This is a genomic window from Kitasatospora sp. NPDC051170, from assembly GCF_044455705.1.
Taxonomy (GTDB): Bacteria; Actinomycetota; Actinomycetes; order Streptomycetales; family Streptomycetaceae; genus Kitasatospora.
In genome coordinates this window covers 57,672-113,016 of sequence record NZ_JBITFA010000006.1, presented here as the reverse complement: position 1 = coordinate 113,016, position 55,345 = coordinate 57,672, and the positions used below count along the sequence as shown (strand labels likewise).

Here is a 55,345-nt window from a genome sequence, read left to right as displayed (position 1 = left end):
TCTTGCGAGAGCCAGCGCGAAAGGTGCCCCAGGCCACGGCGATGCGTTCGACTATGAACAGGCCATGGCCACCGATCTGCCCGGGCCGGTGGCTGGTCAAACGGTCGGGCAACGTGATGCCGGGGCAAGGATCAGTAACGGCGATACGCAGGCGCGAGCCGTCGCGGGCCAGGTCCAGGGCGACGGGGCCGGCGGTGGTGCGCCGGATGGCGTTGGTCAGCAGTTCCGCGACAACGAGCTGAGCGTCGTCGACGGTGGACGCTGGGAGGAAGTGCCAATCGGCTAGGAACTGACGGGTGAACGCCAGCCCTTCGCTGACAAGGGCGGCTTCCCGATCGCCGGTGAAGATCAGATGGCGGTTCACGGCTGTGGAGCTGTGGTGACCTCCCACGGTGGGCCTCCAACTGCCCAGGCGAGTTTCCTCGCCTCAAGGCGGCTACCCGTCCGGGCTGGAGCTATGTCGTGTCCGTCCCGGGCAGAGGTTCGCGCCCGTGCGGGCGAACTGAGACCAGAACTGAGACCAGGACACGAAGAAGGCCCCGGCCGGGAACCCGGTCGGGGCCTTCAACTGCCTTGCTAGGCAAAGGCGGAGGATACGAGATTCGAACTCGTGAGGGATTGCTCCCAACACGCTTTCCAAGCGTGCGCCCTAGGCCTCTAGGCGAATCCTCCGTGGGAGAGCTTAGTACATGTTTCGGGGTGCTCGCGACCACCTATCCCGCAGGCGGGAGGGGTGGGGTGGCCTGTGGATCGTGGGGGTGGGAATCCGGTAGTGTGGGGGTCAGCCCCTCGTGTGGCGCTATCTCTTTGAACCCCCCCAGGGCCGGAAGGCAGCAAGGGTAGGAGAGCTCTGGCGGGTGCACGGGGGGTCTTCGCGTTCTCGGGGGCGGGGGCGGGAGGGGCGCCGCGTTTGTCGGTCCGTCCCGATATCGTCGGGGGTGTGTCCCTAGCCCTGTACCGCCGCTATCGCCCCGAGACCTTCGCGGAGGTCATCGGGCAGGAGCACGTGACCGCTCCGCTCCAGCAGGCCCTGCGCAACAACAGGGTCAACCACGCGTACCTGTTCAGCGGGCCGCGCGGGTGTGGCAAGACGACGAGTGCGCGCATCCTGGCCCGTTGTCTGAACTGTGAGCAGGGGCCGACGCCGACGCCCTGCGGGGAGTGCCAGTCCTGTCGGGACCTGGCGACCGGGGGGCCCGGGTCGATCGACGTGATCGAGATCGACGCCGCCTCGCACGGTGGTGTGGACGACGCGCGTGAGCTGCGGGAGCGGGCGTTCTTCGCGCCGGTGCACAGCAGGTACAAGATCTTCATCCTGGACGAGGCGCACATGGTGACCTCGGCCGGGTTCAACGCGCTGCTCAAGGTGGTGGAGGAGCCGCCGGAGCACCTCAAGTTCATCTTCGCGACCACCGAGCCGGAGAAGGTGATCGGGACGATCCGGTCCCGGACGCACCACTATCCGTTCCGGCTGGTCCCGCCCGGCACGCTGCGCGACTACCTGGCGGACGTCTGCGGGCGCGAGGGCATCCAGGTCGAGGACCCGGTGTTCCCGCTGGTGGTGCGGGCGGGCGCGGGTTCGGTGCGTGACTCGATGTCGGTCATGGACCAGTTGCTGGCGGGGGCCACCGAGGGCGGCGTGACGTACCAGATGGCGACGTCGCTGCTGGGGTACACGGACTCGGCGCTGCTGGACGAGGTGGTGGACGCGTTCGCCGCGCACGACGGGGCGACGGTGTTCGAGGTCATCGACCGGGTGGTCGAGGGCGGGCACGATCCGCGGCGCTTCGTGACGGACCTGCTGGAGCGGCTGCGCGACCTGGTGATCCTCGCCACCGTGCCGGAGGCGGGGGAGAAGGGGCTGATCGACGCCCCGGCGGACCGGATCGCGGTGATGCAGGCCCAGGCGGACGGGTTCGGCGCGGCCGAGCTGAGCCGGGCTGCGGACATCGTCAACACCGGGCTGACGGAGATGCGCGGCAACGCGGCGCCGCGGCTGCAGCTGGAGCTGATCTGCGCCCGGGTGATGCTGCCGGGCGCGTACAGCGACGAGCTGTCGCTGCAGGCGCGGCTGGACAAGCTGGAGCGGAGGGCGGCGGCGGGTGGCGTCATGCCTGCGGCCGTGCCGATGGCGGCGCCGCCGGTTCCCATGGCTGCTCCGGCGGCTGCTCCGGTGACGGAGGCGCCTGCCCCCGTGTTCTCGCCCGCCCCGACGCCTGCTCCGGCGCCCGCTCCCGCGCCTTCCCCGGCGCCCGCCCCCGCGCCGCAGCCGGCGGCTCCCACCGGCCCCGCGCCGGGCGCCTGGCCGATCCCGCGCAGCTTCCCGTCCGGCGGGGGCGCCCCCGCCGCGCCCCCGGCGCCGCAGGCACAGCCACAACCGCAGGCCCCCGCTCCGGCGCCCGTGGCGCCCACGCCCGCCCCGGCACCGGCACCTGCCCCCGCCCCCGGCGCCCAGCCCTCCGCGGCCGCGCAGCAGGGCGCCGCGCAGGTGCGCCAGCTGTGGCCGCAGATCCTGGAGGCGGTGAAGAACCGCCGCCGCTTCACCTGGATCCTGCTGAGCCAGAACGGCCAGGTGGCCGGCTTCGACGGCAGCGTGCTCCAGGTGTCGTTCATCAACGCCGGCGCCCGCGACAGCTTCGTGAGCAGCAGCAGTGACGACGTGCTGCGCCAGGCGCTGTCCGACGCCCTGGGCGTGGACTGGCGCATCGAGTGCATCGTCGACCCGTCCGGTGGTGTCGGTGGCGCCGGCGGTCCCGGCCCGAGCGGAGGCGGGGGCGGTGGAGGCGGTGGAGGCTGGGGCGCCCCGGCCCGTCCGGCCGCTGCCGCCGCGCCCGTGCAGGCCCCGCCGGTGTCCGTGCCGCAGCCGCAGCCCCAGGCGCCCGTCCAGCCCCCGGCTCCGCCGCAGGCCGTCCAGGCGCAGCCCGTGCAGCCCGCGCCGGTTGCGCCCGCCAGGCCCGTGCAGGCTCCGCCGCAGCCTCCGGCCCCGGTGGTGGCGCCGGAGGACGACATCCCGGAGGCGGACGATCCGGACCTGGTCGAGGAGGCGTTCTCCGGTCAGGAGCTGATCATCCGCGAGCTGGGTGCCACGGTGCTGGAGGAGATCCACCACCGCGGCAACTGATCGGCACGTAGGCTCGTCGATGACGACGAAGGCTTCGAACGACAGCAACGACAGCAAGGAGAGTGCCGTGTTCCCCGGTGGCGGCCAGCCCAACATGCAGCAGCTGCTCAAGCAGGCGCAGAAGATGCAGCAGGACCTCGCCCAGGCGCAGCAGGAGCTGGCCGAGGCGAGGGTGACCGGTACGGCGGGCGGCGGCCTGGTCGAGGCGACGGTGACCGGTTCGGGCGTGCTGGTGGCGCTGACCATCGCCCCGGCCGCGGCCGACCCGGAGGACACCGAGACCCTGGCCGACCTGGTCCTGGCGGCGGTGCAGAACGCCACCCAGGAGGCGCAGAAGATGCAGGCCGAGCGCATGGGCCCGCTGACCCAGGGCCTCGGCGGCGGCATCCCCGGCCTGCCGTTCTAGTCCGGGCCGGGTTCCGGGCCGCCGCTGTGCGCAGCGCAGTGGTTCAAGACGGAACCATGTGATTTATGTGGGAGTCGGGCGTCGGGCGGTGTGTCCGGCGCCCGATTCGTTGGATGATGGCACCGGACACCGACGACCATCAGCACGACCGGCTACCGGCTACCGGAGACCGCCGGAGCGACCACCAGAGGGAAGGCGCGACGTTGTACGAGGGCGTGGTTCAGGACCTGATCGACGAGTTGGGCAGGCTGCCCGGCGTCGGGCCCAAGAGCGCCCAGCGGATCGCCTTCCACATCCTTCAGGCCGACCCGACCGACGTGCGCCGTCTCGCGCACGCGCTGCTGGAGGTCAAGGACAAGGTCCGCTTCTGCGCGGTCTGCGGCAACGTCGCGGAGGCCGAGCAGTGCCGGGTCTGCCTGGATCCGCGGCGCGACCTCGCGGTGATCTGCGTGGTCGAGGAGCCCAAGGACGTCGTCGCCATCGAGCGCACCCGCGAGTTCCGCGGCCGCTACCACGTGCTGGGCGGCGCGATCAGCCCCATCGAGGGCGTCGGCCCGGACGACCTGCGCATCCGCGAGCTGCTCGCTCGCCTCGCGGATGGCACGGTCACCGAGCTGATCCTGGCCACCGACCCCAATCTGGAGGGGGAGGCGACCGCCACCTACCTGGCCCGGCTCTGTAAGCCGATGGGCCTGAAGGTGACCCGTCTGGCGAGCGGTCTGCCCGTCGGCGGGGATCTGGAGTACGCGGACGAGGTCACCCTCGGCCGCGCCTTCGAAGGGAGACGACTGCTCGATGTCTGACCGGACGACCAACCAGCAGCCCACGGGTCCCGAGGCCCACACCCACGCGAACGGCTCGGAGCCGGACGACTTCGCCGTGCAGATCGCCGACTCGGTGGCGAGCTTCGTGCTCGCCGTCACCGAGGTCGCCAAGGGCGACGAGCCGGGCAGTGCGGTCTCGCTGCTGCTCCTGGAGGTCTCGCAGCTGCTGCTGGCCGGCGGCCGGCTGGGTGCCATCGAGGACGTCGTCCCGGAGGACCGCTTCGAGCCCGACACCGGGCCGGAGCCGGACGGCGAGCAGCTGCGCGAGCGCCTCGCCGTGCTGCTGGCGCCGATCGACGTCTACCACGAGGTCTTCGACCCGTACGGTCCGCCGGAGAAGCCGAACGCCTTCCGGATCTCGGACGACCTGGCGGGGGTGGTCGGCGAGCTGCAGCACGGGCTGACGCACTACCGCGAGGGCCGGGTCAGCGAGGCGCTGTGGTGGTGGCAGTTCTCGTACCTGTCCAACTGGGGCACGACCTGCTCGGCGGTGCTGCGGGCGCTGCAGTCGCTGATCGCGCACGTCCGGCTGGACAGCCCGATCGGTGCGGCGGCGGACGGCGCGGACACGGACGACGACGGGCTCACCGACGAGCAGCTGGAGCAGCAGGCCGGCGACCTGATGGCGGCGGAGCTGGGCCTCGGGCGCTGAGAGCGTCGGGCGAACCGGAGCCGAGAACGTCGAGCGAACCGAAAATGTGATGCACACCTCAGCGGGGCGGCCGGAAAAGAAATCCGGCCGCCCCGCCGTGCGTCCCCCCGACGATTCTTCGGGCGGGCGCCCGATGTCCCGCAGACCTGCCGGTGCGGCCTCCGGACCCCCGCTCACGTGCTGAAACGAGCGTCTCATCATATGGAAGACCCCGGTCGGGGCGTACCCGCTCGCTAGACTGGCGCCGACCGCACACCCCCCTCCACCTGGGGGGAACGGGGGCCGATGCCCCCGGAAAACGACACTAGTCGAGGAGCGCACGTGGGCCTTGTCGTGCAGAAGTACGGCGGCTCATCCGTTGCGGATGCCGAGGGCATCAAGCGCGTGGCCCGTCGAATCGTTGACGCCAAGAAGGCCGGCCATGAGGTCGTCGTCGTGGTGTCCGCGATGGGCGACACGACGGACGAGCTCATCGAACTCGCGGAGCAGGTGTCACCTCTCCCTGCCGGCCGTGAGTTCGACATGCTGCTGACCGCTGGAGAGCGCATCTCCATGGCGCTGCTGGCCATGGCGATCAAATCCCTGGGCCACGAGGCGCAGTCCTTCACGGGCAGCCAGGCCGGTGTCATCACGGACTCCGTCCACAACAAGGCGCGCATCATCGACGTGACGCCCGGTCGCATCCGCACCGCGCTCGACGAGGGCAACATCGCGATCGTGGCGGGCTTCCAGGGGGTGTCGCAGAGCAGCAAGGACATCACCACGCTGGGCCGCGGCGGCTCCGACACCACCGCCGTCGCCCTCGCGGCCGCGCTCAGGGCCGAGGTCTGCGAGATCTACACCGACGTGGATGGCGTCTTCACCGCCGACCCGCGCGTGGTGAAGAAGGCGCGGAAGATCGACTGGATCGCGTACGAGGACATGCTCGAGCTGGCATCCTCGGGCTCGAAGGTGCTGCTCGACCGCTGTGTCGAGTACGCCCGTCGCTACAACATCCCGATTCACGTACGCTCGTCCTTCTCGGGTCTCCCCGGGACGATCGTCAGCAACGAGAACCCGAACAAGCCCGAAGGGGGCGAGATGGAGCAGGCCATCATCTCCGGAGTCGCCCACGACACCTCCGAGGCCAAGGTCACCGTCGTCGGCGTGCCCGACAAGCCCGGCGAGGCGGCGAGCATCTTCCGCGCCATCGCCGACGCCGAGGTGAACATCGACATGGTGGTGCAGAACGTCTCCGCCGCGTCGACCGGCCTGACCGACATCTCCTTCACCCTGCCGAAGACCGAGGGCCAGAAGGCCATCGACGCGCTCGGCCGGGTCAAGGACGGCATCGGCTACGAGTCGCTGCGCTACGACGACGCGATCGGCAAGATCTCGCTGGTCGGCGCCGGTATGCGCTCCAACCCGGGTGTCACGGCGTCCTTCTTCGAGGCGCTGTCCGCCGCGGGCGTCAACATCGAGCTGATCTCCACCTCGGAGATCCGCATCTCGGTCGTGACCCGCGCCGAGGACGTGCCGGAGGCCGTCCGCGCCGTGCACAGCGCCTTCGGCCTGGACAGCGAGAGCGACGAGGCCGTCGTCTACGGCGGCACCGGGCGGTGACGTCCCTGCGGTCGAGCCGGGGCCCCGGGCGGTGACCGGGCGCCCCCACCTCGCCGTCGTCGGCGCCACCGGCGCGGTCGGCGAGGTGCTGCTCGGTCTGCTCGCGCTCCGGCGGGACGTCTGGGGCGAGATCCGTCCCGTCGCCTCCCCGCGCTCGGCCGGCCGTACGGTCGCGGTGCGCGGGGAGAGCGTCCCGGTCCTCCCGCTGACGGAGGAGGCGCTCGCCGGGATCGACGTGGCCGTGTTCGCCGTCCCCGCCGTGGTCGCCGCGCAGTGGGCGCCGATCGCGGCGGCCAAGGGCATCGTGGTGGTCGACGGCTCGGCCGCGTTCCGCGCCGACGAGGACGTCCCGCTGGTCGTCCCCGAGGTCAACTCCGCGGCGCTCAGGCTGCGTTCGCGCGGCATCGTCGCCAGTCCGGCCGCCACCACCCTCGCGATGACGGCGGCGCTCGGCGCGCTGCACGCCGAGTACGGGCTGGCGCACCTGGTCGTCGCCACCTACCAGGCCGCCAGCGGCGAGGGCCGGGCCGGGGAGACGGCGCTGCGCACCCAGACCGCGCTGGTGACCGGCACCACGGCGGGCCGCCAGACCGGCGACCTGCGGGCGGTGATCGCCGAGGACGGGCCGTTCGCCGCCCCGCTCGCCCACAACGCGGTGCCCTGGTGCGGCGGCGCGCCGGGGGACGGCGGCTGGTCCGGCGAGGAGCTGGGGCTGCGCGCCGAGACCCGCAGGATCCTGGGCCTGCCCGCCCTCAAGGTCTCCGCCACCTGTGTGCGCGTGCCGCTCGTACGGACCCACGCGCTGGCCGTGCACGCCCGCTTCGAGCGCGAGATCACGCAGGAGCACGCGCAGGACATCCTGCGGGACGCGCCCGGCGTCGTGCTCTACGACGACCCGGCGGCCGGGGAGTTCCCCACCCCGAACGACGCGGTCGGCACGGACCCGGTCTGGGTCGGCCGGGTGCGGCGCGCCCTCGACGAACCCGAGGCGCTCGACCTGTTCCTCTGCGGCGACAACCTGCGCAAGGGGTCGGCCCTGAACCTGCTGCAGATCGCCGAACTGGTGGCCGGTGAACTGACGCCGGGTCGGGAGCCGTAGGAGACACCGGGGTCGCCGCCTCCACCCCGTACGGGCGCCGGTTCGTCACGAGGGTGTCCGTTCCTCGACACGATCCGTCCGGAATCCCCCGCAATCCCCTGGAGACGGCTTCCGTCGATGCGGAAGAATGGGCCCGGGCCGGGCAACCATGACAGGGGATCGAGTGTCCAACGGGCGTGGCGAACGTGTTGGTGGGGGTAAGGGCGGGCGTTCCGGCGGGGGCCGTGATGCCGTTCCCGTCGCGCTACCCGTGGCCTGCGAGTAGGCCGGACGACGACCAGATGACCGCGGTCGCACCTGGTCCGGCGGGCTCCGGTGCCGATCCCGGGCCCGACGCGGACGCCTGCGCGAAAACGGGCGGGAGCGCCGACGCGAACGCCGCCACGGACGCCGACGCAAGTGCCGCCACGAGCGCCGACGCGCGTGCGGGTACGAGCGCCGACGCGCATGCCGAAGTGCGTGCCGAAGCGCGTGCCGATGTGAGCGCCGATGTGAATGCCGTCACCTCCGCGGCCGGTGCCACCGTCGCCGAAACGGCGGGGGCGCGAACCGGCGCGCTGCCGGGCGCGCGCCTCGGTGCGCACATCGGAACGAGCGAGGACCTGCTCACCGAGACCTACCAGGCGCACTACCGCTCCCTGCTGCGGCTCGCGGCCCTGCTCCTCGACGACCTCTCCACCTGCGAGGACGTCGTCCAGGAGGCGTTCATCAGGGTCCACGCCGCCCGCCGCCGGGTGCGCGAACCCGAGAAGACCCTCGCCTACCTCCGCCAGACCGTCGTCAACCTGTCCCGCTCCACGCTGCGCCGCCGGATCCTCGGCCTGCGACTGCTGCCGAAGCCCATGCCTGACATGGCCAGTGCAGAAGAAGGTGCCTACGATGCGTTGGAGCGCGACCAGTTGAAGGCCGCGCTGCGTGGTCTGCAACGCCGTCAGCGGGAGGTTCTGGTGCTGCGTTACTTCGTGGACATGACGGAGGCGCAGGTCGCCGACACCCTGGGCATCTCGCTCGGATCGGTGAAGGCCTACGGATCGCGCGGACTCGCCGCCCTCCGCATCCAGATGGAGGCCGGTCATGGCTGACGGGCTCTCGCCCGAGGAGCGGGCCGTCCGGGCGCTGATGCACCACGCCGTCGACGGGATCCACCCCGATCCCACCGCGCTCACCCACCTCCGGCGGGCCGTACCCCGGCGCCGGGCCGCCCGCCGGGGCGCCTGGACGGGCGCGGCGGCCCTCGCCCTGGCCGTCGCCGTCGCCCTGCCGGCCCTGCACGACGGTGAACACCTGGGCCTCTCGGGCGGGCCCGGATCCCCGGGCGCCAGGGGCCCCTCCGTCACCGGCCCCGGCAGCGCGACGGGCACCGCCGGCGGCGACACCGGCTCGACCCGCCCCGGCCGGGACGGCGGGGGCGGCACCGTGGTGCCCTCCGGGGTGTCCACCGCCTCGCCCAGCCCCGGGAGCGGCAGCCCGGCCGCGACCGCCAGCCCCGGCGCCACCCCCGTCCTCGTACCGCTCTGCACCCGCTCCGACCTCGGCCAGGGCGCCGCACAGGTCGGCGCGGCGGACGCGGCGGGGCGGGTGTACGGCTCGTTCACCGTCTACAACGTCTCCGGACGCAGCTGCCGCCTCGGCGGGCCCGGCGCCGTCGCGGTCACCGCCGTCACGGGCGCCGACCGCGCCCGGGTCCGTACCGCCGACCACGCCCCCGGCGACCCGGCGGACGGGCTGCCCGCGATGGACACCGAACCGCCCGTCCTCGCCCCGCAGGCGGGCTACCGGGTGCCGTTCGCCTGGGTCCCCGACCAGACCTGCGGCGCCGGGACCGGCCCCTCCACCGGGACCGGCCCCAACCAGCCCGCGGCCGCCGCCAGCCGGGCCCCCGCCGCCACCGAGGCCCCGTCCGTCGGCGGCTCCGCGGCGCCGTCGGCCAACCCCGAGCCCACCACCACTCCGACCGCCAACCCCACCGGCGCCCCCAGCCCCACCAGCACGGCTCCCACCGGCAACCCCAGCGCCACCCCGGCCACCGCCACCATCGCCCACACCCCGGCGCCGGGCAGCCCCACGGCGGCCACGGCCACGGTGCCCGTCCCCTGCTCCGGCACCCTCTACCGGGGCGGCGTCCAGCCCGCGGGGGCGTCGGCCGGATCGCCCACGGCGCGCTGAGGCCGGGAGCGGGGCCCCTGTGGTCGGGGCGGGTGTGAGGAGTGGTTACCGTGGGGGGTGTGTACCGGTTCCTCCTCACTCCCCGCTGGCTGAGCGGCACCGCACTGGCCGTGGCGGCCGTGGCGGTGTGCGTCTGGCTGGGCTCCTGGCAGCTCGGGCGGTTCGAGGACCGGGTCTCGACGCACCGGGAGAACAAGCAGTCCGCGACGGCCGCCGGTGACGCCCGGCCGATCGACGACCTGCTGAACGAGGCGGCGCCGCAGGTGTCCACCGTGACGGTCGGCAAGTCCGTCAGCGTCAGCGGCAGCTACGACCTGGAACACCAACTGCTCGTCCCCAACCGGGTGTTGGACGGCAAGCAGGGCTACTACGTGCTCACCCCGCTGCGCACCGCCGACGGCCACGCCGTCGCCGTGGTGCGCGGCTGGGCCCCGGGGACGCCCGCCGTCGCGCCCGGGGCGCCCGCCATCGCGCCCGCGCCGCCCGGCGGTGCGGTCACCGTCACCGGGCGGCTCCAGGCGAACGAGTCGGTGGGCAGCAACGGCGCGGTGGCCGGCGGGCTGCCGGCCGGGGAGCTCGGCATGATCAACCGGGCGTCGCTGCTCAACGTGCTGTCGTACGACGGCTGGTACGACGGCTGGGTGGCCGCCGACGAGCCGCCCGCCGGGCTGACCGCGGTGCCGACCGTCGAGCCGCAGGGCGGGGACGGGCTGACGCTGCGCGCGTTCCAGAACCTGGGCTACACCCTGGAGTGGTTCGTCTTCGGCGGGTTCGTCGTCTTCATGTGGTTCCGCCTGGTGCGCCGGGAGGCGGAGGCGGAGCAGGACCGGGCCCTGGGGCTGGACCCGGTCCTGGACTGAGTCACCTCTTCACCGAGTCACTTCTTCGGCGCCGTCGCGGGCCCGCCGGGCCCGCCGGGCAGTACGGGCGAGGATGGCTTCGAGGGAGTCGGTGCCGACGCGCCGTGGCAGTGGCCGTACCCGCCGTCCGTGCCGTCGCTCGAGTCGTGGTGGTCGATGTGGTGGTGCACCGTCCGTCCGGGCTTCGACCCCCCGCCGCCGGAGCCCTTGGAACCCTTCGACCCCTTCGCGGCCCGGTCCGTCCCGGGCGCGTCGGCGGAGCGGTAGGAGGAGGCCAGGGGCGCCGCCGTCACCGGGGAGGCCGACGCGACCGGCGCCGGGGGCGGGCAGGCCGCCTCGTCGCCGTGCGAGCCCGAGCAGCCGGCGAGCACCAGCACCCCGGCCACCGCCGCCCCCGCCAGCGTCAGGCGACGCCTCACACCGGCCCCCGGTCCGCCTCGAGGTGCCGGCGGACGAAGTCGATCTCCAGCCGCAGCTGCTTGATCCGCTCCTCCACCACCAGCGACCCGTGCCCGGCCTCGTACCGGTACACCTCGTGCGGCTTGCCGAGCGCCGCCAGCCGCTCCACGTAGTTGTCGATCTGCCGGATCGGGCAGCGCGGGTCGTTCACCCCGGCGCTGACGTAGACCGGCACCCGCACCCGCTCGACGTACGTGAGCGGGGAGGAGGCGGTGTAGCGCTCCGGGACCTCCTCCGGGGTGCCGCCGAAGAGCGTGCGGTCCAGCGACTTGAGCGCCTCCATCTCGTCCGCGTACGCCGTGTGGTAGTCCGCGACGGGCACGGCGGCGACGCCGAGCGACCACAGCTCGGGCTGGACGCCGAGGCCGAGCAGGGTGAGGAAGCCGCCCCAGCTGCCGCCGGAGAGGACGACCCGGTCCGGGTCGGCGAGGCCGCTCTCCACCGCCCAGGCGCGGACGGCCGCGATGTCCTCCAGCTCGATCAGGCCGATCCGCTCGCGCAGCGCGTCCGTCCACGCCTGGCCGTAGCCCGTGGAGCCGCGGTAGTTGACCCGGACGACGGCGTAGCCGTGGTCCAGCCAGGCGGCCGGGCCGGCGGCGAAGGAGTCGCTGTCGTGGTGCGTCGGGCCGCCGTGGACCTCGAACACCGTCGGGTACGGGCCCTGCCCGCCGGCCAGCCGCTGCACCAGGGCGTGGACCCGGCCGCCGGGCCCGTCCACCCAGACGTCCTCGACGGGGACGGACCCGGGCGGCACCGCGCCCGGCGCCCGCAGCACGACCGTCCCGGCGGTGGAGCGCACGGCGGAGGGCTCGGCGGCGGAGGACCACAGGTACTCGACGGTGCCGTCCGGGCGGGCCGTGGCGCCGCCGACGGTGCCGCGCGGGGTGTCCACCCGGGTGAGCCGGCCATCCGCGAGGGAGTACGAGAACAGCTCGCTGCGCGCCTCGTACTCGTGCTCGACGAGCAGCTCGGCGGCGCCGGGCCGCCACTGCGCGGAGACGTCGCCGGGCAGCTCGCGGCCCTGCTCGTCGCGCAGCGGGAGGGCGGTCTCGGCGCCGGTGGCGACGTCCCAGATCATCGGCTCCCAGCGGCCGGTGCGCTGGTGCGCGACCAGCATCCGGGTGTCGCCCTCGACCGGGGCGAAGCCCAGGCAGGCGACGCCGCGCGGGTCGTCCCGGCCGGTGACCTCGTCGAGCTCGGCGACGGGCTCGATGCCGCCGTCCGCCGTGATCCGGTAGACGCGCAACGCGGAGTGCATGGCGTCGCCGTGCTCGGTGTGGTCGACGGCGAGCAGGGAGGCGTCGTGGCTGAGATCGGCGACGCCGCCGTACTCCTCGTGCCGGTAGACCTCGAGGGCCTCGGCGGCGCCGGGGCGGCGCAGGTGCAGGGTGGTGCCGTGCTCGTCGGTGGAGCGGCCGACGACCACCGTGCCGTCGCGGCCGAGCGCCAGGCCGGCCGAGTAGGAGGCGGCCAGGCCCGGCACGGCCTCCTCGTCGGGGCCGCCGGTGAAGGGCTGGCGGCGCCAGACGCCGAACTCGTCGCCGTCCTGGTCGTCGAACCACCACACCCAGGCGCCGTCCGGGGACAGTTCGGCGTCGGTGGTGCCGTTCGGACGGTCGGTCACCCGGCGGTGGGCGCCGGTGGCGCGGTCCCAGGCGTAGACCTCGTAGGTGCCGGTCGCGTTGGACACGTACAGCGCCCGGTCGGGGGCGTCCTCCGCCCAGTCCGGCAGTGACACCCGGGCCGCCCTGAACCGCTGTTCCCACGCCGGAACGGCGCTCTTCTCCTCGCTCATCCGACCATCCAACCCGATCCGGGTGACGGAACGGAACGGGCGGGTGTACCCGGCGCTTCGCGACGTTGGGGGCGGGGCTTCGCGATCCTCGGGGGTGGGGCGTCGCGATCCTCGGCGGCGGGGCTTCGCGACGCTCGGGGGCGGGGTGTCGTCATCCGCGTGGCCGGTGACGGTTCGGCAGCAGCCGGACCAGCGCCACCAGGGTCGCCTCCAGCCCGGCGAGGGCCAGGACGCTGCGCCCGAAGGCGGCGGTCGGATCCCCGGCGCCGTAGTAGACCAGCCCGATCAGCGCCACGCCGAGCGCCCCACCGACCTGCTGCACGGTGGACACCACCCCGGCCGCCGAGCCCGCCAGCCGTGGGTCGGCCGCCGCCAGGACCACGGAGGTGACGGGCGCGATCACCAGGCCCATGCCGAGCCCGTCCACGAACAGCCCGGGCGCCAGCCACCACACGTCGGCGTCCGGCCCCTCGTAGGCCGCGAGGGCCAGCAGGAGCAGCCCGGCGGCCATCAGCAGGGCGCCGACGGTGATCGTCCGGGGCTCGCCGAGGCGGGCTGTGACGCGGTGGGTGACGTTGGAGGTGAGCAGGTAGCCGAGGCCGATCGCGGTGAACACCAGGCCCGCGCCGAGCGCGTCCAGGCCCCGGCCGAACTGGAGGTGCAGGGCGAGGACGAGGAAGAAGGAGCCCTGGCCGAGCACGAAGGCGAGCTGGGCGAGCAGCCCGGTGCTGAACGTCCGCTCGCGGAACAGCCGGGTGTCGACCAGCGGGGAGCCGCCGGCGCGGGTCGCGCGGTGCTGGTGGACGGCGAAGAGGGCCAGCAGGACGGGCGAGGTGATCAGACACAGCACCGTCCAGAGCGGCCAGTCCAGACCGGGGCCCTGGATCAGCGGCAGCACCAGGCCCGTCAGCGCGACGGTGACCAGCAGCACGCCCACCGGGTCCAGCCCGGGGCGCTGCGGGGCGCGGGACTCCGGCAGGCAGCGGCCGACGGCGGCGAGCGCGGCCAGGCCGACCGGCAGGTTGATCAGGAAGCAGCTGCGCCAGCCGAGCCCGAGGAGGTCCGCGTGGATCAGCAGCCCGCCGATCAGCTGGCCGAGCACCGCGCCCAGCCCCAGCGTCAGCCCGTACCGGGCGAAGGCCCGTGCCTGCGCCGCGCCCTCGAACGCGGTGCGCAGGATCGCCAGCACCTGCGGGCCCATCAGCGCCGCCGCCAGGCCCTGCGCCACCCGGGCGCCGACCAGGGCGGATGCGGTGGGGGCCAGTCCGCAGGCGGCGGAGGCGAGGGTGAACAGGGCCAGGCCCAGGGCGAACATCCGGCGGCGGCCGTAGCGGTCGCCCAGGCGTCCGGCGGTGACCAGCCCGGCGGCGAAGGCCAGGCCGAAGCCGGCGACCACCCACTGGACGGCGGCGGGGCCGGCGCCCAGGTCGGACTGGAGGGAGGGGATGGCGACGTTGACGACGAAGACGTCGAGGGCGGTCATGAAGGTGGCGGTCAGGACGACCGGGAGCAGGCCCCGAGGGGGTGCGGGGCTCGCGGCCGGTCTGCTGTCGATCCGGCGGAGGGCGGTGCTCATCTCGGGCTCTCCTCAGGGGGGTTGGGGCCGCCGGGAGGGTTCTGGGCCCTCCCGGCGGGGGGCTCCGGTGTCGGGACGGGGTCTCCGGCGCCGGGGTGGGGCTCCGGCGTCGGGGGAGGGGGCCTCAGGCGCCGGGGACGCGGTCGAGGAAGCCGTACACGGCGCCGATCCGACCGTCGGGGGTCGCGGTCAGCACGTCGAAGCCGATGACCAGGGGCTCCTCCGCCCCCTCGGGGCCGAGGTTCCAGGTGAACCGGGCGATGTCGTGGTGCGCGTCCACCGGGCCGAGGGTGAAGCGCATGCCGGGGAACTGGGCCTGGGCGGCGCCGAGCAGCCCGTCGATCGCCTCCCGGCCGGCGACGGCGGCGAGCGGGTCGGTGTAGCGGCCGTCCTCGGCCCACACCTCGTCGACCAGCTTGCGGCGGGCGGCCGGGTCGGTCTCGTTCCAGGCGGCGAGGTAGCGCTCGGCGAGCTGCTGGAGGGTGGCGGTGGTGATCGCGGTCATGGTCGACTCCCGTGTCGTGGTGGGGGGTTGTTCCGGTCGTTCCCGGTGTGTCCACCACGTTAGGGACGGGCTGTCGCGGCCGAATCCGTCACGTATAGGTAGGGGCGTACGTAGCCTCGGCACGTGGTCGGGCTCGGTAGGGTCGGGGGCATGCTGTACGGGAGGGAAGGCGAACAGGCCGCCGTGGAGAGCCTGCTGGCGGCGGCCCGGGACGGGCGCAGCGGCGTGCTGCTGCTCCGGGGCGAGCCGGGCATCGGCAAGACGGCCCTGCTGGACGACGCGGTGGCCCGGGCGGGGTCCGCGTTCCGGGTGATCCGGGCGACCGGCGTCGAGTGCGAGGCCGAACTGCCCTTCGCCGGGCTGAGCATGCTGCTCGCGCCCGGCCTGGACCGGCTGCCCACGCTCCCCGGCCAGCAACGTCGGTCGCTGGAGCGGGCGTTCGGGCTGGCCGAGGAGGAGTCCGCGCCCGCCGACCGGCTGCTGGTCGGCCTCGCCACCCTGGGCCTGCTCGCCGAACTCGCCGCCGACCGGCCGCTGTTGTGCGTGGTCGACGACCTCCAGTGGCTGGACGGCGCCTCCCTGGACGCGCTACTGCTCGCCGCGCGGCGGTTCCAGGCGGAGGGGGTGGCACTGCTGCTCGCGGCCCGGCCAGCCTTCGCTGAACGTCCTTACGGGCTACCGGAATTGACCGTTTCCGGGCTCTCCGACGCCGACGCGACCCGCCTGTTGGCCGACCGCCTGTCGGCCCTCGGAGCCACGGCCGTCTCCGCCGGACTGCTCGCCGAGGCGTCCGGGAACCCGCTCGCGCTCACCGAACTGCCGCTCACCGCCGCCGCCGGGGGCCTGCCGCTGACCAGTCGGCTGCTGGTCGCCTTCCACGGCCAGGTCACGGGCCTGCCGGCGGCCACCCAGACCCTGCTGCTGGTCGCCGCCGTCGAGGAGAACGGCGACCTGGCCGTCGTCCTGCCTGCCGCCGAGGCCCTCGGAGTCGGCGCCGAACACCTCGCCCCCGCCGAGGAGTCCGGCCTGGTGACGGTCACCCCCGAGCGCCGGGTCGCCTTCCGGCACCCGCTGCTGCGCGCCGCCGTCCTCCAACGGGCCCCGCACCATCAGCGGTTGGCCGCCCACCGCGCCGTCGCCGACGCCCTGCCCGACGGCGACCGCCGCACCTGGCACCGCGCCCACGCCGCCACCGGCCCCGACGCCGACCTCGCCGACGCGCTGGAACGCGCCGCCGTCCGCGCCGAACGCAGCGGCGGCCGTGGCGGCGCCACCGCGTACGAGCGCGCCGCCCGGCTCACCCCCGACCGCGACGGCGCCACCCGCCGGCTCGTCCTCGCCGCCGAAGCCGCCACCGAGGAAGGCGAGTTGGAGCGTGCCGAAGCCCTCGCCGAGGAGGCCGGCGCCCGTACGGACGACGCGTTCGCGCACGCCCTGCTCGACCAGGTCCGGGCCACCGCGCACTTCTGGCGCGGCTCCTACCCGACCGCCCACCGGCTGCTGCTGGACGCCGCCGGCGCCGACATCGACCCGTCCCACGCCGCCCGGATGCTGTTCCAGGCGTTCCACGCCGCCTGGTACGCGGGGGAGGAGCCGGTGGTCACCGTCCTCGACCGGCTCGCGGCCCTCCCGCTCGCCGAGGACGCCCCGCTCGCCCCGCTGGCCCGGCACCTGCCCGCCGTCGTCCTGCCCGCCCTCGGCAGGCCCGCCGGACCGCTCCCGCCCGTCCGGGAGACCGTCGAGGCCGCCCGCAAGGCCGGCGCCGAGAGCCCCGTCGACCTGGTGCAGCTCTGCGGCGCCACCCTCGTCCTCGGCCGCGACGAGGAGACCGCCGACCTCGCGGCCGAACTCGCCGCCGAGGCCCGCGCCAAGGGCACCGTCGGCGTGCTGCCCACCCTGCAGTTCTTCCTCGCCGAGGCCGAACTCTTCCACGGCCGCCACCGGGACGCCGAGGTGACCGCCACCGAGGCCCTCACCCTCGCCCGCGACACCGGCCAGCACCAGTGGGTGAGCCAACTCTCCGCGATCCTCGCCTACCTGGCCGCCCTCGACGGCCGCACCGAACAGTGCGCCGCCCTCGCCGCCACCGCCCTCACCACCACCGGCTCCCAGACCGCCGCCCCCGCCGCCGGCCACCCCTGGGCCCACTGGGCCCTCGCCCTGCACGACCTCGGCCAGGGCCGCGCCGGCGACGCCGCCGACCGCCTGCACGCCCTCACCACCGGCCCCCACCGCCACCACGTCAGCGCCACCCGGGCCGTCCCCGACCTGGTCGAAGCCCTCGTCCGCCTCGGCACCCCCGACCGCGCCACCGAACCGTACGAACGCTTCGCCCGCTGGACCGCCGCCGTCGACCGCCCCTGGGCCGAAGCCCTACGCCTGCGCTGCCAGGCCCTGCTCGGCCCCGACGAACTCGCCGAATCCACCTACACGGCCGCCCTCGCCCTCCACGAGACCGCCCACCGCCCCTTCGAACAGGCCCGCACCGCCCTCCTCCACGGCGAACGCCTCCGCCGCACCCGCCGCCGCACCGACGCCCGCCCCCACCTGCGCGCCGCCCTCGAAACCTTCGACCGCCTCGGCGCCACCCCCTGGTCCACCCGCGCCCGCACCGAACTCGCCGCCACCGGCACCCCCACCTCCCCCGCGACCTCCTCGACCCCCTCGGCCTCTCTGACCGCTCTGACTTCTCTGAGTTCTCTGACCCCCCAAGAACTCCAGATCGCCCGCCTGGCCGCCCAGGGCCTCACCAACCGCGACATCGCCGCCCAACTCTTCCTCAGCCCCCGCACCGTCGCCCACCACCTCTACAAGGCCTACCCCAAACTCGGCATCACCTCCCGCACCGACCTCCCCACCACCCTCCTCCCCACCCCCTGACCCCGGCTCAGTCTCCCGGCCGGGCCGTGCGGATGAGGTCGCTCGGGGCGGGGGAGTCGGTGATGCGGTCCAGGAGGGCGCGGGCGGTGGTGAGTTCGTCGATCTGGTGGGTGATGCGGGTGCGTTGGTGGGCGAGGAGGGTGAGGAGTTCCGGGCAGGTCGGGCCGGGGCGGCGGTGGCCGGGGGGTGGGAGGCCGGGGAGGATCTCGGCGATGGTGGCGCTGTTGAGGCCTGCGGCGAGGAGGGTGCGGATGCCGTGGACGGCGTCCACGTCGCGCTCGGCGTACTCGCGGTAGCCGCTGGGGCGGCGTTCGGGGGTGAGCAGGCCCTGTTCCTCGTAGTAGCGCAGCGCGCGGGGGGTGACCCCGGTGCGACGGGCGAGTTCTCCGATCCGCATGGCGGGCACCTTCCGTGGTCCGGTACGGGCTTGACTCTGACGCCGACGTGAAGCTCTAGCGTAAACGCCGTGCCGAACCGACGATCTTCCTCAACCACTCATTCCCGTGCGGCCGTTGCCGTTCTAGGCCTGGGCCCGATGGGCCGGGCGCTGGCCCTGGCCCTCCTCGCGGCAGGCCATCCGACCACCGTGTGGAACCGCACGCCCGGCCGCGACGCCGAGGCACTCGCCCACGGCGCCCGCTCGGCGGCGAGCCCCGCGGAGGCGGTCGCCGACGCGCCGCTCGTCCTGCTCTGCGTCCGTGACCAGGAGGCCGCCCGGGCCGTCCTGGACGCCGCCGGCCCGGCCCTGCGCGGCCGGACCGTCGTCAACGCCACCTCCGTCACGCCCGACGACGCCCGCGCCAACGCCACCGACGCCCTGGCCCACGGGCACCACCTCCTCGACGCCGCGATCCTCACCCCGACCAGGACCATCGGCCGCCCCGAGGCCACCGTCCTGTTCAGCGGCCCCGCCGAGACCTTCGCCGCGCACCGGGAGACGTTCGCGGCCCTCGGCACCGCACGCCACGTGGGCGAGGACCCCGGACGGGCCGCCGCCTTCGACGCGGCCGTGCTGGACCTCTTCTGGACCACCGTCCACGGCTACCTCCACGCCCTCGCACTCGCCCGAGCCGAGGGCATCACCGGCGCCGAACTGGCCCCCTACGCCCAGGGCCTGCCGCTCCTGCTGCCACCCCTGATCGAGGACTACGCCCACCGCGCCGACACCCACCACCACCCTGGCGACCGCAGCACCCTCGCCTCCGCCGCCGCCGGCCTGGCCCACGTCACCCACACCGCCCGCACCCGCGGCCTGGACACCACCGTCCTGGAAGCCGCCCTCACCCTCACCCGCCGCGCCGTCACCGCCGGCCACGGCCCATCCGGCGTCTCCACCCTCGTCGACCACCTGGCCGCACCTCGGCAGTAGCCCCGGGAAAAGCAGTCAGGGCCGGTAACCCTTGCGGGTCACCGGCCCTGAGCTGGTGTTACTGGGTCGGGGTGGCGGGATTTGAACCCACGGCCTCTTCGTCCCGAACGAAGCGCGCTACCAAGCTGCGCCACACCCCGGTCCTGCGGTTTGTCGCTCCGTCTCCGTCGCAACGAGTAGAACTCTACCGGACGCTCGCCGAGACACGAAATCCGGTTTCGGGCGGGCGTCCGGGTGGGTCAGCGGGGGGCCGGGGTGAGGGTGAGGAGGGTGGCTTCGGGGGGGCAGGCGAAGCGGACGGGGGTGTAGCGGTTGGTGCCGCAGCCGGCGGAGACGTGGAGGTGGGCGCGGCGGCCGCCGGCGGTGTGGGTGGAGAGGCCCTTGACGCGGTCGGTGTCGAGGTCGCAGTTGGTGACGAGGGCGCCGTAGAAGGGGATGCAGAGCTGGCCGCCGTGGGTGTGACCGGCGAGGATCAGCGGGTAGCGGTCGGCGGTGAAGGCGTCGAGGACGCGCAGGTAGGGCGCGTGGACGACGGCGAGGGAGAGGTCGGCGTCGGCGGAGGGGCCGCCGGCGACCTCGGAGTAGCGGTCGCGGCGGATGTGGGGGTCGTCGAGGCCCGTGAACTCGAGGTCGAGGCCGTTGACGGTGAGGCGGCCGCGGGCATTGGTCAGGTCGAGCCACCCGGCGGCGTCGAAGCCGTCGCGGAGCTTCTCCCAGGGGTTGTGGACGGCGCCGACGACGCCGGTGTTGGCGGTGCCGTCGGGGTTGTTCATGCCGTGGACGCCGCTGCGCAGGGCCTGGAGGTAGCGGGCCGGGTTCTTGGGGGCGGGGCCGTAGTAGTCGTTGGATCCGAAGACGTAGACGCCGGGGAATTCCATCAGCGGCCCGAGCGCGTCCAGGGTGGCCGGGACGCCGTGGGGGTCGGAGAGGTTGTCGCCGGTGTTGACGACGAGGTCGGGGCGCAGGCCGGCGAGGCTCTGGAGCCAGCGCTGCTTCTTGCCCTGTCCGCTCACCATGTGGATGTCGGAGACCTGCAGCACGCGGATCGGTCGGGCGCCGTGCGGCAGGACGGGGATCTCGACGCGGCGGAGCCGGAAGGATCGGACCTCGTACCCGACGGAGTAGGCGAGGCAGGCGGCGCCGACGGCGGCGACACCGAGGGGGACGGAGTACAGCGGTCGCATCGCTCCATGGTCTCAGACGGGGGATCAGCTGGTGACCGCCCGGGGGGAGCCCCGCGGCCGTACGGGAGCACAGCGGCAGTACGGGAGGGCGGCGGCCGTTAATGCCGGGCGCCGGAACGCCGCAGGTGGGAGACTTGCGGCCATGACCACGCTCAAGGCGCAGCTGCAGGAGGACCTCACGGCTGCCATCAGGGACCGGGACGAGCTGCGCTCGTCCACCATCCGGCTCACGCTGGCCGCCGTCACCAGCGAGGAGGTGGCGGGCCGGGCGAAGCGCGAGCTCTCGGACGACGAGGTGCTCAAGGTGATCGGCCGGGAGGCGAAGAAGCGCCGGGAGGCGTCCACGGCCTTCGACGGCGCCGGCCGCACCGAGCAGGCGGCCCGGGAGCGGGCGGAGGGCGAGGTGCTGGCGGGGTACCTGCCCAAGCAGCTCTCCGACGAGGAGCTGGCCGCGATCGTGGCCGCCGCCGTCGCGGAGAGCGGGGCGAGCGGGCCGCAGGCGATGGGCGCGGTGATGAAGCTGGTGCGTCCGAAGGTGGACGGGCTGGCGGAGGGCGGCCGGGTCGCCGCCGCCGTGAAGGCCGCGCTGAGCTGACAGTCGCACCGTAGGACACAGAGAGGGGCGCCCTCCGAGCCGAAGCTCGGAGGGCGCCCCTTCACGATCCATCGGACGGACGGCCTCAGCCGTTCCCCCCGTTGCCGCCGCCACCGTGCTTGCCGCCGGGTCCGCCGTTGCCGCCGATGACGCCCGGCGGGAGGGTGAACCCGCCGCCGATCACGCCGCCGGGGTTGCCGGGTCCGCCGTTGTTGCCTCCGGGCGGCGGCGGGTTGCCGCCGGGCTGCTGCGGCTGGTTCGGGTCGGCCGGCGGGGTGGCGCCGGCCGGCGGGGTGGCCGGCTGCGGGTCCGGGATGTTGATGGTCTGGATCGGCTCCTGCGGGGTGCCCTTGAGGGCCTGGTTCATCGCCATCTGCCAGATCGGCCCGGGGCCGTCGGCGCCGAAGACCTCGGTGAAGGGCTTGCCGCCGATGGTGATGTTCTTCATCTTCACGCCGCCGTCGGGGCCGCCGAGCCAGACGGAGGTGGCCAGCGACGGGGTGTAGCCGCTGAACCAGGCGGCCTTCTTCTCGTCGGTGGTACCGGTCTTGCCGGCGATCTTGCGGCCGTCGTCGAGCTGGAGGGCGGCGGCGGTGCCCTTCTCGGTCACGTTGAGCAGGACGGTGTTGAGCGCGTCCGCCGTGTTCTCCGAGAACGCCTGGCTGCACTGCGTCTGCGGGACCTTCACGTCCTTGCCGTCCACGGTCGTGATCTTGTTGATCGCGATCGGGGTGCAGTACTTGCCGCGGGCGGCGAAGGTCGCGTAGACGTTCGCCATGGTCAGCGGGGAGAGCTCCATGGTGCCCAGGACCATCGAGGGCACCTCCTTGAAGGGGTCGGCCCCGGCGGACTGGGTGATGCCCAGCTTGTTGGCCATCTGCTTCATCGCGCAGAGGCCGACCTGCTGCTCCATCTCCACGAAGTACGTGTTGACGGACTTCGCCATGGCTTCCTTGAGCTGGTACGGGCCGACCTCGCTGGCCTGCTCGTTCTTCACCGACGCCTTGGGGTCGCCCGGCTTCGGGATGTTCTTCCAGGTGCCTTCGCAGGTGGACATGTTCGGGTAGTCGATCTTGTTCTCGGACGGGAACGGCTGGGTGGGCGACATGCCCGACTCCAGGGCGGCCACGGCCAGGATCGGCTTGAACGTCGAACCGGTCTGGAAGCCGTTGCCGCCGCCCATCGCCGCGTCGACGTTCAGGTTGACGACGGTCTGGTTCTTGTTCTTGTCCAGGCCGTACGGGCGGGTCTGGGCCATCGCGAGGATCTTGCCGGTGCCGGGCTCCATCATGGTCGCGGCGGCCGACACCGGGTCGGTCACGAAGACCTTCTTGGTGACGGCGTTCTGCGCGGCGGCCTGCTTGTCCGGGTCCAGCGTCGTGTAGATGTTCAGACCGCCGGTGTTCCAGAGCTTCTTGCGCTCGTCGGCGCTCTTGCCGAAGACCGGGTCCTGCTTGATCACGTGGCGCACGTAGTCGCAGAAGAAGCCCATGCCGGCCTGGGCGGTGATGCAGCCGTTCTGCGGGTCCTTGTACTTCAGGCCCAGCGGGGCGGCCTTCGCCTCCTTCGCCTGGTCGGCGGTGATGTGCTTGTTCTCGAGCATCTTGTCGATCACGACGTTGCGGCGCTTGACCGTGTTGTCGGGGTAGCGCACCGGGTCGTAGGACGACGGGTTCTGCACTATCCCGGCGAGGGTGGCGGCCTCGGCGACCGTGAGGTCCTTGTTGCTCTTGCTGAAGTACCGCTGGGAGGCTGCCTCGACCCCGTACGCCTGGTGGCCGTAGAAGGTGATGTTGAGGTAGTTGGTGAGGATCTGATCCTTGGTCAGGTCCTCCTCCAGCTTGATCGCGACCTTGAGCTCCTGGATCTTGCGGCCCAGGGTCTTGCGCTGGGCCTCCAGGACGGCCGACTGGTCCTCGCCGGCCTTCTCGACGTTGACGTTCTTCACGTACTGCTGGGTCAGCGTCGAGGCGCCCTGCGAGTTGGTGCCGGTCTCGGCGTTCTTTCCGAGCGCGCGCAGGATGCCCTTGAGGTCGACGGCGCCGTGCTCGTAGAAGCGGGCGTCCTCGATGTCGACCTGGGCGTGCCGCATGAGGGGCGACATCTGGTCGGCGGCGAGGACGGTGCGGTCGCGCTCGTAGACCTTGGCGATCAGGCCGCCCTTGGCGTCGAAGATCTGGGTGGCCTGGGTCAGCGGCGGGGTCTTGAAGTCGTCGGGGATGTTGTCGAAGCTCTCCGCCGTGTCCTTGGCGGTGAGGCCGATGGCGCCGACCGCGGGCAGCACGAGCCCGGCCAGCAGCACTCCGGAGAGCACGCTGACCCCTAGGAACTTCATGCCGTGGCCGGCGAAGTCCAACGGTGATCCGCTGCTCTTGCGGCGCGGAGCTCCGCTGTTTCCTGGGGGCTGGGGGGCCTGGGAGCGGTTCGGTGCCATGGGGAGAACCCTACGTCGCGGAATCCCGCACACCGGGGCAGGTGTTCGCCTAGGCTTGTCACAAGCTTGCGACAGCTTCGGTGCGTCAACATCATTCACTCTTGTGAGTGCGGAGACTTGCCCGAATTGCCCGAATTCCGGGGGATTTTGAGGCAGCTGTGGCCTGCTGTACCCGTGTGAACCGTAGCGCTCCGTGATGACACGCGTGGCGAGAGTACGGGCGTCACACCTGGCAAGGCTTGCGACCTGCGATCACTCCAACGAGTGAGCTGACCGATACCCATAGTCCAATCGGGTCATTCGAGATTGAGCCCGAAGGGGCTGTTGCAAGCTGTCGTTCTTCCGTAACGTCCTCAACTGGCAACGGTGAATATGCCGTTGCCGCCGTGGGGGAGCCTCGAATCATCGGGAGAGGACGGCGCCGGCATGGGCTGGGTTGACGACTGGAGTGCGCAGGCCGCCTGCCGCACGAGTGATCCGGACGAACTGTTCGTCCAGGGGGCGGCGCAGAACCGCGCCAAGGCGGTGTGCAGCGGGTGCCCCGTCCGTACGGAGTGCCTGGCGGACGCGCTCGACAACCGGGTCGAGTTCGGGGTGTGGGGCGGGATGACGGAACGCGAGCGCCGGGCGCTGCTGCGCCGCCGCCCGACCGTCATCTCGTGGCGCAGGCTGCTGGAGACGGCCCGTACGGAGTACGAGGAGTCCCTGGCGACCGGCGTGATACTGACGGACTACGCCCAGGCGGGCTGAGCCAGGCGGGTTGAGCCAAGGCGGGCTGAGCCGGACAGGCCGGGCCCCACCCCGTGCCGGGCGCCAGCCGGCCAGGACACCACACACTCACGCGCCGCGCTCACGCGGACCCGCCGAGCCGCCCCCCGATCTCGCGCAGCCCCTCCAGGTCGTGCACGTCGCCGGGCAGCGCGGCCACCTCGACGATCGGCACGTCCGGGTACACCGAGACGAAGCGGTCGCGGGTACGGCGCTCGCGCCCCATGATCTGCATCCGCTCGGCGTGCAGCCGCAGCAGCCCCGCCGCGAGCAGTTCGGCCTCCGGCGACGAGTGCTCCGATCCGTTCTCCTCCAGCGCCTCCGCCGCGGCCAGCGCCCGTTCCGCGGTGAGCTGCGGCGCGCCCGTGTCGTGCACCCGGTTGAGCACCAGCCCGGCCAGCGGCATCCGGTCCGCGGCGAGCCGGTCGACGAAGTACGCCGCCTCGCGCAGCGCGTCCCGCTCCGGGGCCGCGACCACCAGGAACGCCGTGCCCGGCGCCTTCAGCAGCTGGTACGTGCGGTCGGCGCGCTCCCGGAAGCCGCCGAACATCGAGTCCGTCGCGCTGACGAACGTCTGGACGTCGGTGAGCAGTTGGGCGCCGAAGATCTTGCCGAGGGTGCCGGTGAGCAGGCCCATGCCCGCGTTCAGGAACCTCATCGCGCTGCGGCCGCCGACCTTGGCGGGGGCGGTCAGGATGCGGATCACCCGGCCGTCGAGGAAGGAGCCGAGCCGGTTGGGCGCGTCCAGGAAGTCCAGCGCCGAGCGGGAGGGCGGGGTGTCGACGACGATCAGGTCCCACTCCTCGGCGGCGCGCAGCTGCCCGAGCTTCTCCATCGCCATGTACTCCTGCGTGCCCGCGAAGCCGGCCGACAGGGACTGGTAGAAGGGGTTCTCCATGATCGCGCGGGCCCGCTCGGGCTCGGAGTGGGCGAGCACGACCTCGTCGAAGGTCCGCTTCATGTCGAGCATCATGGCCTGCAGCTCGCCGTCACCGGTGACGCCCTTGACCACCCGGGGGGTGTTGTCCAGCTCGGTCAGGCCCATCGACTGGGCCAGCCGCCGGGCCGGGTCGATGGTCATCACCACGACCTTGCGGCCGCGCTCGGCGGCCCGCAGGCCGATCGCCGCGGCGGTGGTGGTCTTGCCGACGCCGCCGGAGCCGCAGCAGACGATGATCCTGGTCTTCGGGTCGTCGATCAGCCCGTCCACGGCGAGCCGCTTGCCGGTGCTCCGCACGCCGTTCCCGCCGTTCCCGCCGGCCCCGATGCGGGTGCCGTTGCCACGACCGCCGTTCCCGTCGTTCCCGCCGTTGCCACTGTTCGCGCCGCTCACGCCGCCCCCTGCCGCTTGAGTTCGCCCGCCAGCCGGTAGAGCCCGCCGAGGTCCACGCCCTCGCCCAGCAGCGGCAGTTCGTACGTGGGGAGCCGCAGCCGCTGGAGGTCGGCGCGCTGCGCGCGCTCCAGCTCGACCCGCTCGGCGTGCTCCCTGGCCTGCTCCAGCAGCGGGTCGAGCAGCGGCTCCACCGCCGCCCGGATGGTGTCCGGCTTGCGGGAGCGCCCGCCCAGCCCGGCCTCGCCGAGGGCCAGGGCGACGTCCTCGCGGTGGTCGCCGTCCACCGCGGCCACCGCCGCCGCGTCCAGCACCGGCGGCCGGACCAGGTTGACCATCACCCCGCCCACCGGGAGCTTCGCCTCGCGCAGCTCCTCGATGCCGTCGACGGTCTCCTGCACGGGCATCTCCTCCAGCAGGGTGACCAGGTGCACGGCCGTCTCCGGCGACTTGAGCACCCGCATCACCGCCTGCGCCTGGGTGTGTATCGGGCCGATCCGGGCCAGGCCCGCGACCTCGGAGTTGACGTTCAGGAAGCGGGTGATCCGGCCCGTCGGCGGGGCGTCCATCACCACCGCGTCGTAGCGCCGCCGCCCGTCCGGGCCCTTGCGCCGGGACGCCTCGCAGGCTTTGCCGGTGAGCAGGACATCCCGGACGCCGGGCGCGATGGTGGTGGCGAAGTCGACGAACCCGACCTTCTGGAGGGCCTTCCCGGCCCGGCCGAGCTTGTAGAACATCTCCAGGTACTCGAGCAGCGCCAGCTCGGTGTCGATCGCCAGCGCGAACACCTCGCCCGGGGCGCCCTCCCCGGCGGGCAGGCCCAGCTGGGGGCGCGCGACGGAGGCGATCCGCCGCTCCTCGTACGGCAGGGCGGCGATCCCGAAGAGTTCGGCGATGCCCTGGCGCCCCTCGACCTCGATCAGGAGCACCCGCCCGCCGTCCGCGGCGAGCGCCAGTGCCAGCGCCGCGGCCAGCGTGGTCTTCCCGGTGCCGCCCTTGCCGCTGACCACGTGCAGTCGGACGCCCTCCCAGTCGGGATCGCGCCGGGCCGCCTGGCCGGGGGTGCGTGCCACGCTCCGTCTCCGTCCGTTCCGTCCGTTCCGAGCCAAGGGCCTCGCCGCCGCGTCGTCCGCACGGCAGTGCCCTCCCGCGAGGGTAACCAGGGACCGTGCCGGATGCCCGGAGCCCCTGGGGTGCCAGGCCCAGATCATGCCCGCTTTGTGCTCCACCTCACACGCCGACCCCGTGCGCCGGGCCCGACACCGACCCCGACACCGGCCGCTCGTCTAGAGTCTGGCCATGACCAAGTGGGAATACATGACGGCGCCGCTTCTGGTGCACGCGACCAAGCAGATCCTGGACAACTTCGGCCACGACGGCTGGGAGCTGGTCCAGGTCGTGCCTGGCCCGAACCCGGAGCAGCTGGTGGCCTACTTCAAGCGGGAGAAGAAGGCATGAGCGCCGTCGAGTCGAAGCTCGCCGAGCTGGGCCTGACCCTCCCGCCGGTGGCCGCCCCGGTCGCCGCGTACGTGCCGGCCGTCCGCGCGGGCGAGTTCGTCTTCACCTCCGGCCAGCTGCCGGTCGTCGGCGGCAAGCTGCCGACCACGGGCAAGGTCGGCGCCGAGGTCTCCCCGGAGGAGGCCAAGGAGCTGGCGCAGACCTGTGCGCTGAACGCCCTGGCCGCCGTGAAGTCGGTGATCGGCGACCTCGACCTGATCGAGCAGGTCGTCAAGGTCGTCGGCTTCGTCGCCTCCGCCGCGGACTTCACCGGCCAGCCGGCCGTGATCAACGGCGCCAGCGAGCTGCTCGGCCGTGTCCTGGGCGAGGCCGGGGTGCACGCCCGCAGCGCCGTCGGCGTGGCGGTGCTGCCGCTGGACGCCCCGGTGGAGGTCGAGATCCAGGTGCGCGTCAAGGCCGCCTGAGTCCGATCGTCCGATCGTGATCACGGAGGCGGGGATCGGCCCTGTCCAACCCCGCCTCCGTGCGCTTAGCATCCGGGCATGGACCATCGAGCGACGACGCTCCCGATGCCGCCCGGCTGGCCCGCCCGCATCCGGGCGGTCGACTCCGGCGTGCTGACCCCGCCGGAACCCCGGCTCGCCGCGACCGTCGTGCTGCTGCGCGACGCGGCGGACGGCCCTCAGGCCTACCTGCTGCGCCGGCGCACGTCGATGGCCTTCGCGGCCGGCATGTACGCCTACCCGGGCGGCGGGGTGGACCCGCGCGACGCCGAGGTCGAGACCGGCTGGGCCGGCCCGACCCCCGAGCAGTGGGCCGACCGCCTCGGCGTGGACGCCCGGACGGCGCGGGCGGTGGTCTGCGCGGCGGTCCGCGAGACCTTCGAGGAGGCTGGCGTGCTGCTGGCCGGCCCGGACGCCGGGAGCGTGGCCGCGCCCCGCGACTGGTCCGCCGAACGGGCCGCGCTGGAGGCGCACGAGCTCTCCTTCGCCGAGTTCCTCCGCGACCACGGGCTGGTGCTGCGCAGCGACCTGCTGGGCGGTTGGGCCCGCTGGATCACCCCGGAGTTCGAGGAGCGCCGGTACGACACCTGGTTCTTCGTCGCCGCGCTGCCGCCCGGCCAGGACGCGGCCCTGGAGGTCGGCGAGGCCGACCGCGTCGCCTGGCTCACCCCGGCCGAGGCCGTCCGGGGCCACGCGGAGGGCCGCTTCGGCATGCTGCCGCCGACCGTCACCGTGCTGCGCGAGCTGTCCTTCGCCCGCAGCGCCGCCGAGGCGCTGGCCGCGGCGGCGGACCGGACGGTGGAGCCGGTGCTCGGCCGGGCCGAGGTGCGCGGGGACCACATGACCGTGCGCTGGCCGGGGTACGACGAACTGACCATCGACGGGGAGTTCCCCGAGGGCTCCTGAACGTTCTTCCCGTGATGCCGTGAACACCGAGTAGACGTGAACACCGACCAGCCGTGAACACCGAGCAGCCGTGAACACCGAACAGACGTGACCGCCGAACAGAAAGGACGACGCCCGATGGCCCACAACGACGTGGTTCGCCGGATCGCCGCCGAACTGCCCTCCCGCCGCCTGACCTCCCGCAGCCCGGCCGGCGCCCAGCCGGTTCCGTTCGTCGAGGTCGCCCAGCGCGCCCTCGTCCGGGCCCTGCCGCTACGGGCCCTGCACCGCGACGGCGAGGGCGGCCGGTGACCGGAATCCTGCCCGGTGACCCCGCCGCCGGTGTCGGCGGCGAGGCCACCTCCCGGGCGCTGTGCGTGCTGGCGCCGAACCCGTCGCCGATGACGCTGGACGGCACCAACACCTGGCTGCTCGCCGAGCCCGGTTCGGACCTCGCCGTGGTGATCGACCCGGGTCCGCTGCACGAGGGCCACCTGCGCCGGGTGATCGACCTCGCCGAGGAGCGCGGCAAGCGCATCGCGCTGACCCTGCTCACCCACGGCCACCCCGACCACTCCGAGGGCGCGGCCCGCTTCGCCGAACTGACCGGCACCGAGGTGCGGGCCCTGGACCCGGCGCACCGGCTGGGCTCCGAGGGCCTGGTCGGCGGCCAGCGCCTGGACGTCGGGGGCCTGGACCTGCGGGTGGTCGCCACCCCCGGCCACACCTCGGACTCGCTGACCTTCCACCTGCCGGAGGACGGCGCGATCCTCACCGGGGACACCGTGCTCGGCCGGGGCACCACGATGGTCGCCCACCCGGACGGGCGGCTCGGCGACTACCTGGACTCGCTGCGCCACCTGCACACGATGGCCTCCCACCACGGCGTACGGACCGTCCTGCCCGGGCACGGCCCGGTGCTGGCGGACGCGCTCGGCGCCGTCGACTACTACCTGGCCCACCGGGCCGCCCGGCTCGCCCAGGTGGAGACCGCCGTGGAGGCGGGCTGCGCGACCCCCGCCGAGGTGGTGGCCCGGGTGTACGCGGATGTCGACAAGGCCCTGTGGCCGGCCGCCGAGCTGTCGGTGCGGGCCCAGCTGGACTACCTGCGGGAGCACGGGCTGATCCCCGAGCAGGGCTGACGCGGCCCGGCCGGAACGCCGAAGGGCCGGTCCGCGGGGACCGGCCCTTCGAGGCTCCTACGGGCGGCGCGTCAGCGCGAGCGCCGCGACAGCCGCTCGACGTCCAGCAGGACGACCGCGCGGGCCTCCAGCTTGAGCCAGCCGCGGCCGGCGAAGTCGGCGAGCGCCTTGTTGACCGTCTCGCGGGAGGCGCCGACCAGCTGGGCCAGCTCCTCCTGGGTGAGGTCGTGGGCGACGTGGATGCCCTCCTCGGACTGCACGCCGAAGCGGCGGGAGAGGTCCAGCAGGGCCTTGGCGACGCGGCCGGGCACGTCGGAGAAGACCAGGTCGGACATCACGTCGTTGGTCCGGCGCAGACGGCGGGCGATGGCCCGCAGCAGCGCGATGGAGACCTCCGGGCGGGCGTGCAGCCAGGGCTGCAGGTCGCCGTGGCCCAGGCCCAGCAGCTTGACCTCGGTCAGCGCGCTGGCGGTGGCGGTGCGCGGGCCCGGGTCGAACAGCGACAGCTCGCCGATCATCTCGCTGGGGCCGAGGACGGCGAGCATGTTCTCGCGGCCGTCCGGCGAGGCGCGGTGCAGCTTGACCTTGCCCTCGGCGACGACGTACAGCCGGTCGCCCGGGTCGCCCTCGTGGAACAGCGACTCACCACGGGCGAGGGTGACCTCGGTCATGGAAGCGCGCAGCTCGCCGGCCTGTTCGTCGTCGAGTGCCGCGAAGAGTGCGGCGCGCCGCAGAACGTCGTCCACGTGCTTCCTCCTTCTCGGCCTTCGGGCGGGTTGGCCGTCCGGCGCAAGTTCCGTTCAGTGTTCTGCATCACCAAGCATGGCGCATGTCGCTCCGATCATATGAGGAGGGGGTGTGGGGAGGTGCGCTGCGCGGGGCCATTCGTACCGGCGGGTCACCGCGTACGGCGCCCGCCGGGCCTCCTGGATCGAACATCCGACCGTCGCGATCGAACGGCGGGCGGGCCGCCGCGGCTCTCGGCCGGCTCAGCCGGTGAAGCCCAGGTCGGCGAGGTTGCGGTCGATCCGGGCGCGGTGGGCGGCCTCCCAGTCGTCCAGCGTCTCGGCGGCCTCCTTGGCCAGCTTCGCCCGCGCGGCGGCCAGCACCTCGGCGCGCCGGGTGGCGGGCACGACCACCACACCCTCCTCGTCCGCCACCACGACGTCGCCCGCCGCGACCGAGGCGCCGCCGCAGAGCACCTCCTCGCCGTGGGTGCCCAGGGCCTCCTTGGCGCCGGGGATCGGGATCACGCCGCGGGCGTACACCGGGAAGCCGAGCTCCCGGACCTCGCCGAGGTCGCGGATCAGGCCGTCCGCGACGAAGGCGGCGATGCCGCGGCGCTGCGCGACGGCGCAGACGTTGCCGCCGGCCAGCGCGTAGTCGAGGTCGCCGGACTCGACGACGATCACCGAGCCGGGCTCGGCCCGGTAGATCGCGGCGTGCAGCATCAGGTTGTCGCCGGGTGGGCACTTGACGGTGAACGCCGGCCCGGCCACCCGGGGGCCGCCGGCCCACAGCGGGCGGATGCCGATGTCCATCACCTGGGCGCGGCCCAGGACGTCGGCCAGGGTGGTGGTCGGGATGGACCGGAAGTCTTCGATGGTGTTCTCGCTCATGGCGGTGTGTTCCCCCTCTGATCGGATCGGCTGAGCAGCATCGAAGAGTAGGACACGGACGGCGCGAGCGAGCAGGAGGTCGTCAGCGGCGCCGGCGGACCCCGGCCTCCGGGGTGAGGCTGTCCGTGGTGCCGAGGATGGCGACCTGGAGGGCGGCGCCGGCGAAGGCGGTGACGAGGCGGGCGATCCTGCTCATGCTGGTGACTCCTCGGTCGGTTCGGGACGGGACGGTTCGGGGCGGGCCGGTTCGGGACGGTTCAGTGCAGGTCGTGGTCGACGGAGCTCACCGGGGGACGGAACGCACGAGGTGCTTCACCAGGTGGTGCACCGGGGCGGTGACCGAGGTGGGCGTCGCGCCCCGGCGGGCGGCGTCGGGGCCCGCGCCCCCGGCGCAGGCGGTCAGCGAGAGCGCCGCGACGGCGGTCGCGGCGGCGACGGCCAGACGGCGCGTGCGGGTGCTGGGCATGTCGGCGGGTTCCTCTGGATACGGTGGGGCGCTGGGATGACCGAAGCTTGTGACGTGGTTCGTCCCGGCCGCTACGGCCGACGGCGAACTCGGTACGTTGGAACGCCTTTATGGGCTCTGACCTGGGGGAACGGTCGGGCCTGGAACGCTGGAACGGGACACCGGACGATCGGAGGCGCGGGGTGTCGGGGGAGACGGGGAGCACGGGAGCCGAGGGTGCGACGGAGTTTTCGCGCCTGCTCAGCGGGCTCAAGGAACGCTCGGGGCTGAGCTACGGGACGCTCGCCAAGCGGCTGCACATGAGCACGTCGACGCTGCACCGCTACTGCAACGGGACGGCGGTGCCCAACGAGTTCTCGCCCGTGGAGCGGCTGGCCCGGGCGTGCCGGGCGACACCGGACGAGCTGATGGAGCTGCACCGGCAGTGGATCCTGGCGGACGCGGGGCGCGGACGGAGGCCGTCGGGGGCGCTCGCACCGGAGCCCGAGCCCGCTTCCGTACCCGATCCCGTTTCCGCACCGGAGCCCGCGCCCTCCCTCGCCCCCGCCCCATCCCGCCGACGCCGCAGGGCGCTGATCGCCTCCGCGGCGGCGGTGGTCGTCCTGGCGGCGGCGGTGGTGCTCGCCGTCCGCCCCACCCCGAAGGGCGACGGCGGCGCGGCCGAGGCCGCCGTGACGGTGGCGCCCGCCGCCGATCCCACCACCCCCGACACCCCGGCCGCGCCGGCCCCCACCCCCTCCTCGGCGGCGGCCCCGGCCCCCACCGCCACCCCGACCACCCCGGAGCCCGACGACGGCCCCGCCCCGCTCACCGTGCGCACCCGCCCGTACGCCTACTCCGACCCGTGCAGCCAGCACTTCCTCGTCCGCCGCGAGCCCGGCCAGGTCGGCCCGCCCGCGGTCGAGTCGGAGGCCCGGCGCTGGGCGGGCGAGTACGGCGCGGTCTCCTCCGACGAGCAGCTGGTCGCCCTGACCGTGCAGGGCACCGGCGCCGAGACCGTCGTCCTGGAGGCACTGCGCGTACGGGTCGTCTCCAAGTCCGCGCCGCTGGCCTGGAACGACTACGCGATGGGTGTCGGCTGCGGCGGCGTCGCCGACACCAAGTCCTTCGAGGTGGACCTCGACCGGGGCAGCCCGACACTCGCCCCCGGCCACGGCCAGCGCGCCTTCCCGTACACGGTCAGCGAGTCCGACCCAGAGGTCTTCTACGTCACCGCCCACACCAAGGCGCACGACGTCCGCTGGGAACTGAGCCTCGACTGGTCCAGCGGCGGCCGCCACGGCACCCTGCGCATCGACGACTCCGGCACCTCCTTCCGCACCAGCGCCGCCACCGGCCGCCCCGGCTACGACTACCCACCGGGCTCCACCCGCTGGAGCAGGCGCGCAGGCTAGGCCCTTTCCGAAAGGGAGGCCCTGGGCCATCAGTTCCGTTGCCCGGAAAGGAGGTTCACCCGGGCGAAGCGCCCAGGCAGGATACGGTTGAACCGGACGCAACAGGCTGGGCGGTGGCGAACTCCTGCGCCACGTACGACCGGGGGTGTGGTGTGGTGGATCCGCTGTCGTTGTCGGCGGTCACGGCTTTCTTGGCGGCAGCCGGAACGAGCATGGCCACTGAGATGGGCAAGCGGCTCTGGGAGACCGTGGGAGTGGCGACAGCGCGGATGCTGGGGCGGGAGGTTCCGGCGCCGGCCGGGCCGGATGAGCGCGACGCGCTCGCAGCCCTGCTCGTGGCCGAGGCTCGTCGTAGCCCCGCGCACGCCAGGGAACTGGCCGCCCTGATGCGTGTCGCCGGTACGGGCGGAGGGGCCCAGGGGGTGCCACGGCAACTGCCGACCGCGACCCGGCACTTCACCGACCGGAAGCGCCCGTTGGCCCTGCTTGACCGCGAGGCCGACCGCAAGCCGGACGGGCTTCCCAAGGTGGCCGTCCTGCACGGTCCGGAGGGCATCGGCACCAGTTCCGTCGCGTACCGCTGGGGCTGCGGAACCAAGAGGTTCCCGGACGGAACGCTGTACATGGATCTTCGGAGCGGTTCGGTGAGCACCGCCCCGACCGCCGCCACTGTTCTTCGGGAGTTCCTGCCCGCGCTCGGCGTGCCCGAGAGCTCCATGCCGCTCGCGGTGGACGAGCGACTCAACCGCTATCGCGGCCTGCTCGCCGATCGGCGGATGCTGGTCGTTCTCGACCACGCTCAATCAGCGGCTCAGGTGAGTCCGTTGATCACGGGAGCCCCCGGGGTGTTCACGGTCGTCGTCGCCCGCAGGCCGCTCACGGGTCTGGACGCCGTCACCATCCCGGTCGAGCCGCTCTCCGACAAGGACGCGAGGTCCCTGCTGACCCATCTCGTCGGGAGTCAGGCCATGAAGGCCGCCCGGGGCGTCCTTCCGGCGTTCCTGGAGGACTGCGCGGGGAACCCGTTCGTGCTGCGGGCCCGGGCGGAGCAGCTGACCTCCGGCCCGCCCGTCGGCCGGCGAACCAACGAGGTGAACGCACTCTCCCCCGTGCGGGCGGCAGTTGACGAGGCTTACGGCCGGCTCGCGCCGGATGCCGCCAGGCTCTACCGGCTGTGCGCGCTGAGGCCGTGGTCCGCGTTCGGCGCGGGTGCGGCAGGCGTGGCGGCCGGGGTGGAGGAGCCCGAGGCGCGGAGGCTTCTGGCTGAACTGGCCGAATCGCACCTGCTGGAGGGCACGGGGGACGGCCGTTTCCGCTACCGCCCGGCCGTACGGGCCCATGCCCAGGACATCGCGGCCCGAGAGGACGGCGTGGCCGGTTCGGCCGCGTCGGTGCGTCGTACGGTCGATTGGTACCTGCGCTTCGCCGTGCAAGCCGACTTCGCCGCTCTGGAAGGACGTTGGCACGTCAGTCCGCTCTTCGAGCGACTCGGCAAGGGCGACTATGCCGATCCGGGGGCGGCGATCGCGGCTCTGGCGGCCGAGTCGGGCAATCTGGTGGAAGCCGTGCTCGCGGCCGAGGAGTTCGGATTCGTCGATCTCGCCTGCCCGCTCGTCGAGGCGCTCTGGGCCCTCCAGCTCAAGACCGGCTGTGGTGATGCCCTGATGCCCGCGTTGAGGGCCGGGGTCCGGATCGCCGATGAGAACTTCCCCGGCAGCAGGACGGCCGGCCGCATGCATGTCCAACTGGCCTTCGCGTACATGGACTCGATGCGTGACAGCGAGGCCGAGAGCGAGCTCCGGACTGCTGCGGACGTTGAGGCTCTGGCAGCACATCCACGCGGGCAGGCGACGGCCGTCGAATCGCTCGGCCTGCTGCGGCTGCGGCAGTGGCAGTTCCAGCCCGCTCTGGAGTGCTTCGAGGAGGCCGACCGGGCGCTCGACCGGATCGGTCCCGGCGACGAGGGCGCGGATGACCTGCCGCGCGCCCGCGCCTTGCTCCAACGCCACCGGGGAAGGGCTCTGATCGGCCTCTCGCAGTTCGGGGCGGCGAGGCAACGGCTGGATGCGGCCTTGGAGTACTTCCAGGAATCCTCTCAGGAGGCGTACAACACGGCCCGCGTACTCACCGACCTTGCCGAGTTGCTGAGTGCCGAGGCCGACTTCGCCGCCGCCCTGCCGCTGATCGACCGGGCGACCGCCCTGTTGCGCGAGGAGAACGCCACCGCGCACCTCACCTATCTGGCCGGCCTGCGCGATCGGTGTGCTCCGTACGAACAGTGACCCGCTGGAGGCCCGCCCCGGTCCGTACCGTCAGCGTGCCCCGGGGGTACGGGTGGGCGGCCAGGTGGGCGTGCAGTGCCGAGGCGTACGCGGCTGCGTCCCCGTCCCCCTCCGCCGTCAGGCACACCCGCAGCCCGTCGCGGTGCAGCACCCGGCACTCGCGCGGCCCGGTGACGTACGCGGCCAGCGAGGCGCCGGGGTGGCGGGCGAGCACCTCGGCCGCCCAGGCGTACGGCGGGCCCAGGCGCGGGTCGTCGGCCGCGCCGTACCGGAGGATGACGTCGGCGAGCTCCAGCGCGCCCGGGTCGAGGGTGTCCTCGTGCACCGCGAGGTGGCTCTCCGCCTCCTCGCCCCGGGGCTCGTGGCGGGGGTCGGCGAAGCGCTGCACGGCGATGGCGCCGTCCGCGGTGGTACGGGTGAGCACGCGCAGTGGCGCGGTGCGCAGCGGCGGTTCGTACGGGGGCAGCGGCAGCGGGTCGAGCAGTGCGGGGCCGGGCGGTTCGGGGATGCCGATCAGCCGGTGGAACAGGCCGCGCAGCAGCGCCGCCGACCGGCCGGGCGCCGAGGTGGTGGCCTCGGCGGGCCCCGGCAGGGGGCGGTGTCCGGCGAGCAGTTTCTCCAGTTGGGGCAGCAGCGCGCCGTACGGGTCGAGGCGGGGCGCGGTGCGGACGAAGGCGGCCACCGGGGAGGTGTCGCCGAGGCCCTCCAGGTCGGCGGCGCCGAGCAGGACGGGGGTGCCGAGGGCGGCCGCGTAGTAACTGACGGACCCGAAGTCGCCCAGGACGAGGTCGGCGGCGATGAGGGCCTGGCGCCAGCCGTCGATCGGGTCGACGAGGGTGAGGCCCGCGCGGCGGGCCCGGTCGAGCCAGAGGCGGATCTGGCCGGGGCCGTGGCCGTGCCAGATGTTGGGGTGGAGGACGGCGGCCACCCGGTACTCGTCGGCGGGCAGTTCGGAGGTCAGCCGGGGCAGGAGGAGGGGCAGGACGTCCTCGGGTCCGGCGTCGCCGAACAGGCCCGTGGGGTTCCAGGTGGAGTTCAGCAGGACGAGCCGCTGGCCGGGGTGGACGCCGAGGGCGCGGCGGTAGCGGTCGCGGTGGTGGCGGGCGGCGAGGATGCGGTCGTAGCAGGGGTCGCCGGCGAGGACGGCGGTCGGCAGCGCCTCGGGGCAGGCTTCGGCGAGGCGGTCGATCTGTTCGGGGTGGGAGAAGACCATGGCGTCCGCGACGGGCACGCCGTCGGAGAGGACCCAGTCAGGCCCGAGGCCGAAGACCCCCGCCGCCCGGTGTCCGGTGTCCGGTGTCCGGTGTCCGGTGTCCGGTGTGGTGAGCTTCTTATTGTATCCGGCGCCATGTGACAGTACGACCAATTTCCCCTGGATCGCGTCGAGTTGGCCGCCGTAACTGGCCGAGATCGCCAGGTCCACCGGAGTCGCCACCGCCTGCTCCCACGGCAGCACCGGCACCCCCGTCGCCGCGAGCACCTCCGCCACCCCCGCCTGGAACGGCGACGACCCCGTGCAGGTCGCCAGCACCTGCACCCGCAGGTCGTCCCGGAACAGCGGCAGCACGTCCAGCAGCCGGGTCGCCGAGGTCACGTTGTGGACGACCAGCAGCACCCTCCGGCACCGCCCCCGCGCGGCCCACCGCCCCGCCTCCACCCCGACCGGCACGCGCACCCACCGCCCCGCCTCCTCCCCCACGCCCTCCTCCTCCAGCCCTCGCGCCCGCCGATCCGTTTCGATCGTGGAGCGTACGGAGCATCCGGAAGCGGCGCCACCGGCCCGTACCCGGGCAAACCCCGCGGTTCGTCGGATGCCTTGGCATAGGGTCGTGCGGTACGCAGGTGTCAGGTTGGGCCTGAGCAGTGACTTCTGGGGGTGTCTGTGCCGACGGACTTCGTTGACCGCGTCGACTACATGGCTGAACTCGACGGCCTGGTCGCGGATTTGGCCGACCGGCGAGGTGGGGCGCTGGTCATACGGGGACGTTCGGGCATGGGCAAGTCCGCTCTGCTGGCCGAGTTCGCGCGTCGCGTCGGTGAGCGCTCCGGGACACCTGAGGCCTGCCGCGTCGTGCTGACGAGCTGCTATCCGGAGATCGGCACCGGACTGACCTATGCCCCTGCCGTCGACCTGCTCCAGCAACTTCACGACCAGGCCGAGCAGCCCGGCTGGTGGAGCCGGGTGTTCCGCGGAGCCGGGCGGGGAGTGGCGACGTCCGCTCCGGAGGTGCTGTCGGCGATCGTGCCCGGACTCGGTGCGGCCTGGAGGGTCGGCCGGGAGGTCACCGAGGCCGCGCTCAACTCCGGTTCGGTGCCACTCGACAGTGTGATGCCGATCCAGCACGGGGCCGCGGCCCGGATCGCCGACGCACTGCTGGACCGGGCGCGGGACGGTCTGCCCGTCCTGGCCCTGGTGGACGACATCCAGCACATCGACCCGAGCAGCCTGCTGGTCCTGGACAGGCTGGTCCGGCGTCTCGACGGTGAGCCGTTGGCCCTGGTGATCAGCCATGCGCCGGACCAGGATCCGAAGGGCGGCGCCGTGGCGGCCGTGGAGGCGCTGCTGGACACCTGGGAGAGCCAGGGGTTCGTCCGGCGCCGGGAGCTGGCCGGTCTGCCGCCGGAGGCCGTCCAGGAGCTGGTCGAGCGGCGCCACCCCGGAGCGCCTGCGGAGTTCTCCGCCGAGCTGGTCCAACTCACGGGAGGTCACTCGGTCTTCGTCAGGATGTGCCTGGAGGAGTGGAGCCCCGGGAGCGGCCGGATCGTTCTGCCGCGCAGCCTCAACCGTGTGGTCGACTCCCGTCTGCGACTGCTCGACGAGCGGGACCGGCGGCTGATCTCCACGGCCGCCGCGCAGGGCAGCCGCTTCCTGTCGAACGTCGTGGCCGAGGCCCTCGGCGAGCCGCACGACGACGTGGTCGAACGCCTGCGCAGGATCGCCGACGAGCAGCAGTTGATCGTCGCCGAGGCCGAGCCTCCGGAGTGGGCGCGGGGCGACCAGGCCGACTGCTACCGGTTCGAGCACGGCGCCCTGTGGCGGGTGATCTACGACCAGCAGACCACGGAGCAGCGACGCTCCCGGCACGCCCGGATCGCCCAGGTGCTGAGCGCCCACTCGGGACCGGACGCCCCCCTGGGGCGCCGGCTGGAGATCGCCGGGCACCTGGACCGCGGCGGCCTGCCCTGTCTGGCGGCCTCGGCGGACGCCCACTACGCGCTCGCGCGTTCGGCGGCGCTCGACGGGCTCTCCTTCGTCGAGGCGGAGCAGCACTGCGAGGTGGCCATCCGCGCGGCCCGCGCACTGCCCGAGAAGGAACCGGACCGGGACCGCCGTCTCGTCGCCGCGATCGAGCTGCTGCTGTCGCTGACCGAGGTCCGCTGGCGGGGCCGCCATCAGCCGGCCGGCGGACCGGACATCGACGCGCTGGCGACCGAAGCGGAACGAGCCGCGATGCGGTGCGCCGACGCCCGGCTGATCGCCCGTACGACCCTGCTCCGCGGCAAGACCCTGCTCGCGACCCAGGGCCTGGAGCCGTCCCTGGAGAAGCTCCGCGAGGCGGTGGACCGGGCGGAGCAGGCGGGTGACCCCGTGGCGCTCTTCGTCGCCAAGGTCGAGTACGGCCGGCAGGTCTCGAAGCGGCGACTGGCGGACGGCCTGGAGCAGCTGCGCGAGGTCGAGCGCATGTACGCGTCCGACCCCGCCCTGGGAGCCACGGACGATCCCGTGCTCCAGCACGCCCGCAACCTCGCGGAGATGCAGCTCGCCATCAGCCTCTTCGACAGCGGGTACCTCGGTGAGGCGCTGGGGCGACTCTCGCGGTGCGTCGACCGGATCCGGCGTGAGCCGATGGCCGTCGAGCTGCCGATAGCGCTGAACTATCTCGCCCAGGTGCACATGGCCACTGCGGCATGGCCGCAGGCGGAAGCGGTGTTGCGGGAAGCCCTCGCGGTGGAGGAGAACCGGGGCGGCGACAGCGGCTGGCACGCCTACAACTCCGTTCTGCTGGCCCGACTGCTCGCCATGGACCCGCGGCGCCGGGAAGAGGCCGTCGAACTGGCCGAGGCCGCCTGGCTGGAGACCCAGCGGACCTGGCTCGCCAATCTGGTGCCGATCGTCCGCAACCTCTTCGCGGAGGTCCTGCTCGACGCCGCCGACGGGGACATGGACACGGTCCGTCGAGCGGACCGCCTCGCCCTGGCGACCCGGGTGGAGACCGAGAGCACCGGCATGGTCCGCAGCCAGATCGCGGCCCTGGCCCTGCGGAGCCGCACGCACCTGCTGATGGGGGAGCCCGCGGCCGCCGGCGAACTGGCCCGTGAGGCGCTGAGCACCCTCGACAGGGTCGGTGACATGCCCGCCCTGCGCACCGAGGAGGTGCTCCACGACGCGGCGGCGGCGTTGCGTGCGGCAGGATCGGAAGGTGAAGCCCGGGAACTGCTCGACCGCGCCCGCTCCGAGGTGACCCGCAAGGCCGAGCTGATCGACGATGGCGATCTGCGGCGCCGCTTCCTGGAAGAGGTCCCGCTCAACCGAAGGATTCTCGGCACCGAGGGAGTGGTCTGAGTGGCGGGAATAGGACGGGCCGCCGGGAGAGCAGGGAAGGTTCACGGAGCGGGGACGCCATGCTGACCATCACCAAGGAGTTCCACTTCTCGGCCAGCCATGTGCTGGACGTGCTGCCCGGGTGGCACCCCTGCGCCCGCATGCACGGGCACAACTACGTCGTCGTGCTCGAACTGTCCGCCCGGCCCGAGGAACTCAACGAGGCCGGATTCGTCCGCGACTACCGTGACCTCGACACCTTCAAGAAGTGGATGGACGACACCCTCGACCACCGGCACCTCAATGAGGCGATGGGGGGGGGGTATCTCCCCGTCGGCCGAGAACCTCGCCATGTGGATCTTCGGCCTCTGGACCGATCAGCTGCCTGAACTGACGGCGGTCCGGGTCTCGGAGACCCCGAAGACCTGGGCGACCTACAGGCCTCGTGTCCGCCACGAAGCGGAGCCCTACACCGGGGGCGCCGAGCGGTAGCCGAAACGGCGTCGCTTCGACGTATTGGTCGGAGGTAGCGTCCCGTGCACGGGGGAAGGACCGGACGCCGTCGACTGGGCGGCGCCTTCGGCGGTGTCGTCAGGCGACGCGGAGGACGCTCTTGCCGTGGGTGGCGCCCTCGGTGAGCCGTTGTACGGCGGTGGCCACGTCTGTCAGGTCGTATTCGGCGGTGATGTCCACGCGGACCTTGCCGTCTGCGACGAGACCGAGTGCACGGCGGGCGCTGTCGGCGAGGCGGTCGGGGTGGGTGCGGCTGAGCAGGTTGCTGTTGTACGTCATGAGTGACTTGCCGTGCATGAGCAGGTCGTTGGTGTCGGCCAGGACGGGTTCGTAGGTGCTGAGGTTGCCGAACACCGCGAGTCGGCCGTGCGCCGCCAGCTGCTCCAGGTTGGCGCGGCGGGTCACACCGCCGACCGGGTCGAGGATCACGTCGAAGCATTCGGCGCCGAGCTCGGCCGGGAACTCCTCGCGCAGCAGGACCTGGTCGTAGCCGAACCGGGCGGCGTAGTCGGCCCTGGCGGTGCTGCCGGCGACACCGACGATCCGGCCGGCCCCGGCCAACCGGGCGAACTGGGCGGCGAGCGTGCCGACCGAGCCGGCCGCGGCGTGGATCAGCACGCTCTCGCCCGGTCGCACCCGCGCGGTGGTGTTGATCAGGTCGTAGGCGGTCGGTGCGCCCCAGCCGAGACCTGCGGCCGTCCGGAGCGGCAGGTCGCCGATGTCCAGGCTGAGTGCGGCGGGTGCCAGGACCACCTCGGCGTAGGCGCCTGCCGTGGTCAGCGCGGCGACAGGCGCACCGACACGGCTCGCGTCGACGCCCTCGCCGACCGCGGCGATGTGCCCGGAGGCCTCGAAGCCGGGGACGAAGGGGCGCGGCACGGGGAAGTGGCCGTCCCGGACCATGGTGTCCCCCCACTGGATCCCGGCGTAGGCGACGCGGATCGCCACCTCGCCGGGGCCGGGGGTGGGCTCATCGAGTTCGGCGACCCGGTAGTGGTCCTCGGTGTCGAGGAGGACAGCCTTCATGGTTACAGCCCCTTGTGTTGACTCAGTATCCTTACAGTTGAGGACAGTAGATATATAAGGTTCCTGAGTCAACCCATGAATCTGTCAACGAAGTGGAGTGCATGGTGGAAGCCCCGGTCGAGGAGTTCCTCTGTACCCGGATCAGGCGGTCGGAGCAGGCGTTGATGGCGCACCACGAGGCGGTGCTGCGCGCCTACGGGCTCACCATGACGCAGTACACCGTGCTGCTGGCCCTCTCGCGCGAAGGCGGCATGTCCGGTGCCCAACTGGCCCGCTCCTGCGGGGTGACGCAGCAGAGCATGAGCAGCGTGCTGACCAATATGGAGACCAAGGAACTCATTCGCCGAGAGGCGTCCCCGGTGCACGCCAAGGTGCAGATCGCCACCCTGACCGATGCCGGTCAGGCGCTGCTCGACCGCGCCTACCAGGAGGTGATCGTTCTTGAGCGCGCACTCACCGACGCGTTCACGCCCTCCGAACACGCCGCGCTCTGCGAACTCCTGGAACGAGCCACGACCGTCCTGATCCAGCAGACGCGCCACGCGGCAGCACCACCCGCCGCCTGAGCCCTCGGCCGCCGGACGCACCGGGAGCCCCATCCCTCGCCGCGTCCTGGAGTCCCTTCGGCGGGATTCGGTGCGAGTGGAGGACTTGATCTTGATGGATCAGGCGGCCAGGATTTGCCGTCGGTTGACATCGGGGGAATGGCGGGGAGCGCTATGGCGGGGGTTCGGGCTGCGGTTGTGGAGCCGGCGGCTGGGCGGGGGGTGACCGCCGGGGGGCTGTTGCGGCGGCGGCACGTGGCGATGATCGCCCTCGGCGGGGCGATCGGGGCCGGGCTGTTCGTCGGGTCGGGGGTGGGGATCGCTCAGGCCGGGCCGGGGATCGTGGTCGGTTACCTGGTGGCGGGGCTGCTCACGGTGCTCGTGATGCGGATGCTGGGCGAGATGTCGGCGGCCTACCCGGGTGCCGGTTCGTTCTCCTCGCACGCGCGGCGGGCGCTCGGTCCGTGGGCCGGGCTCACCGCGGGCTGGCTGTACTGGGCACTGCTGGTGGTGAGCGTGGCGGCCGAGGCGATCGGGGCCTCGCGGATCGCCACGGGGTGGGTGCCGGCGGTGCCGCCGTGGGTCTGGGTGGCCGTCTTCATGGCGGTCTTCACCGGCAGCAACCTGGCCGGCACGAGGCACTTCGGTGAGCTGGAGTTCTGGTTCGCCGGGCTGAAGGCGGCCGCGATCTGCGCCTTCGTGGTGCTGGGCGCGGCCGCGGTGACCGGTGCGCTGCCGGGGCAGTCGGTCCCGACCGGTCAGAACCTGACCGGCCACGGCGGGTTGCTGCCGCACGGCTGGCACGGAGTGGCGCTAGGGCTGATCGCGGCCGTCTTCGCGTACGGCGGCCTGGAGACGGTGACCATCGCTGCGGCCGACTGCGCGGATCCGGTGGCTGCGGTGCGCGGAGCGGTGCGGACGGTGCTGTGGAGGGTGGGGTTCTTCTACCTCGGCTCGATCACCGTGATCGTGCTGGTGGTGCCGTGGAACGACCCGGCGGTGGCTGTCGGCCCGTACGCGGCGGCGATGGGGCGGATCGGGGTGCCCGGTGCCGCGCAGGTGATGAACGCGGTGGTGCTGATCGCGCTGCTGTCGGCGATGAACGCCAACATCTACGGGTCGTCGCGGATGCTGCGCGCCCTGGCCGGGCGCGGTGACGCTCCGGCCAGGCTGGCCGTCGCCGGTGCGGGCGGCGGGGTGCCGGTGGCGGCCGTGCTGGCCTCGGCGGCCTTCGGCTTCGCTTCGGTGGTGTTGAGCCTGGTGTGGCCGCGCACCGTCTTCCCGTTCCTGCTGAACTCGATCGGCGCGGCGATCCTGGTGGTCTGGGTCCTGATCACGCTGTCCCACCTGCGGCTGCGCCGCCGGCTGGAGCGCGAACGCCCGGAGCTGCTGGTGCTGCGGACCCGCGGGTTCCCGTACCTGAGCTGGGCGGTGCTGGCCGCCCTGGTCGGCGTTCTCGGCTTCATGCTGACCGATCCGGACAGTCGGCCGCAGCTGTTGTGCACGGCGGCGTGGACCCTGGCGCTGGTGCTGGCGGCGGAGCTGAAGCGCCGGCGGACGCGGTTGGGTTGAGGCGTCGTGGGACACGGCTGGGTTGAGGCGTCGTGGGACGCGGTGGGGGTGAGCGGCGGTCAGTCCTGCGGGCCGTAGCCGGCGAGGAAGAGATCGACGCCGGAGCTGATCACACGGGTCAGCTCGGCGTCGTCGAGCTCGACCTCGGGGCGGAAGGTCCGGACCAGCTGCGGGACGCCCAGGGTGGCGGCCACCAGTTGCTGGACGGCCAGCGCCGGATCCGGCACCCGCAGGTCGCCGCGGCGGTTCAGCTCGGTGAAGGCGTCGACCAGCGGGCCGTTGTTCATGTCGTAGCTGACCCGGTACCAGAGCTGGCCCAGCTGCGGGAAGCGGTCGATCTCGCCGATCACCAGGCGGCGTAGCGACATGATGTCCGGACGCAGCAGGATCCGGGCCCAGTCAAGGGTCAGCGTGATCAGGGCGCAGCGCAGGTCCCTCGCCTCGGCGATGGTGGAGTTGAACGGCTTGAGCCCCTCGTAGGTGGTGGGCAGTATGCCGCCGATCACCGCGAGGAAGAGCCGCTCCTTGTTGCCGAAATGCTTGTAGATGGTGGCCTTCGAGACGCCGGACCGGGCGGTGATGACGTCCATCGAGGCGGCCGAGTAGCCCTCGCGCAGGAACTCGGCCAGCGCCGCGTCGATGATCGCCTGCCGCTTGCGCTGCGCTGAGTCCACCACGTCGGGGATGATCGGGATGCCGAACTCGTCGGTCGGCCCGGCGCTGTCAGAGGCGGCCATGGGGGGTCCTTCGGCTGGTGAGGGGTGGGAACCCAGTATAAACTAAACGGTTCATTATGCCAGGGCGGCGAGCTGGGGACCGAGCGTGGCGCCGAGCAGGAACACCAGGGTGAGCAGGGCGATGCCCTCGCCCTGGCGCCCGGCCGGCAGGGCGGTGGTGGAGCGGCCGGTCAGCACGCCCTGGCCGGAGGCATTGGCGAAGGCGCTGGTCCCGGCACCGAGCAACACCCCGGAGTACCAGGGTGCGAGCGCCGCCAGCGCGAGCGCCCCCAGCGAACCGCCGACCAGCACGCCGTACAGCCGACGGTCGGTCAGTCCGGGTGCCACCCGCACCAACTGCCAGGAGAGCAGCGCTCCGGCCAGGGTGCAGAGCGAGGCGGCCGCACCGGTCTGCACCGGGCTCCAGCCGGTCAGCGCCGCCGCCCGCCGCGGTGCGCCGTAGACCAGCCCGAAGTTGACCGTTGAGAGCAGCAGGGTCGTGGCCGCCGCGGCGCGCAGCCGGCGGTGTGCCAGCAGGTCGAAGGAGAGGAAGCGGCTACGCCCGGTCGCGGTCGTGGGCGAGGTGGTGCCGGAAGCGGGAGCCAGTGCCAGCACGCTGGGCAGCACCAGCAGGCTGAACACGGGCAGCACCAGCGCGGCGGGCCAGCCGATGAGGCGCCCGGCGGCCGCGCCGACGAATAGCCCGGCGGTGCCGCCGGCCGCGCTGCCGATCGCCACCAGGCCGACTTGGCGGCCGGTGCCGTCGCGGGCCGCGAGCTGGAAGGCCGCGATGTTGAAGCCGGCCGCGCCGACCCCGGTGGCCGCCCGGCCGAGCACCAGCGGCGCGAGTGAGCCGCCGAGCAGGATCGCGGCCGTGCCGAGCAGCAGGGCCGTGGCGGAGGTGAGCAGCAGGGCGCGGGGCCCGCGTCGGCTGGCCGTGGAGGCGAGCAGCGGGGTGCCGAGCAGCATGCCCAGGCCGAAGGCGGTCATCAGCCAGGCGGCCGAGGAGGTGTCGGCGTGCAAGGCACGGGCGGCGGTGGGCAGCGTCAGGCTCGGTCCGGACAGGCCCGCGGCGCACGGGGCGGCGAGCAGGGTGAGCAGTAGACCGGCGTGGGACCAGCGGCGGGTGGCCGGGGCGGCGGCCGAGGCGGTGGCCTGGGCGGTGGCGATCATCTGGGCTCCTCGAGAACGATCAGAGGACCAGGAAGCCGGAGCGACGGATGGCGGTGTCGAGCCGGGCCTGCCGCAGCCGCTCGCCGCCGCCCAGTCCGGGGCGGCCGCCGGTGGCGATCGGCTCGTCGGCGCGCAGCGCCGTTGCGGGAGTGTCGGGGGCGAAGGGTTCGAGCGTGGTGCAGCGGATCCGCAGCGGGGCAGTGGTCGGGACGGTGAAGGTCATCTGGACCGGCTCCTGTGGGCGTTGTGGGTTTCTTGACGGGTTCGCCGGCGCAAGGGCCCCGGGTCAGGCGGCCGGGATGCTGCCGAACCGGCCGGCTTGGAAGTCGGCCTGGGCCTGCCGGATCTCCTCGGCGGTGTTCATCACGAAGGGGCCGCTGCGGGCGATCGGCTCACCGATCGGCTCGCCGGCCAGCAGCAGCACGGAGGCCGCGACCTCGGGGGCACTGACCGTGATCCGGTCGCCGTCGGCGGCCAGCACCGCGAACTGGCCGTCGGCCAGGGCGGCGTCCGGCAGCGCGGCCGCACCGGACAGGACGAGCACACCGGCGTTGTACCCGGCCGGGACGGTGAACTCGGCCGAGCCGCCGACCGGCAGTTCGGCGTGTACGAGCAGCACCGGGGTGTGCGGGCGGAACGGGCCTTCGACGCCGTGGGTGGCGCCGGCGAGCACCTTGATCGAGCTGCCGTCAGGCGTGCGGACCACAGGGATGTCGGCCGGACCGTGGTCCTGGGCGGACGCCGGCAGCGTCTTGAGGCGGGCCGGCAGGTTCACCCAGACCTGCACCTGGTGCTGGCGGCCGCCGTGCTCCAGCAACTCGGCCACCGGCTCGTTGGCGTGCAGGATCCCGGAGCCGGCGGTCAGCCACTGCGCCGCGCCGGCCTCCGTGACACCGCGAGCCCCGGTGGAGTCGGCGTAGGCCATCGCACCCTCGATCACGTACGAGACGGCCTGGAACCCGCGGTGCGGGTGGTCCGGCGCGCCCTTGGCCTCGCCTGGCGCCAGGTCCAGCGGCCCGGTCTGGTCGACCATCAGGAACGGGTCGAGGTGGGGGAGCGCGGGAACCGGGAAGGGGCGGCGGACCGGGAAGCCCGCGCCCTCGAAGGTGTGCACGGGGTCGATGACCTGGGCGATCGAGCGGGCCCGGGTGGCGGAGACAGCGGTGGAGGCGGTGGTGGAGGCGGTGTTCGTCATGCCCACCAGTGAACTGAACTAACCGGTCTAGTGTCAAGACTGAACCGTATCGTCGAGTTGCTGAACTGAACGGTTGACGGACTGAACTGAACGGTTTAGATTCAACCCCGTCGCCAGGCAGCCGCCCGGCACGGGACGCGATCCGCGGCCGGCCCTGTGCCGCCCGGATGCCGCCCGGGTCGGGACGCCCACCGGCCCGCTCATCCGCCGCACCAGCCGAACCGGCCGGCCGCTCGACGGAACGCCTACCCATCGCCCCCCTCGCGGGGTGCGTCCGACCCCGCCAAGGAGCAATGCCATGTCCAAGGTCTTCGCCCTCTCCGGCTCGCTGCGTGCCGACTCCCACAACACCCGGCTGCTCCAGGCCGCGCAGAAGTTCACGCCCGGCGGCCTCGAGATCGAGATCTACGACGAACTGCGCGAGATCCCGCCCTATGACTACGACCTCGACTTCCCCGGAAAGCGCCCGCAGATCGTGGAGGAGCTGCGCCGCCGGGTTACGGAGGCCGACGGCCTGCTGGTCGCCACGCCGGAGTTCAACTATTCGATCCCGGGCGTGCTGAAGAACGCGCTGGACTGGCTGAGCACCGACTGGACTCGGGAGGAGGGCGTGCCGCTGCGCCGCAAGCCGACCGCGATTCTGGGGGCGGCACCGGGCAACTTCGGCAGCGTGCGGGCCCAGCTGGCGCTGCGCCAGATCTTCGTGACCACCGACAACGACGTGGTGGTCAAGCCCGAGCTGATCGTCTTCCGCTCGCACGAGCGCTTCGACGAGCAGGGCAACCTGGTGGACGAGGGCACCATCGACCTGCTGCGCCAGCTGCTGACGGCCCTGCAGGAAAAGATCGAGGCGACGGGCTGAGGCGGCGGCAAGCCGGTTCCGGGAAAGGCGACCGCCCAGGTCAGAACCTCTGACCTGGGCGGTCGCGTCTTTCCTGGGCGGCGCCGTCAGTGCCGAGGCAAGCTGTTGGACTGGCTGGAGCCGTCGGCACCGGCGTCGTGACATGTGCGACGGGTCGGTGCCACTCCGGGACGAGGCGGTCCCGGGTACGGCGCCCGGCAGCGCCCCGACCGGAGGCGGCAATGCCGGGCCCGCAACGTACCTTGCCCGGCAGACCGACCACCAGGTGCGAGCGGGCGCATGGGATTCAGCCGCAGCCGGCAGGCTGCGCGGCGTAGCCTTCGTGCTCCGACGCCCGAGGACATGGCGGCGGCGAACCCGGAGGAGCTGGAGGAGATCATCCGCCTGACCGGGTTCTTCCGGAACAAGGCGAAGTCCCTGATCGGGCTGTCGATCGCCCTGCGGGACGAGTTCGGCGGCGAGGTCCCCGGCCGCCTCGCCGACCTGGTGACCCTGCCCGGGGTCGGCCGCAAGACCGCCAACGTCGTCCTCGGCAACGCGTTCGGTGCGGCAGGAATGACGTTGCCTGCCATGGCGGCGTAGCCGGACGCGAATCGGCACGTCCGTTGCCGACCACGATCTGGATAGGGCAGGACCACGTGGGCCTCGCAGCCGGACAGGACAGTCGCTTCCCGAGCCTTGTGGTGTGCTCTTCCGGGAGACGCTCACGAAACCCCCGTAGCGGGCGGGCATGCACCGCTGACAACCTGCTGTTCGCTCTCGCCGGTGCACACCTTGCCAATGTGGCTGAGGCACCAACGGGAGCCGTCGTTGCCGCGCGTGAGACCACCTGGCTCACGGTACGGATGCCGCGCCCGGATGCCATCGAAGCCGGCATCGTGGTTGCAGGAGCGGAGTTGTTCCACTGGCCCGAGTTAGTAGGACGACCGAGTCCATGCCCTTGGGCCCTGGGGAACCGGCCGATTACTGCCAGCCGGACCGTGGGCCGATTGTGGTGGGGTAGCAGGATGGTCTCGCTTCTGGAAAGGTGACGATCTGTTCGAGCACCATTGCGTTAGGGTGACAACGGTTGTGCGACCGGGGGTGACGGTGCGTAATGCAGGCTTGGCGCATCAGGTCCGACTGGTGCGGCTGGGGTTGGGGGACCCCGCAGTGATGGTGGCTCAGTTCCGTCTCAGCGCCGTCCTGGTGCCGCTGTGGGGGGACGAGGCGGTGTGGACGGCGGACGAGGGTGGCCTGCGATGGATCCTCGCGTTCTCCACCGAGGACGAACTGGCCGCGTTAGTGCGCTCCAAGGACCTTGCGCTGGACGGCTTCCCCTACATGACCGTGCTGGGAAGCCGGCTGCTGGACGTGGCGGTGCCGGCTCTGGGCGTCCCGGCAGGGGTCGTACTGGACCTGCTCGGGGCCGAGCCGATGGTCTTTCCCCCCGTGCGGGGGATCGTGCCGGACGAGGTGGCCCTGGACGGGCCCGGAAACCGTGGGGGTGTGGGCGTTGGCTGATGGCTACGGGGCGAATCCCGAGGCTTTGAAGCAAGTGGCGGACGGACTCACCGGGGTGATCGCCGAGTTGAAGGCGATCGGCATCGCCGGGATGGCCGAGGGCGGGCGCGGTTTCACCGAACTGGAGCTGAGCGGGATCGACGCCGGCGACTTCGACCTCTCACGTTCGTTCGGCGAGTTCTGCGAGCACTGGTCCTGGGCGGTCAGGTCCCTGGTGGTGAAGGGCTCGAAGATGGCCTCCGGCATCGGCCTGGCAGCCGGCACCTACCACGAGCAGGAACGCTACGCCAGCGGCCTGTTGAAGGACGTCGTGTCCGGTGCGATGGGCAACCCCCATCTGACCGAGGAGCAGGTCGAGAACCGGACCTGGTCGCAGGTGTGGAGCGACAACCCGATCAACGACGTCCTGCATCCCGACTACTCCGGGAAGTCGTTCTCGAAGGCCGGCGAGGACATGAAGCACCAGTGGGACAAGGTCAACGAGGAGGTTGCCAAGGGCGGTGTCGTCGAGTCCTCGGTGCTCCCCTTCGTGGAGAAGTGACGTGGGCTTCCTCGACGACGCCCTGGAGACCATCGACGAGGCCGTCGACAGCACGACCAAGGCCCTGGCCAAAGGCGTCCAGAAGGGCGGGCACCTCGCCGGCGACCTCCTCGACGACATGGGCCTGCACAGCGCCGGGAAGACCGTCAGCGGCTGGGGCGACGACGCTGCCGACTCGGCCGGCCTCAGGGTCGCCGAACGCAGCCTGGACGAGAGCGACGATCCCTCAGAATTGCTGCACGGCGACGCCAAGCGGCTGAACGAGGTCGCCTCGCACCTGAAGAAGTTCCACGACGCGTTCGACAAGGCCGGGCAGGGCCTGAAGCGCCTGGACACCGACCACTGGACCGGGCAGGCCGGCGACAACTTCCGCAAGGCGTTCGACCCCCAGCCCAAGCAGTGGCTCGCGGCGGCGGACGCCTGCGGGAAGGCCGGCAGCGCCCTGGCGGCCTACGCCCACACCGTCGGCTGGGCACACGAGCAGGCGAAGGAAGCGGTCCGGCTGTGGAAGGAGGCCAAGAAGAAGGCCGAAGCCGCGATGAACGCCTACGTGCACCAGGTGAACGCCTACAACGCGGAGGCGAAGGCGTGGAACGCGACCCCGCCCGACCAGCGCAAGGGCGCCGCGCCGGTCGACCCCGGTAAGTTCACACCCCCTGCGGACGTCGTCGCGCAGTTCAAGGCGGCGGAGGACAAGCTGTCCGCCGCACGGACCCAGCGGAACTCCGCCGCGCGCACGGCACTGGCGACGATCAAGGTGCTCGTGGAGTACGCGCCCCCGCTGCCCAGTTCCACCGAGATGGCCAAGGCCGGAGTCCTGGACGCCGCCTCGGGGGGCCCGGAAGCCCTCTTCCACTTCGGCGGGGGAATCCTGAAGAGCGCCGTCGACCTCGAAAAGCTCCTCCGGGGCGTGAACCCGCTCGACCCGTACAACATCACCCACCCCGCCGAGTACGCCACAGGGCTGTCCGGCCTCGTCTCCGGCCTGGAAATCGCCGTCAACAACCCGGGCGAAGCCGTCAAGAGCATCGCCGGCAGCGGCTGGGGATCCGACCCGGCCGAAGCCGGCGGAAAGCTCTTCGGCAACCTGCTGCTCGCTGCTGGCACTGGAGGCGGCGGCACGGCCACCACCCTCGCCGAACGGGAAGTCACTGCGGTGGCTGAGAGCGCGGCCGAGAAGGCAGCTGCAGACGCCGCGAAGGAAGCGGCTGAGAAAGCGGCCATGGAGGCAGGCAAGGAGGCGGCTAAGGAAGCGGCCGCAAAGGCCGCCTGGGAAAAAGAGCTGGCCGGTCTCCCGCCAGAGCTACGGAAGCTCCGGGAACTTGAAGGGCAGAGCGTAGCGGAGTGGCCGAAGGACCCCTTGAAATCGGCCGCAAGCAAGGATGTCGATCTTTCTGACATGCAGTATGCGCCAAAATGGCGAACGACGAATGAGGACCTCTACCGCTTCGACAATAGGAGTCCGGAAGAAATCTTCACTCCCGACGGTGGATTCCATCCACGGGCGAACGACTACAACAACATCTATGGCTATGCAAGTGCTAACAGGGGCTCAGTTTTTGTAGGCACGACTCGCGATCCGGTAAATGCCATCGGAACGGGCAAGCCTTGGCGTTATGACATCGATGCCGGAGGTGGAATCGATGTCAATGCCACACTCCGCCAGCATAGCCCTTTTTCGGAAGAGCTGGAAGTCGTCTTTCCGGGCGGGGTCAATCTTGAGAATATCAAAGGCGCCTGGCAAATGCAGGAAGGCAAGCCGGTTCAATACGTCGAGAATCCCTACTACCGGCCAGAGGTGGGGAGGAATTCTGGCGGACATGCACCCTAGCGATTCGGATGTCGCGATAGTATGGTGCGAGGGTGCCTGGAGAGATAGGTGGCAGGGATGGCGGACGGCAAGGAGCCAGTGCTCACCAGAGCTATGCGTGCCGAGGCTCGGAAGCGGCCAGGGCAGTGGCTTTACTCGGTAGACCCTGGCTTTGACCCAAATGAAAAGGTTCCACCACAGGGTATTGTGGGGGCATGGCGGATCGACCGCGATGGCAATGTGGCGGAATTCATAAAGAATCCAAATTATATGCCTTCGCTGATGGTGCTCGGATTGACTCCGCCTGCTAATGATCTAGAGAACAAGCTCCAGCTGACGGCGACCGGGTACTACAGCGAGAAGCGGTTTGCAGCCGCACTTCTGAATGCGGAGCTGCTTGTCTATACTGGCTCGATTTGGCGGGGCCCTGCCGCAGTCGTCGGAGAAGATGGCGGCAAAACCATCGACGGCTGTACATCGCTCGAATATGTCCCGCAAAGATGGCCGGGCGCAGTGCCGGTTCCTGTCCGCCTACTGGCTGAAATTCCAGGATCGATAGACCTGCGCATCAACCCTGGCAGCCGAGTGACCGTGACTATTCCACTTGAAGATCTGCGGGCGGTCGCGGAAGCGATGGTAAATGATGGGGATGGAAGTTGAACGCTGCAGAAAGAATTCCGACCGGGGAGCAGTATGACGATGCGCAGGCTTTTGTAATCGATTGTCTGCGGCGCAATTCTTCTAGGCTGGCGTCATGTGAGGCTGATATTATTGCGGCATTCCATGCGTGGTCTCAGGTTATGCAGAAGAATCTAGCGCGAACCGAATTGGCGATGAAGAGCGGCGACTTTGAGCGGGCTGTGCACTCATGGGCCGTTGTGCTGGACGGTATTTCGCTCTGGGTAGCACGCTCCGACTTCCCGCCGTCTCTGTATGCCGACGCGTACGCGGCGCGCTATGGGGGCTGAACTCCATCCGGTTTCGAAGAGCTATTTGTGCCAGGTTGTCTAGGATTCACATGTGAGTGCTCGGGTGGAGGTGGGCTCACGTGTGCTGATTCCGCTTCTACCCTCCTGGCAGTCGTCCGGTTGCTTGCCCAGAGCATGTACCACTTCGTCATGCTCGCCGCCGACGTACCTCGCCTGATTCAGGTCGGCCCGGCCGCGCACCTCTTACATGAGGTGCCGAACTCCGACCTGCGGGTGCACGGCTCTGGCAACTGGCGGGCCTTCACCGAGGATGAGACGGTCCGCGCCGCCGTCGAGGACCTGATGGCTGCTGCCGGTTGACCGGAATGGTTCGTTCACCGGCCGGTGGAATGCCGCCCGTGCGGTCGGCTTCGCGGCGTAGCCTTCGTGCATGGCAGAGAGCAAGGTCCGGAAGGCGGCGGCGTCGAAGCCGGGCGTGAAGATGGCTGCGTCGAAACCGGGGAAGCCGGAGTCGCATCTGGCGATGGTGCGGCGGGCGCGCAGGATCAACCGGGAACTGGCGGAGTTGTATCCGTACGCGCATCCGGAGCTGGACTTCGACGACCCCTTCCAGTTGCTGGTGGCCACCGTGCTGTCGGCGCAGACCACCGACCTGCGGGTCAACCAGACCACCCCGGGTCTGTTCGCGAAGTATCCGACGCCCGAGGACATGGCGGCGGCGAACCCGGAGGAGCTGGAGGAGATCATCCGCCCGACCGGGTTCTTCCGGAACAAGGCGAAGTCCCTGATCGGGCTGTCGATCGCCCTGCGGGACGAGTTCGGTGGTGAGGTCCCCGGCCGCCTCGCCGACCTGGTGACCCTGCCCGGGGTCGGCCGCAAGACCGCCAACGTCGTCCTCGGCAACGCGTTCGGCGTGCCAGGCATCACCGTCGACACCCACTTCGGGCGGCTGGCCCGTCGGTTCGGGTGGACGGCGGAGGAGGATCCGGTGAAGGTCGAGGCGGCCGTCGCCGAGATCTTCCCGAAGTCCGAGTGGACGATGCTCTCCCATCGGGTGGTCTTCCACGGCCGCCGGATCTGCCACTCCCGGAGGCCCGCCTGCGGCGCCTGCCCGATCGCGCCGCTGTGCCCGTCGTACGGGGAGGGCGAGACGGACCCGGAGAAGGCGGCGAAGCTGCTCAAGTACGAGATGGGCGGGCAGCCCGGACAGCGGCTGCGCCCGCCGGCGGACTTCCCCGGGGAGGCCGCTGCCCGCGCGGACGCCGCCGCCCACGAGGGGCGGGCCGCCGACCTACGAGACGGACGAACCGAAGGAAGCGGGGGCCGCGCATGACCCGGGGCATCGAGCGGGACGGCCTGCCGACGTGGCTGGAGCCCGTACGGGAGGCCGCCGAGCGGGTGCTGCCCGAGCAGCTGAGCCGCTTCCTGCCGCCCACCGAGGGCGGCCGGGCGGCGGCCGTGCTGATGCTCTTCGGCGAGGGGCCGGCCGGGCCGGACCTGCTGCTGATCGAGCGGGCCCGCTCGCTGCGCTCGCACGCGGGCCAGCCGTCGTTCCCCGGCGGCGCGCTGGACCCGGAGGACGGCGACCCGGCGGGCCCCGGCCCGATCGCGGCGGCGCTGCGCGAAGCCTGGGAGGAGACGGGCCTGGACCCGGCCGGGGTGCAGGTGTTCGCCGAGCTGCCCCGGCTGTTCATCCCGGTGAGCCGCTTCGTGGTGACCCCGGTGCTGGGCTGGTGGCGCGAGGAGTCGCCGGTGCGGCCGGTGGACCAGGGTGAGACCGGCGCGGTGTTCCGGGTGACGATCGCCGAGCTGGCGGACCCGGCGAACCGGGTGCGGCTGCGGCACCCGTCCGGGCACGTCGGCCCGGCCTTCGCCGTGGCCGGGCGGCTGGTATGGGGGTTCACGGCCGGGGTGATCGACCGGGTGCTGCACCACAGCGGTCTGGAGCTGCCCTGGGACCCGTCCAGGATCGTCTCCCTCTCCGACGAGGCCCTCGCCCTGGTGCAGGGCGACCTCGACCACTCCCGGGCGCTGTTGGGCGAGGCCGGCGCGTCGTGACGGGCGGCCGGCGGGCGTTTCCCGCGGGCACCCGTTCCCGCCGTGGCGGCGGGGAGCACCGTGGTCGGCGCCACCGTACGGGCTCCGTCCGTGGGAGGGTGTCGGAGTGAACGTCCTGGATGTGCTGCTGATCGCCGCTGCCGTGGGATTCGCCGTGTCCGGCTACCGGCAGGGTTTCGTGGTCGGAATCCTGTCGCTGGTCGGCTTCCTCGGCGGCGGCCTGCTGGCCGTCCAACTGCTGCCGCTGCTGCTGGACCACCTCAGCCCGGGCACCACGGCCTCGGTGGTGGCCGTGGTGGTGGTGATCGTCTTCGCCGCGATCGGCCAGGCCGTCACCGCGCACTTCGGCTGGAAGCTGCGCGGCCACATCGAGCGCCGCCCGGCCCGGGTGATCGACGCGACCGGCGGCGCCGCCGTGAACGTGCTGTCGATGCTGCTGGTCGCCTGGCTGATCGGTTCTGCGCTGGCCGGAACGTCCCTGCCGACGGTCTCCAAGCAGGTCCGCTCCTCGAAGATCCTGGCCGGCGTCCAGGACGCGCTGCCGGGCGACGCCCCGAACTGGTTCTCCGACTTCTCCAAGGTGCTCGCCCGCAACGGCTTCCCGCAGGTGTTCAACCCCTTCGAGCACGAGCCGATCACCCAGGTCGACATCCCCGACCCGTCCCTGGCCGCCAGCCCGGCGGTGGCGAAGGCCAAGCAGAGCCTGGTCAAGGTGGTCGGCACCGCGACCTCCTGCGGCAAGACCCTGGAGGGCAGCGGCTTCGTCTTCGCCCCGCACCGGGTGATGACCAACGCCCACGTGGTCGGCGGGGTCGACGAGCCGACCGTGCAGATCGGCGGCGTCGGCCAGCTCTACGACGCCACGGTGGTCCGCTACGACTGGCAGCGCGACATCGCGATCCTGGACGTGCCCAAGCTGAACGCCCCGCCGCTCGCCTTCGCGGGCGAGGCGAAGACCAATGACAGCGCGATCGTCGCCGGCTTC

The 55,345-nt window shown here is 72.4% G+C and carries 51 protein-coding genes, 2 tRNA genes, 1 other RNA gene and 2 pseudogenes (2 of these 56 only partly in view); 35 read left to right on the top strand and 21 right to left on the bottom strand.

Annotation, left to right across the window (positions count from 1 at the left end; genetic code table 11):
- Both ACIBCA_RS15395 and ACIBCA_RS15390 read right to left on the bottom strand, forming a co-directional pair.
- A protein-coding gene (locus tag ACIBCA_RS15395; RefSeq protein ID WP_396283367.1) for an ATP-binding protein crosses the window boundary here: on the bottom strand, window positions 1–364 show its 5' portion. The gene continues 86 nt to the left of window position 1, outside the view; the window shows 364 of its 450 coding nt (coding positions 1–364); it begins with the start codon at window positions 362–364; its stop codon lies off the left edge, out of view.
- A 223-nt stretch (window positions 365–587) separates the two neighbouring features.
- A tRNA-Ser gene (locus ACIBCA_RS15390) sits at window positions 588–672 on the bottom strand.
- A 108-nt stretch (window positions 673–780) separates the two neighbouring features.
- Here ACIBCA_RS15390 and ffs point away from each other — a divergent pair.
- The 10 genes from ffs to ACIBCA_RS15340 all read left to right on the top strand — a co-directional run bounded on the left by ffs (window position 781) and on the right by ACIBCA_RS15340 (window position 10,730).
- Window positions 781–877: signal recognition particle sRNA small type (ffs, locus tag ACIBCA_RS15385), an RNA gene on the top strand.
- Between the two features lie 63 nt (window positions 878–940).
- On the top strand, window positions 941–3,121 hold the full coding sequence (locus ACIBCA_RS15380; protein WP_396283366.1) for a DNA polymerase III subunit gamma and tau: 2,181 nt from the start codon (window positions 941–943) through the stop codon (window positions 3,119–3,121).
- Between the two features lie 67 nt (window positions 3,122–3,188).
- The gene (locus ACIBCA_RS15375; protein ID WP_396283585.1) at window positions 3,189–3,527 is read left to right on the top strand and encodes a YbaB/EbfC family nucleoid-associated protein; all 339 of its coding nucleotides are present in this window, start codon (window positions 3,189–3,191) and stop codon (window positions 3,525–3,527) included.
- Window positions 3,528–3,730: 203 nt separating this feature from the next.
- The gene (gene recR / locus ACIBCA_RS15370; protein ID WP_396283365.1) at window positions 3,731–4,330 is read left to right on the top strand and encodes a recombination mediator RecR; all 600 of its coding nucleotides are present in this window, start codon (window positions 3,731–3,733) and stop codon (window positions 4,328–4,330) included.
- Window positions 4,323–5,003, top strand: coding sequence for a DUF5063 domain-containing protein (locus ACIBCA_RS15365; protein ID WP_396283364.1), 681 nt, complete (start codon window positions 4,323–4,325; stop codon window positions 5,001–5,003). Before recR ends, ACIBCA_RS15365 begins: the two co-directional genes overlap by 8 nt.
- Window positions 5,004–5,324: 321 nt before the next feature.
- Window positions 5,325–6,605 carry an aspartate kinase gene (locus tag ACIBCA_RS15360; protein WP_396283363.1) on the top strand — a complete coding sequence of 427 codons (1,281 nt, stop codon included), beginning with the start codon at window positions 5,325–5,327 and terminating at the stop codon, window positions 6,603–6,605.
- A gap of 31 nt (window positions 6,606–6,636) precedes the next feature.
- The gene (locus tag ACIBCA_RS15355; protein WP_396283362.1) at window positions 6,637–7,704 is read left to right on the top strand and encodes an aspartate-semialdehyde dehydrogenase; all 1,068 of its coding nucleotides are present in this window, start codon (window positions 6,637–6,639) and stop codon (window positions 7,702–7,704) included.
- A gap of 557 nt (window positions 7,705–8,261) precedes the next feature.
- A complete protein-coding gene (locus ACIBCA_RS15350) occupies window positions 8,262–8,786 on the top strand; it encodes a SigE family RNA polymerase sigma factor (RefSeq protein WP_396283584.1) in 525 nt (174 codons plus the stop codon).
- Window positions 8,779–9,870 (top strand): hypothetical protein, encoded by a 1,092-nt coding sequence (locus ACIBCA_RS15345; protein ID WP_396283361.1) that lies wholly within the window; start codon window positions 8,779–8,781, stop codon window positions 9,868–9,870. The genes ACIBCA_RS15350 and ACIBCA_RS15345 overlap by 8 nt, the downstream gene beginning before the upstream one ends.
- A gap of 59 nt (window positions 9,871–9,929) precedes the next feature.
- Window positions 9,930–10,730: an SURF1 family protein gene (locus ACIBCA_RS15340; RefSeq protein ID WP_396283360.1), complete on the top strand. Its 801-nt coding sequence runs from the start codon at window positions 9,930–9,932 to the stop codon at window positions 10,728–10,730.
- A gap of 17 nt (window positions 10,731–10,747) precedes the next feature.
- On the opposite strand, the gene ACIBCA_RS15335 is transcribed toward ACIBCA_RS15340, so the two are convergent.
- The 4 genes from ACIBCA_RS15335 to ACIBCA_RS15320 form a co-directional block, all read right to left on the bottom strand.
- Window positions 10,748–11,149 (bottom strand): hypothetical protein, encoded by a 402-nt coding sequence (locus ACIBCA_RS15335; protein ID WP_396283359.1) that lies wholly within the window; start codon window positions 11,147–11,149, stop codon window positions 10,748–10,750.
- Entirely contained in the window at window positions 11,146–12,984 is a 1,839-nt protein-coding gene (locus tag ACIBCA_RS15330) for a S9 family peptidase (protein WP_396283358.1), read from the bottom strand. Before ACIBCA_RS15330 ends, ACIBCA_RS15335 begins: the two co-directional genes overlap by 4 nt.
- A 151-nt stretch (window positions 12,985–13,135) precedes the next feature.
- Window positions 13,136–14,560, bottom strand: coding sequence for an MFS transporter (locus tag ACIBCA_RS15325; RefSeq protein ID WP_396283357.1), 1,425 nt, complete (start codon window positions 14,558–14,560; stop codon window positions 13,136–13,138).
- Between the two features lie 124 nt (window positions 14,561–14,684).
- Complete coding sequence (locus ACIBCA_RS15320; RefSeq protein ID WP_396283356.1) at window positions 14,685–15,065, bottom strand: nuclear transport factor 2 family protein; 381 nt, start codon at window positions 15,063–15,065, stop codon at window positions 14,685–14,687.
- Window positions 15,066–15,215: 150 nt separating this feature from the next.
- Between ACIBCA_RS15320 and ACIBCA_RS15315 the strand changes: the two genes are divergently transcribed.
- The gene (locus ACIBCA_RS15315) at window positions 15,216–17,945 is read left to right on the top strand and encodes an ATP-binding protein (RefSeq protein ID WP_396283355.1); all 2,730 of its coding nucleotides are present in this window, start codon (window positions 15,216–15,218) and stop codon (window positions 17,943–17,945) included.
- 7 nt (window positions 17,946–17,952) lie between these two features.
- Here the strand turns inward: ACIBCA_RS15315 and ACIBCA_RS15310 are convergent, their stop codons facing one another.
- Window positions 17,953–18,342: a MerR family transcriptional regulator gene (locus ACIBCA_RS15310; RefSeq protein WP_396283354.1), complete on the bottom strand. Its 390-nt coding sequence runs from the start codon at window positions 18,340–18,342 to the stop codon at window positions 17,953–17,955.
- 69 nt (window positions 18,343–18,411) lie between these two features.
- On the opposite strand from ACIBCA_RS15310, the gene ACIBCA_RS15305 reads away from it, so the two are divergent.
- Entirely contained in the window at window positions 18,412–19,314 is a 903-nt protein-coding gene (locus ACIBCA_RS15305) for an NAD(P)-dependent oxidoreductase (protein ID WP_396283353.1), read from the top strand.
- A 66-nt stretch (window positions 19,315–19,380) separates the two neighbouring features.
- Here the strand turns inward: ACIBCA_RS15305 and ACIBCA_RS15300 are convergent.
- Window positions 19,381–19,454, bottom strand: a tRNA-Pro gene (locus ACIBCA_RS15300).
- Between the two features lie 99 nt (window positions 19,455–19,553).
- A complete protein-coding gene (locus ACIBCA_RS15295) occupies window positions 19,554–20,498 on the bottom strand; it encodes a metallophosphoesterase (protein ID WP_396283352.1) in 945 nt (314 codons plus the stop codon).
- Window positions 20,499–20,640: 142 nt separating this feature from the next.
- On the opposite strand from ACIBCA_RS15295, the gene ACIBCA_RS15290 reads away from it, so the two are divergent.
- Entirely contained in the window at window positions 20,641–21,093 is a 453-nt protein-coding gene (locus ACIBCA_RS15290; RefSeq protein ID WP_396283351.1) for a GatB/YqeY domain-containing protein, read from the top strand.
- Between the two features lie 85 nt (window positions 21,094–21,178).
- On the opposite strand, the gene ACIBCA_RS15285 is transcribed toward ACIBCA_RS15290, so the two are convergent.
- Window positions 21,179–23,527 carry a transglycosylase domain-containing protein gene (locus ACIBCA_RS15285; protein ID WP_396283350.1) on the bottom strand — a complete coding sequence of 783 codons (2,349 nt, stop codon included), beginning with the start codon at window positions 23,525–23,527 and terminating at the stop codon, window positions 21,179–21,181.
- 426 nt (window positions 23,528–23,953) lie between these two features.
- Between ACIBCA_RS15285 and ACIBCA_RS15280 the strand changes: the two genes are divergently transcribed.
- A complete protein-coding gene (locus ACIBCA_RS15280) occupies window positions 23,954–24,277 on the top strand; it encodes a WhiB family transcriptional regulator (protein WP_030240986.1) in 324 nt (107 codons plus the stop codon).
- 100 nt (window positions 24,278–24,377) lie between these two features.
- Here the strand turns inward: ACIBCA_RS15280 and ACIBCA_RS15275 are convergent, their stop codons facing one another.
- Both ACIBCA_RS15275 and ACIBCA_RS15270 read right to left on the bottom strand, forming a co-directional pair.
- Window positions 24,378–25,562, bottom strand: coding sequence for an ArsA family ATPase (locus ACIBCA_RS15275; RefSeq protein ID WP_396283583.1), 1,185 nt, complete (start codon window positions 25,560–25,562; stop codon window positions 24,378–24,380).
- Between the two features lie 62 nt (window positions 25,563–25,624).
- A complete protein-coding gene (locus ACIBCA_RS15270; protein WP_051838329.1) occupies window positions 25,625–26,698 on the bottom strand; it encodes an ArsA-related P-loop ATPase in 1,074 nt (357 codons plus the stop codon).
- Between the two features lie 226 nt (window positions 26,699–26,924).
- Between ACIBCA_RS15270 and ACIBCA_RS15265 the strand changes: the two genes are divergently transcribed.
- From ACIBCA_RS15265 to ACIBCA_RS15245, 5 genes are all read left to right on the top strand, one after another.
- Window positions 26,925–27,083, top strand: coding sequence for a DUF4177 domain-containing protein (locus ACIBCA_RS15265; RefSeq protein WP_396283349.1), 159 nt, complete (start codon window positions 26,925–26,927; stop codon window positions 27,081–27,083).
- Complete coding sequence (locus ACIBCA_RS15260; RefSeq protein ID WP_031075380.1) at window positions 27,080–27,547, top strand: RidA family protein; 468 nt, start codon at window positions 27,080–27,082, stop codon at window positions 27,545–27,547. The genes ACIBCA_RS15265 and ACIBCA_RS15260 overlap by 4 nt, the downstream gene beginning before the upstream one ends.
- Window positions 27,548–27,625: 78 nt before the next feature.
- Window positions 27,626–28,492 (top strand): NUDIX hydrolase, encoded by an 867-nt coding sequence (locus ACIBCA_RS15255; RefSeq protein ID WP_396283348.1) that lies wholly within the window; start codon window positions 27,626–27,628, stop codon window positions 28,490–28,492.
- A 117-nt stretch (window positions 28,493–28,609) separates the two neighbouring features.
- Entirely contained in the window at window positions 28,610–28,783 is a 174-nt protein-coding gene (locus tag ACIBCA_RS15250) for a hypothetical protein (protein ID WP_396283347.1), read from the top strand.
- Complete coding sequence (locus ACIBCA_RS15245; RefSeq protein WP_396283346.1) at window positions 28,780–29,613, top strand: MBL fold metallo-hydrolase; 834 nt, start codon at window positions 28,780–28,782, stop codon at window positions 29,611–29,613. The genes ACIBCA_RS15250 and ACIBCA_RS15245 overlap by 4 nt, the downstream gene beginning before the upstream one ends.
- Before the next feature lie 71 nt (window positions 29,614–29,684).
- Here the strand turns inward: ACIBCA_RS15245 and ACIBCA_RS15240 are convergent, their stop codons facing one another.
- The 3 genes from ACIBCA_RS15240 to ACIBCA_RS15230 all read right to left on the bottom strand — a co-directional run bounded on the left by ACIBCA_RS15240 (window position 29,685) and on the right by ACIBCA_RS15230 (window position 31,698).
- On the bottom strand, window positions 29,685–30,359 hold the full coding sequence (locus tag ACIBCA_RS15240; RefSeq protein WP_030288117.1) for a Crp/Fnr family transcriptional regulator: 675 nt from the start codon (window positions 30,357–30,359) through the stop codon (window positions 29,685–29,687).
- 243 nt (window positions 30,360–30,602) lie between these two features.
- The gene (locus tag ACIBCA_RS15235) at window positions 30,603–31,232 is read right to left on the bottom strand and encodes an RraA family protein (RefSeq protein ID WP_396283345.1); all 630 of its coding nucleotides are present in this window, start codon (window positions 31,230–31,232) and stop codon (window positions 30,603–30,605) included.
- A gap of 283 nt (window positions 31,233–31,515) precedes the next feature.
- Window positions 31,516–31,698, bottom strand: a complete 183-nt coding sequence (locus tag ACIBCA_RS15230) for a hypothetical protein (RefSeq protein WP_396283344.1) — start codon at window positions 31,696–31,698, stop codon at window positions 31,516–31,518.
- A gap of 182 nt (window positions 31,699–31,880) precedes the next feature.
- Between ACIBCA_RS15230 and ACIBCA_RS15225 the strand changes: the two genes are divergently transcribed.
- The gene (locus ACIBCA_RS15225; RefSeq protein WP_396283343.1) at window positions 31,881–33,092 is read left to right on the top strand and encodes a helix-turn-helix domain-containing protein; all 1,212 of its coding nucleotides are present in this window, start codon (window positions 31,881–31,883) and stop codon (window positions 33,090–33,092) included.
- Window positions 33,093–33,304: 212 nt separating this feature from the next.
- Window positions 33,305–35,374, top strand: coding sequence for a tetratricopeptide repeat protein (locus tag ACIBCA_RS15220; RefSeq protein WP_396283342.1), 2,070 nt, complete (start codon window positions 33,305–33,307; stop codon window positions 35,372–35,374).
- Here ACIBCA_RS15220 and ACIBCA_RS15215 read toward each other — a convergent pair.
- Window positions 35,325–37,073 carry a hypothetical protein gene (locus ACIBCA_RS15215; RefSeq protein ID WP_396283341.1) on the bottom strand — a complete coding sequence of 583 codons (1,749 nt, stop codon included), beginning with the start codon at window positions 37,071–37,073 and terminating at the stop codon, window positions 35,325–35,327. The two genes, ACIBCA_RS15220 and ACIBCA_RS15215, sit on opposite strands and share 50 nt — an antisense overlap.
- Before the next feature lie 216 nt (window positions 37,074–37,289).
- Here ACIBCA_RS15215 and ACIBCA_RS15210 point away from each other — a divergent pair, with 216 nt between their 5' ends.
- Window positions 37,290–39,938: an AAA family ATPase gene (locus tag ACIBCA_RS15210; protein WP_396283340.1), complete on the top strand. Its 2,649-nt coding sequence runs from the start codon at window positions 37,290–37,292 to the stop codon at window positions 39,936–39,938.
- A gap of 59 nt (window positions 39,939–39,997) precedes the next feature.
- Window positions 39,998–40,409 (top strand): annotated as a pseudogene (locus ACIBCA_RS15205) (6-pyruvoyl trahydropterin synthase family protein).
- A 99-nt stretch (window positions 40,410–40,508) separates the two neighbouring features.
- Here the strand turns inward: ACIBCA_RS15205 and ACIBCA_RS15200 are convergent.
- Window positions 40,509–41,456: a zinc-binding alcohol dehydrogenase family protein gene (locus ACIBCA_RS15200; RefSeq protein WP_396283339.1), complete on the bottom strand. Its 948-nt coding sequence runs from the start codon at window positions 41,454–41,456 to the stop codon at window positions 40,509–40,511.
- Window positions 41,457–41,557: 101 nt separating this feature from the next.
- Here ACIBCA_RS15200 and ACIBCA_RS15195 point away from each other — a divergent pair, with 101 nt between their 5' ends.
- Both ACIBCA_RS15195 and ACIBCA_RS15190 read left to right on the top strand, forming a co-directional pair.
- On the top strand, window positions 41,558–42,022 hold the full coding sequence (locus ACIBCA_RS15195) for a MarR family winged helix-turn-helix transcriptional regulator (RefSeq protein WP_396283338.1): 465 nt from the start codon (window positions 41,558–41,560) through the stop codon (window positions 42,020–42,022).
- 153 nt (window positions 42,023–42,175) lie between these two features.
- Window positions 42,176–43,573: an amino acid permease gene (locus ACIBCA_RS15190; protein ID WP_396283337.1), complete on the top strand. Its 1,398-nt coding sequence runs from the start codon at window positions 42,176–42,178 to the stop codon at window positions 43,571–43,573.
- 59 nt (window positions 43,574–43,632) lie between these two features.
- On the opposite strand, the gene ACIBCA_RS15185 is transcribed toward ACIBCA_RS15190, so the two are convergent.
- The 4 genes from ACIBCA_RS15185 to ACIBCA_RS15170 form a co-directional block, all read right to left on the bottom strand.
- Complete coding sequence (locus tag ACIBCA_RS15185; RefSeq protein ID WP_396283336.1) at window positions 43,633–44,310, bottom strand: TetR/AcrR family transcriptional regulator; 678 nt, start codon at window positions 44,308–44,310, stop codon at window positions 43,633–43,635.
- Window positions 44,311–44,364: 54 nt separating this feature from the next.
- Window positions 44,365–45,462, bottom strand: a complete 1,098-nt coding sequence (locus ACIBCA_RS15180) for an MFS transporter (protein ID WP_396283335.1) — start codon at window positions 45,460–45,462, stop codon at window positions 44,365–44,367.
- A 19-nt stretch (window positions 45,463–45,481) separates the two neighbouring features.
- A complete protein-coding gene (locus ACIBCA_RS15175; RefSeq protein WP_396283334.1) occupies window positions 45,482–45,685 on the bottom strand; it encodes a hypothetical protein in 204 nt (67 codons plus the stop codon).
- 63 nt (window positions 45,686–45,748) lie between these two features.
- On the bottom strand, window positions 45,749–46,657 hold the full coding sequence (locus ACIBCA_RS15170; RefSeq protein ID WP_396283333.1) for a pirin family protein: 909 nt from the start codon (window positions 46,655–46,657) through the stop codon (window positions 45,749–45,751).
- Window positions 46,658–46,955: 298 nt separating this feature from the next.
- On the opposite strand from ACIBCA_RS15170, the gene ACIBCA_RS15165 reads away from it, so the two are divergent.
- The 10 genes and pseudogenes from ACIBCA_RS15165 to ACIBCA_RS15120 all read left to right on the top strand — a co-directional run.
- Window positions 46,956–47,519 carry an NADPH-dependent FMN reductase gene (locus tag ACIBCA_RS15165; protein WP_396283332.1) on the top strand — a complete coding sequence of 188 codons (564 nt, stop codon included), beginning with the start codon at window positions 46,956–46,958 and terminating at the stop codon, window positions 47,517–47,519.
- A gap of 327 nt (window positions 47,520–47,846) precedes the next feature.
- Window positions 47,847–48,083, top strand: a pseudogene (gene nth / locus ACIBCA_RS15160) (endonuclease III domain-containing protein); the annotation flags it as partial.
- A 591-nt stretch (window positions 48,084–48,674) separates the two neighbouring features.
- Window positions 48,675–49,022: an SseB family protein gene (locus ACIBCA_RS15155; RefSeq protein ID WP_396283331.1), complete on the top strand. Its 348-nt coding sequence runs from the start codon at window positions 48,675–48,677 to the stop codon at window positions 49,020–49,022.
- Window positions 49,023–49,056: 34 nt separating this feature from the next.
- Window positions 49,057–49,563, top strand: a complete 507-nt coding sequence (locus tag ACIBCA_RS15150; protein ID WP_396283330.1) for a hypothetical protein — start codon at window positions 49,057–49,059, stop codon at window positions 49,561–49,563.
- 1 nt (window position 49,564) lies between these two features.
- On the top strand, window positions 49,565–51,394 hold the full coding sequence (locus tag ACIBCA_RS15145) for a putative T7SS-secreted protein (protein ID WP_396283329.1): 1,830 nt from the start codon (window positions 49,565–49,567) through the stop codon (window positions 51,392–51,394).
- Window positions 51,395–51,451: 57 nt separating this feature from the next.
- Window positions 51,452–52,033, top strand: coding sequence for a type VII secretion system-associated protein (locus ACIBCA_RS15140; RefSeq protein WP_396283328.1), 582 nt, complete (start codon window positions 51,452–51,454; stop codon window positions 52,031–52,033).
- A 458-nt stretch (window positions 52,034–52,491) separates the two neighbouring features.
- Window positions 52,492–52,662, top strand: a complete 171-nt coding sequence (locus tag ACIBCA_RS15135; RefSeq protein ID WP_396283327.1) for a hypothetical protein — start codon at window positions 52,492–52,494, stop codon at window positions 52,660–52,662.
- Window positions 52,663–52,732: 70 nt separating this feature from the next.
- Window positions 52,733–53,635, top strand: coding sequence for an endonuclease III (nth, locus tag ACIBCA_RS15130; RefSeq protein WP_396283326.1), 903 nt, complete (start codon window positions 52,733–52,735; stop codon window positions 53,633–53,635).
- Window positions 53,632–54,360 (top strand): NUDIX hydrolase, encoded by a 729-nt coding sequence (locus ACIBCA_RS15125; protein ID WP_396283325.1) that lies wholly within the window; start codon window positions 53,632–53,634, stop codon window positions 54,358–54,360. Before nth (ACIBCA_RS15130) ends, ACIBCA_RS15125 begins: the two co-directional genes overlap by 4 nt.
- A 106-nt stretch (window positions 54,361–54,466) precedes the next feature.
- Window positions 54,467–55,345, top strand: partial view of a MarP family serine protease gene (locus tag ACIBCA_RS15120; RefSeq protein WP_396283324.1) — the 5' portion only. It continues 306 nt past the right edge of the window; 879 of the gene's 1,185 nt are visible here — the first part of the coding sequence; its start codon is at window positions 54,467–54,469; its stop codon lies off the right edge, out of view.

What these genes read in the sequence shown, in the direction of transcription:
- ACIBCA_RS15365 (WP_396283364.1), top strand. Translation starts at nt 4,323, where the DNA reads ATGTCTGACCGGACGACCAACCAGCAGCCCACGGGTCCCGAGGCCCAC.
- ACIBCA_RS15230 (WP_396283344.1), bottom strand. Translation starts at nt 31,698, where the DNA reads ATGCCCAGCACCCGCACGCGCCGTCTGGCCGTCGCCGCCGCGACCGCC.
- ACIBCA_RS15315 (WP_396283355.1), top strand. Translation starts at nt 15,216, where the DNA reads ATGCTGTACGGGAGGGAAGGCGAACAGGCCGCCGTGGAGAGCCTGCTG.
- ACIBCA_RS15290 (WP_396283351.1), top strand. Translation starts at nt 20,641, where the DNA reads ATGACCACGCTCAAGGCGCAGCTGCAGGAGGACCTCACGGCTGCCATC.
- nth (WP_396283326.1), top strand. Translation starts at nt 52,733, where the DNA reads ATGGCAGAGAGCAAGGTCCGGAAGGCGGCGGCGTCGAAGCCGGGCGTG.
- ACIBCA_RS15195 (WP_396283338.1), top strand. Translation starts at nt 41,558, where the DNA reads ATGGTGGAAGCCCCGGTCGAGGAGTTCCTCTGTACCCGGATCAGGCGG.
- ACIBCA_RS15325 (WP_396283357.1), bottom strand. Translation starts at nt 14,560, where the DNA reads ATGAGCACCGCCCTCCGCCGGATCGACAGCAGACCGGCCGCGAGCCCC.
- ACIBCA_RS15250 (WP_396283347.1), top strand. Translation starts at nt 28,610, where the DNA reads ATGGCCCACAACGACGTGGTTCGCCGGATCGCCGCCGAACTGCCCTCC.
- ACIBCA_RS15175 (WP_396283334.1), bottom strand. Translation starts at nt 45,685, where the DNA reads ATGACCTTCACCGTCCCGACCACTGCCCCGCTGCGGATCCGCTGCACC.
- ACIBCA_RS15285 (WP_396283350.1), bottom strand. Translation starts at nt 23,527, where the DNA reads ATGGCACCGAACCGCTCCCAGGCCCCCCAGCCCCCAGGAAACAGCGGA.
- ACIBCA_RS15180 (WP_396283335.1), bottom strand. Translation starts at nt 45,462, where the DNA reads ATGATCGCCACCGCCCAGGCCACCGCCTCGGCCGCCGCCCCGGCCACC.
- ACIBCA_RS15320 (WP_396283356.1), bottom strand. Translation starts at nt 15,065, where the DNA reads ATGACCGCGATCACCACCGCCACCCTCCAGCAGCTCGCCGAGCGCTAC.
- ACIBCA_RS15165 (WP_396283332.1), top strand. Translation starts at nt 46,956, where the DNA reads ATGTCCAAGGTCTTCGCCCTCTCCGGCTCGCTGCGTGCCGACTCCCAC.
- ACIBCA_RS15255 (WP_396283348.1), top strand. Translation starts at nt 27,626, where the DNA reads ATGGACCATCGAGCGACGACGCTCCCGATGCCGCCCGGCTGGCCCGCC.
- ACIBCA_RS15345 (WP_396283361.1), top strand. Translation starts at nt 8,779, where the DNA reads ATGGCTGACGGGCTCTCGCCCGAGGAGCGGGCCGTCCGGGCGCTGATG.
- ACIBCA_RS15330 (WP_396283358.1), bottom strand. Translation starts at nt 12,984, where the DNA reads ATGAGCGAGGAGAAGAGCGCCGTTCCGGCGTGGGAACAGCGGTTCAGG.
- ACIBCA_RS15190 (WP_396283337.1), top strand. Translation starts at nt 42,176, where the DNA reads ATGGCGGGGGTTCGGGCTGCGGTTGTGGAGCCGGCGGCTGGGCGGGGG.
- ACIBCA_RS15135 (WP_396283327.1), top strand. Translation starts at nt 52,492, where the DNA reads ATGCTCGCCGCCGACGTACCTCGCCTGATTCAGGTCGGCCCGGCCGCG.
- ACIBCA_RS15310 (WP_396283354.1), bottom strand. Translation starts at nt 18,342, where the DNA reads ATGCGGATCGGAGAACTCGCCCGTCGCACCGGGGTCACCCCCCGCGCG.
- ACIBCA_RS15220 (WP_396283342.1), top strand. Translation starts at nt 33,305, where the DNA reads ATGGCCACTGAGATGGGCAAGCGGCTCTGGGAGACCGTGGGAGTGGCG.
- ACIBCA_RS15140 (WP_396283328.1), top strand. Translation starts at nt 51,452, where the DNA reads ATGGCGGACGGCAAGGAGCCAGTGCTCACCAGAGCTATGCGTGCCGAG.
- ACIBCA_RS15295 (WP_396283352.1), bottom strand. Translation starts at nt 20,498, where the DNA reads ATGCGACCGCTGTACTCCGTCCCCCTCGGTGTCGCCGCCGTCGGCGCC.
- ACIBCA_RS15200 (WP_396283339.1), bottom strand. Translation starts at nt 41,456, where the DNA reads ATGAAGGCTGTCCTCCTCGACACCGAGGACCACTACCGGGTCGCCGAA.
- ACIBCA_RS15125 (WP_396283325.1), top strand. Translation starts at nt 53,632, where the DNA reads ATGACCCGGGGCATCGAGCGGGACGGCCTGCCGACGTGGCTGGAGCCC.
- ACIBCA_RS15185 (WP_396283336.1), bottom strand. Translation starts at nt 44,310, where the DNA reads ATGGCCGCCTCTGACAGCGCCGGGCCGACCGACGAGTTCGGCATCCCG.
- ACIBCA_RS15210 (WP_396283340.1), top strand. Translation starts at nt 37,290, where the DNA reads ATGGCTGAACTCGACGGCCTGGTCGCGGATTTGGCCGACCGGCGAGGT.
- ACIBCA_RS15170 (WP_396283333.1), bottom strand. Translation starts at nt 46,657, where the DNA reads ATGACGAACACCGCCTCCACCACCGCCTCCACCGCTGTCTCCGCCACC.
- ACIBCA_RS15235 (WP_396283345.1), bottom strand. Translation starts at nt 31,232, where the DNA reads ATGAGCGAGAACACCATCGAAGACTTCCGGTCCATCCCGACCACCACC.
- ACIBCA_RS15280 (WP_030240986.1), top strand. Translation starts at nt 23,954, where the DNA reads ATGGGCTGGGTTGACGACTGGAGTGCGCAGGCCGCCTGCCGCACGAGT.
- ACIBCA_RS15265 (WP_396283349.1), top strand. Translation starts at nt 26,925, where the DNA reads ATGACCAAGTGGGAATACATGACGGCGCCGCTTCTGGTGCACGCGACC.
- ACIBCA_RS15260 (WP_031075380.1), top strand. Translation starts at nt 27,080, where the DNA reads ATGAGCGCCGTCGAGTCGAAGCTCGCCGAGCTGGGCCTGACCCTCCCG.
- ACIBCA_RS15155 (WP_396283331.1), top strand. Translation starts at nt 48,675, where the DNA reads ATGGTGGCTCAGTTCCGTCTCAGCGCCGTCCTGGTGCCGCTGTGGGGG.